This is a genomic window from Amycolatopsis sp. NPDC051045 (assembly GCF_040682955.1).
GTDB lineage: Bacteria > Actinomycetota > Actinomycetes > Mycobacteriales > Pseudonocardiaceae > Amycolatopsis.
In genome coordinates this window covers 1-57,671 of record NZ_JBFBCC010000009.1, presented here as the reverse complement: position 1 = coordinate 57,671, position 57,671 = coordinate 1, and the positions used below count along the sequence as shown (strand labels likewise).

Here is a 57,671-nt window from a genome sequence, read left to right as displayed (position 1 = left end):
ACGATCGCGACGCGGATCGGGCGCCCGGGGCGGCCGGAGGGTGATCGCTCCGCACCGCATGCGCGTACCGTCGTTACAATGGAACACGGCCCACGGCTGCGGAGGGTAAAACCGCAGGCCGAGGCGTGATCCCCGAATGTGAGGCAGCAGTGGCCCCAGGCCGTTGCTCGTCCTGATCGACCGCTGCGAAAGGGCGTAAGTGGCAGCCGCAAGAACCGCAACCCGAGGCGGGACGAAGACAGCGACCGCAGCCGGCGAGCCGGCCGAAGAGGCAGCCACCGGGACGGCGAAGCCAGCGGCGCGCAAGACCACCACTGCCAAGAAGGCTCCGGCCAAGAAGGCACCGGCGAAGAAGCCGGCGACCAAGGGCGCGAAGACCGAAGACGGCGAGCCGGACGGCCCCGCCGACCTCGAGGACGTCGAACTCGACACGCCCGACCTGTCGGAGCTGGAAGAGGTCGAGGTCGACGTCGTCGACGAAACGGTCACCGACGAGCCGGACGCGGCCGACGACGACGATGACGACGAGGAATCCGACGAGGAGACCCCGGCGCAGCGCCGTCGCGGCGTGGCGGCCGACAAGGCCGCGGCCAAGAGCGACAACCCGGACTTCGTCTGGGACGAAGAGGAGTCCGAGGCGCTGCGCCAGGCGCGCAAGGACGCCGAACTCACCGCGTCCGCCGACTCCGTGCGTGCCTACCTCAAGCAGATCGGCAAGGTCGCGCTGCTGAACGCCGAGGAGGAGGTGGAGCTGGCCAAGCGGATCGAGGCCGGGCTCTACGCCGCCGAGCGCGTGCGCACCGCCGAGGAAGAGGGCGAGAAGCTCGTCACCCAGATGCGCCGCGATCTCAAGTGGATCGTGCGTGACGGCGAGCGCGCCAAGAACCACCTGCTCGAGGCGAACCTCCGGCTCGTGGTGTCGCTGGCCAAGCGTTACACCGGCCGCGGCATGGCGTTCCTGGACCTGATCCAGGAGGGCAACCTCGGCCTGATCCGCGCGGTGGAGAAGTTCGACTACACCAAGGGCTACAAGTTCTCGACGTACGCCACGTGGTGGATCCGCCAGGCGATCACCCGCGCGATGGCCGACCAGGCGCGCACCATCCGCATCCCGGTGCACATGGTCGAGGTCATCAACAAGCTGGGCCGCATCCAGCGTGAGCTGCTCCAGGACCTCGGCCGCGAGCCGACCCCGGAAGAGCTCGCCAAGGAGATGGACATCTCGCCGGAGAAGGTCCTGGAGATCCAGCAGTACGCGCGCGAGCCGATCTCGCTGGACCAGACGATCGGCGACGAGGGCGACTCGCAGCTCGGTGACTTCATCGAAGACTCCGAAGCGGTCGTCGCGGTCGACGCGGTGTCGTTCACGCTGCTGCAGGACCAGCTCCAGTCGGTGCTGCAGACGCTGTCCGAGCGCGAGGCGGGCGTGGTCCGGCTGCGCTTCGGCCTCACGGACGGCCAGCCGCGCACGCTCGACGAGATCGGCCAGGTGTACGGGGTGACCCGTGAGCGCATCCGGCAGATCGAGTCGAAGACGATGTCGAAGCTGCGCCACCCGTCGCGGTCGCAGGTCCTGCGCGACTACCTGGACTGAGTTTCTTCTTCGCGGAAAACCCCGCCACCGGCTGCCGGTGGCGGGGTTTTCCGCTGTTTGAGAGCACGGCGTCAGGGCACGGCGAGGCCGCGTTCCCGCAGCGACTGCTCGACGCGCAGACGTTCGATCTCGCGGTCCATCCCCTCGGGCAGCTCCCCCAGCCGGTGTGGGACGCCGACCTGGCGGCAGGCCAGGGTGAGGAGCTCGTCGTACGCCTGCCGGGTGCCGAAGCGCCGCGCGGCCGGCGTCCCGGACGGGTAGCCGGCGAGCAGCCGGTGCACCCGGCGCAGGTCCGCGGCGACGCGTTCGATCGGCGGACCGTCGGGTTGCGGCCTCGCGCGTCTCTCCCGCATCCAGCGGACGCACTTCGGGACGTGCAGCGCGCACCAGAACAGCACCGTGGGGGCGATGCAGACCACGGCGAAGAGGATCAGGTTCGCGAGGACGCCACCGGTGCCGTCCATCCCCCGATGGTAAGCCCGCCGGAGCCATTTCCCGCCCCGCCCGCGTGATCAGAGACGTAACTCGCGTGATCGAGCACGTAACTCGCGTGATGGAAGCCGGAACTCGCGAGTTCCGGCCCCAATCACGCGAGATCCGGCTCTGATCACGCGAGTTCCGGCTCCGGTCACGGGAGTTCGAGAGTCTCCGGGGTGGTTTCTTCCGCGAGCCAGAGGACGCCCGCCGGGGGTAGCTGGAGGACCGCGGAGGCCGGCTGGCCGTGCCACGGCTCTTCGACGGCCTCCACCACGCCCAGGTTGCCGACGCCGGAACCGCCGTAGGCCTCCGCGTCGGTGTTGACGACCTCGCGCCACCGCCCCGCCGCCGGCAGGCCGACCCGGTAGTCGTGGTGCGGGACGCCCGCGAAGTTGGCCACGCAGGCCAGCCGCGAGCCGTCGGCGCCGATGCGGAGGAAGCTCAGCACGTTGCCGCTCGAGTCGTTCGCGTCGATCCAGCGGAAGCCGTCCGGCGAGGTGTCCTGGCTGTACAACGCCGGCGAGGAGCGGTACACCGCGTTCAGCGACCGCAGCAGCTCCCGCACGCCGAGGTGCAGTGGCTCGTCCAGGAGGTGCCAGTCCAGCGACTTCGACTCCGACCACTCCGCCGGCTGGCCGAACTCGCCGCCCATGAACAGCAGCTGCTTGCCCGGGTGCGCCCACATGAACGCCAGCAGCGAGCGCAGGCCGGCCGCCTTGTTCCAGGCGTCACCCGGCATCCGGCCCCACAAGGATCCCTTGCCGTGCACCACTTCGTCGTGCGACAGCGGCAGCACGAAGTTCTCGCTCCACGCGTAGACCAGCGAGAACGTCATCTCGTTGTGGTGGTACGCGCGGTGGATCGGCTCGTGGGACAGGTACCGGAGCGTGTCGTGCATCCAGCCCATGTTCCACTTGAAGCCGAACCCGAGGCCGCCGAGGTGCGTCGGGCGCGTGACGCCCGGCCACGCCGTCGACTCCTCGGCCACCATCACGATCCCCGGGTGTCGCTTGTAGACGGTTGCGTTCAGCTCCTGCAGGAACCGCACCGCATCCAGGTTCTCGCGGCCGCCGTACTGGTTGGGCAGCCACTCCCCTTCCTTGCGGGAGTAGTCGAGGTAGAGCATCGACGCCACCGCGTCGACGCGCAGCCCGTCGAGGTGGAACTCCTCGATCCAGAACAGCGCGTTGGCGACCAGGAAGTTGCGGACCTCGTTGCGGCCGAAGTCGAACACGAGCGTGCCCCAGTCGGGCTGCTCGCCGCGGCGCGGGTCCGCGTGCTCGTACAGCGCGGTCCCGTCGAACTTCGCCAGCGCCCAGGCATCACGCGGGAAGTGCGCGGGCACCCAGTCCACGAGCACACCGATCCCCCGCTGGTGCAGGCGGTCGACGAAGTAGCGGAAGTCGTCCGGTGAGCCGAAGCGGGACGTCGGCGCGTAGTACGACGTCACCTGGTAGCCCCACGAGCCGCCGAACGGGTGCTCCGAAACCGGCAGCAGCTCCACGTGCGTGAAACCGGTTTCGACGACGTAGTCGCCCAGCTGATCGGCCAGCTCGCGGTAGTCCAGGCCGGGCCGCCACGAGCCGAGGTGCACTTCGTAGACGCTCATCGGCGCCGCGGCCCACTGGGTGGCCTCGCGCTGCGCGACCCAGTCGTCGTCTTCCCAGACGTGGGCGGAACTGGTGACGACCGACGCCGTCGCGGGCGGCTGCTCGGTGCCGAACGCCATCGGGTCGGCCTTCTCGTGCCAGTTCCCGTCGGCGCCGAGGATCCGGAACTTGTAGCAGGTGCCCGCGGCGACGCCGGGAACGAACAGCTCCCAGACGCCGGACGAGCCCAGCGAGCGCATCGAGTGCCCGCGCCCGTCCCAGCCGTTGAAGTCGCCGATCACGCGGATGCCGCGGGCGTTCGGCGCCCAGACCGCGAACGACGTCCCCTCGATGACCCCGTTCGGCGTCTCGTACGACCGGACGTGCGCGCCGAGCGCCTCCCAGAGCCGCTCGTGCCGGCCCTCGCCGATCAGGTGCAGGTCCAGCTCGCCCACCGTGGGCAGCCAGCGGTACGGGTCGTCGGCGGTGACGGTGTGCCCGTCGTACTCGGCTTCCAGCCGGTAGTCGCCGGGGTGCTCGGGCACGGCGACGGCGAACAGCGCGTCGATCACCGGCTCCATCGGGTACCGGTGCCCGCCCGCGCACAGCGTGACGGCCTTCGCCCCGGGCAGCAGCGCCCGGGCCGCGAAGCCCTTGCCCACGGCGTGCACGCCCAGCACCGAGTGCGGGTCGTGGTGGGAGCCGGCGAGCAGCCGGTCGATGTCCGCGGCCGACGGGGCCGCGGCCGGGAGGCCTTCGGGGGCCGCGTTCACGGTGTCATCCCTCCGCTAGTGATCCGGGCGATCGAGGCGAGCGGCACGCCCAGCCAGTCGGGCCGGTTCGCGTGCTCGTAGCCCACCTCGTAGACCGCCTTGTCCAATTCGAAGGCGCGCAGCAGCTCGCCCTGGTCGCGCGGGTCGGCCGCGATCGCGGCGTACCCCTCGCAGAACGCCGCCCGGTTGCGGTCCGACCACTCCTGAGCGCGCTCGGCGAGCGCCGGGTCGTCCGGCTGGCCGACCAGCATCTGCTGGGCCGCGTAGTCGAACGACCTCAGCATGCCCGCGACGTCGCGCAACGGCGACCGGAGCGCGTGGCGTTCTTCCACCGGAGCCGCGGGCTCGCCCTCGAAGTCGATCAGCAGCCAGCCGCCGACCGTCCGCAGCACCTGGCCGAGGTGCAGGTCGCCGTGGATGTACTGCATGGTCACCGACTCGGCGGGCAGCGTGCGCAGCGTCTCGAACGCCCCCCGCAGTGCGGGGGCGTGCACCGCCAGTTCCGGCACCCGCGTGGCGATCGTGTCGAGCCGGCCGAGCATCGCCTTCATCGAGCGCTCCAGCTCGTCGGCGTCGACCGGCTCGGTGCCGAGCGCCTCGGCCAGGTCCGCGTGCACCTCGGCGACGGCGCGCCCGAGCCGCTCGGCCTCGCCGGCGAAGTCGCCGCCGACCTCCCCGGCGTGCAGCTCCGGCGCGGCCATCAGGTCGCGGACGCTGGTGGTGGCCATCGCCCAGCCGTCGACCGCGTCCGGGAGGAACTGCTGGAGCATGCCGACCGTGGTGGGTTCGCCGTCCAGGTCGCCGGTGATCGAGCCGAGCAGCTGCGCGATGTGCTTGCTGCCGACGCCCTGCAGCGCGCGGTGCAGCAGCAGGTCCTTGTTCTTGCCCGGCGTCAGCTTCCGGAACAGCTTGAGGATGTACTGCCCGCTGTAGACCAGGGACGTGTTGCTCTGCTCCGACGTGATCGGCCGGGCCCGCAGGCCGGTCTCCAGCTCCACGCCCGGCTCGTGCTCGAAGACCAGCGAGCCCACGCGTTCCTCACGCGCCATCAGGTCCAGCAGCACGCCGGTGACGTCGAGGTCGCCGGACGCCTCGTAGGCGTTGAGGTCGCCGATCCAGCTGGTCGAGGCGATCTCCGGCGGGTGCGTCCGCCGGCCCACGAGCAGCTGGTAGGGCTCCCGCCGGTCGCCCTGGACGACCTCCACGACCACGTGCAGCAGCTGCGGGTCGCCTTCGACCAGCTCGGTCACGCCGAGCGGCCGGACACCGGTCACCGGCCGGTCCTTGCCGGCGAACCAGCGCTGCTCGGGCAGCCAGCGCTTCAGGTCCTCGGCCAGTTCGTCGACCAGCTCACGCGGGTCGGACAAGGGACTCACCTCGTTTCGCCTTCGTCTCCCGGGCTCGTCAGCTGGAACCAGTAGAAGCCGTGCCCCGGCAGCGTCAGCAGGTACGACAGGTCCCCGATGCTCGGGAACCGCACCCCGCCGGTGAGCTCCACCGGCGTGCACCCGCGGTGCGCGGAAAGATCCAGCTCCACCGGCTGCGGGAACCGGGAAAGGTTGTTGACGCAGAGCACGACGTCCTCGCCGCCGTCCGGGCGCCGCCACTGGCGCTTGTAGGCCAGCACGCTCGGGTTGGACCCGCCGAGGTCGGTGAACTCGCCTTCGGCGAACGCGTGGTGCTGCTTGCGCACCTCGATCATCCGCCGGGTCCAGTTGAGCAGGGAGGACGAGTTGTTCGACTGCGCTTCGACGTTCAGGCCCTGGTAGCCGTACACCGGGTCCATGATCACCGGCAGGTAGATCCGGCCGGGGTCGCAGGAGGAGAACCCGGCGTTGCGGTCCGGGGTCCACTGCATGGGGGTGCGGACCGCGTCGCGGTCGCCGAGCCAGATGTTGTCTCCCATGCCGATCTCGTCACCGTAGTACAGAACGGGCGAACCGGGGAGGGACAGCAGCATCGCGGTGAACAATTCCTGCTGGTTGCGGTCGTTGTCCAGCAGCGGGGCCAGCCTCCGGCGGATGCCGATGTTGGCCTTCATGCGCGGGTCCTTGGCGTACTCCGCGTACATGTAGTCGCGCTCGTCGTCGGTGACCATCTCGAGCGTCAGCTCGTCGTGGTTGCGCAGGAAGATGCCCCACTGGGCCCCGCTGGGGATGGTCGGGGTCTGGGTGAGGATCTCCGAGATCGGGAACCGCGACTCGCGCCGCACGGCCATGAAGATCCGCGGCATCAGCGGGAAGTGGAACGCCATGTGGCACTCGTCGCCGCCGACGGCCGGGTCGCCGAAGTACTCGACGACGTCCGACGGCCACTGGTTGGCCTCGGCGAGCAGGATCCGCCCGGGGTACTCGTCGTCGACGACCTTGCGGCAGCGCTTGAGGAACTCGTGCGTGCGCGGCAGGTTCTCGCAGTTGGTGCCCTCCTGCTCGAACAGGTACGGCACGGCGTCGAGGCGGAACCCGTCGATGCCCAGGTCCAGCCAGAACCGCAGGGTGTCGATCATCGCGTTCTGGACGTCGACGTTCTCGAAGTTCAGGTCGGGCTGGTGGGAGAAGAACCGGTGCCAGTAGAACTGGCCGCGCACCGGGTCGTAGGTCCAGTTCGACGTCTCGGTGTCAACGAAGATAATCCGGGCGTCGGCGTAGCGCGAGTCGTCGTCGCTCCACACGTAGTAGTCGCCGTACGGGCCGTCCGGGTCCTGGCGCGACTGCTGGAACCACGGGTGCGCGTCCGACGTGTGGTTGAGCACCAGGTCGGTGATCACCCGGATACCGCGCCGGTGCGCCTCGTTGAGCAGAAAGACGAAGTCCTCGACGCTGCCGAACTCCGGCAGCACGGCGCGGAAGTCGCTGATGTCGTAGCCGCCGTCGCGCAGCGGCGAGGCGTAGAACGGCGGCAGCCACAGGCAGTCGATGCCCAGCCAGGCCAGGTAGTCCAGCCGGCCGGCCAGGCCGCGCAGGTCGCCGGTGCCGTCGCCGTTGGAGTCGGCGAACGCGCGCACCAGCACTTCGTAGAACACCGCGCCCTTGAACCACTCCGGGTTGCTCGGCGCCTGCTGCGCCGACCGGAAGTCCCCCGCCTGGGGTTCCACGAGCATGCCGTCGGCGGTCATCGCCTCACCGGTGTGCGGCACACCTTCCAGCCCCAACGCGGCGTCGGGCCGGGCTTCTTCCGCCATGTATTCCACCTCGTCCCTCGAGTCCCTGTCCTTCCACCTCAGCCGGCCAGCCGGCGTCTCACCGACACCACGTGCGCCACCGCCCGCCAGGGCTCGAGCCGGACGAAGTTCGCCGGACCCCAGTCCCAGGTGTCGCCGGTGACCTCGTCGTGGGCGATCAGCCGTTCGTGCGCTTCGAACCCGAGCGCCGCGGTGTCGAGCCACAACGTGCCCTCCTGGGCCCCGTACGGGTCGAGGGTGACGACCGTGACCACGGTGTCGCCGGTGGCCGGGTCCTGTTTGGAGTAGGCCAGCAGCGCGTCGTTGTCGATGTGGTGGAAGTGCAGGGTGCGCATCTGCTGCAGCGCCGGGTGGGCGCGCCGGACGGCGTTCAGCTTCGCCAGCCACGGCTCCAGCGAACGCCCCTCGGCGAGCGCGCGCTCGAAGTCGCGCGGGCGCAGCTGGTACTTCTCCGAGTCGAGGTACTCCTCGCTGCCCTCGCGGACCGGGGCGTGCTCGAACAGCTCGTAGCCCGAGTAGACGCCCCACGTCGGCGAGATCGTCGCCGCGAGCGCGGCCCGCAGCGCGAACATGCCGGGGCCGCCGCGCTGCAGCGACTCGTGGAGGATGTCCGGGGTGTTGACGAACAGGTTCGGCCGGCCCTCGTGCCAGTGCTCCCGCAGGTCGATGGCGAAGTCGATCAGTTCCTGCTTGCCGGTGCGCCAGGTGAAGTAGGTGTAGCTCTGAGTGAAGCCGAGCCGGGCCAGACCCCACAGCCGCGCCGGGCGGGTGAACGCCTCGGCCAGGAACAACACGTCCGGGTGGGCGTCCTTGACCGACTGGATCAGCCACGCCCAGAAGTCCGGCGGCTTGGTGTGCGGGTTGTCGACCCGGAAGATCTTCACCCCGTGGTCGATCCAGACGGTGATGACCCGCAGCATCTCTTCGTAGACGGCCTTGGGGTCGTTGTCGAAGTTGATCGGGTAGATGTCCTGGTACTTCTTCGGCGGGTTCTCCGCGTACGCGATCGAGCCGTCCGGGCGGGTGGTGAAGAACTCGGGGTGCTTGAGCACCCAGGGGTGGTCGGGCGCGGCCTGCAGCGCGAAGTCGAGCGCCACCTCCATGCCGAGTTCTTCCGCCCGCGCGACGAAGGCGTCGAAGTCCTCGAAGGTGCCGAGGTCGGGGTGGATGGCGTCGTGCCCGCCCTCGTCGGCGCCGATCGCCCACGGCGAGCCGACGTCTTCCGGCTTGGCGTCGAGCGTGTTGTTGGGTCCCTTGCGGTTCACTCGCCCGATCGGGTGAATCGGCGGGAGGTAGATGACGTCGAAGCCCATTTTCGCGACCCGGTCGAGGGCCGTCGCGGCGGTGGCGAAGGTGCCGTGGACCGGCTTGCCCTCGGCGTCGAGCCCGCCGGTGGAGCGGGGGAACAGCTCGTACCAGGAGCCGTACGCGGCGCGGCGGCGGTCGACCCACAGCTTGTGCGGCTTGCCCTTGGTGATCAGCTCCCGCACCGGGAACTCGTGCATGAGCTGCCGGACCTCGGGCGAGAGCGCCGGCCCGACGCGCTCGGCGAGGCTGCGCGCTTCGTCGCGCAGGGCCTTCACCGCGCCGACCAGGAGGGCCTTTTCCGCCCGGCGGTCGGGGCGGCGGGAGACGCGCTCGATCAGCCGGGCGCCGTTCTCGAGGTCGTTCGCGAGGTCCTCGGTCCCCTGCCCGGCGGCGATCTTCACCTCGACGGCGTGCTCCCACGTCGACCAGGGATCACCCCACGCATCGATCCGGAACGTCCACAGGCCGGTGGTGTCCGGGGCGATCACCGCGGCGAAGGAGTCCGGGTGGTCGGGGCCGCGCGGCACCATCCGCGTCTGGCGGGTCAGCCGGTCTTCCGGGCCCCGCCACGCGACGGTGGCCGCGACGGCGTCATGGCCTTCGCGCCAGACGGTCGCGAAGACCGGGATGTGTTCCCCCACAACGGCTTTGGCCGGATACCGGCCGCAGCTCACGCTGGGGGAGACGTCGTCGATGCCGAGCCGGCCGGTCATGGGCAACGCCCCTCGATGTGTCGGTTGGACGCAGACGGCGACAGTCTGCCTGACTCGATCAAGCGCCCACGAGGCAGGGTTCTCTAGCCGGGTACCCAAAATGGATCAGGTGAAACGCTTTCCGCGCAACGAGTTCCGGGCGCGTGTCCGGCAGGTTACGGCTCGCGGCGCGGAGCACTCGCGTGGGCTCGAAGAGTCGACTCGCGTGCTCACGCGTGTCGACCCTCCGGGCCCGGGTCAGTAGGGCTCGGGGTGGGGTTCGGCGGCCAGGCGGGGGGCCCGGAGCAGGAGCAGGGACCGGGACTGCAGCGTCACCCGGCTCTTGGCTTCGAGGGTGCCCGGGTTGGCCGGGGTGCCGTCCGCGGTGCTGGTGTCCAGCGTCGGCTTGAACGTCTCGCCGTACTCCCGGCCCGGCAGCACCACTTCGGCCGACGCGTCGCCGGCGTGCAGCCACAGCAGCCACGAGTGGTCGGGCACCAGCTCGCCCTCGCGGTTGCGGGCCTGGCTGTTCGAGCCGTCGATCCACATGCCGAGCGTGTGCCGGTCCTCGAACCAGTCGCTCTCGCCGAACTCCTCGCCGTCCGGGCGGAACCAGACGAGGTCCGGCTTGCCGGTCGGCGTCGTCCGGCCTTCGAAGAACTCCGGCTGCCGCAGCGCGGGGCTGTTGGCGCGCAGCCGCACGACCCGGCGGGCGAAGGCGAGCATGGCCTCGGCCTCCGGGTCGTCCGGCGTCCAGTCGAACCAGGACGTCTCGTCGTCGAGGCAGTACGCGTTGTTGTTGCCGTGCTGGGTCCGCCAGAACTCGTCGCCCGAGGTGAGCATCGGCGTACCGGTGGACAGCAGCAGGGTGGCGAACATGTTGCGCGCCTGCCGGGTCCGCAACTGCCGGATCGCCGGCTCGGCCGTGTCGCCCTCGGCACCGTGGTTCCACGAGCGGTTGTCGTTGGTGCCGTCGCGGTTGTCCTCGCCGTTGGCTTCGTTGTGCTTGTCGTTGTAGGACACCAGGTCCCGCAACGTGAAGCCGTCGTGGGCGGTGACGAAGTTGATCGACTGCCACGGCCGCCGCAGGTTGTGGTCGTAGAGGTCCGACGAGCCGGACAGCCGGTAGGCGAGGTCGCGCACGCCGGTCGCGCCGCGCCAGAAGTCGCGGATCGTGTCGCGGTAGCGGCCGTTCCACTCCGCCCACTGGGCACCGAAGCCGCCGACGCGGTAACCCTCGCCGGTGGCGTCCCACGGCTCGGCGATCAGCTTGCAGCGCGAGAGCACCGGGTCGGTGGTGATCGCGGTGAGCAGCGTCGACGCGGGGTCGAACGCGCCGCCGCGGGGCCGCCCGAGCGTGCTGGCCAGGTCGAAGCGGAAGCCGTCGACGCCCATCTCCTGCGTCCAGTACCGCAGCGAGTCGGCGACCAGCCGGACCACGGTCGGCGAGCCGGCCTCGAGGGTGTTGCCGCAGCCGGTGATGTCGGCCATGTGCCCGCGGTCGGTGTGCAGGTAGTACACCGGCGCGTTCAGCCCGCGGAAGCTCAGCGTCGGCCCGTCCGGCCCGCCCTCGCAGGTGTGGTTGAACACGACGTCGAGGATCACCTCGATGCCCGCCGCGTGCAGGGCGGCCACCATCAGCCGGAACTCCTCGACCTCGTGGCCCGGTTCGCTGGCGTAGGCGGCGTGCGGGGCGAAGAAGCCGAGCGGCGAGTAGCCCCAGTAGTTGTGCCGGCCGGCCCGGATCAGCGACGGCTCGTCGAGGAAGGAGTGCACCGGCAGCAGCTCGACCGAGGTGACGCCGAGGCGGGTCAGGTACTCGATCGACACCGGGTGGGCCAGCCCGAGGTAGGTGCCCCGCAGCGCCTCCGGGATGAACGGGTGCCGCTGCGTGAAGCCCTTGACGTGCAGCTCGTAGACCACTGCCTCCTCGAACGGCACCTCCGGCTTGATTCCGGTGTCCGGCCCGCCGGGCGAGGTGACCACCGACAGCGGCACGCTGCCCAGGGAATCCACAGTGGACATGGGCCCGCGCTCCGGGTCGCCGGTGAAGCCCTGGGCGGCGCGCAGGTCGGTGAGCCCACCGGTGATCTGCCGGGCGTACGGGTCGAGGAGCAGCTTGTGCGGGTTGCACCGCAGGCCGCGGGCCGGGTCGTACGGGCCGTGGACCCGATAGCCGTACCGCTGCCCCGGCGTCACCCCCGGGACCAGGCCGTGCCAGACGCCGAAGGTGCGCTCGGTGAGCGCGATCCGGCGTTCCGACCCGTCGGCGTCGATCAGGCACAGCTCGACGGCGTCCGCGACGGCGGACGTGATCGCGAACCGCACCCCGCCGGCCTCGGGGTGGGCACCGAGCGGGAAGGGGCGACCGGCGAGGACGTGGTCGGCGGAGGGTCGTGTGGCCATTCCTGGATCGTCTCAGATCTGCGGTGGTCCGTGCGCGCCATGACAGAGGAGTTACCCGGAGGCAACCGCCGTCAGGGTGTCGTTTCGGCCAGCACGAAGGTGTCCGGGGGCAGGTGGGCGGCACCACCGTCCACGGTGGCCGGTGCCCAGGCCAGCAGGGTCGCGGTGGCGCCGAGCGGCAGCGTCACCGGGCCGGGGCCGAAGTTGACGGCCAGCCGCAGGCCGCCGCGGTGCAGCACGAGCCACGACCCGTCCGGGGCGGCGTCGACGCGCAGGTCCGCGACCCGGGGGTCGGCCAGTTCGGGCCGCTCGCGCCGCAACCGGATCAACGCACGGTAGAGCTCCAGCACCTCCCGGTGACCGGGGCGCTGCACCTCGGCCCAGTCGAGCCGCGAGCGGTCCACCGTCGCCGGATCCATCGGGTCGGGCACGTCGGCCTCGCCCCAGCCGTGCCGGGCGAACTCGCGACGGCGGCCCGTGCGGACGGCCTCGGCCAGCTCCGGGTCCGGGAAGGACGCGAAGAACTGCCACGGCGTGCTCGCCGCCCACTCCTCCCCCATGAACACCATCGGCGTGTACGGCGAGCAGAACAGGATCGCGGCGCCGCAAGCCAGCCGGCCCGGGGCGACGGTGGCGGACAGCCGGTCGCCGGTCGCGCGGTTGCCGATCTGGTCGTGGTTCTGCAAGTACCCCAGGAAACGGTGGCCCGGCACGGTCCGCGTGTCGACCGGGCGCCCGTGGGTCCGCTCCCGGAACGACGACCAGGTGCCGGCGTGGAAGAAGACCTCGCGCAGCACCCGCTCGAGCGCGTCGGGCGCGGCGAAGTCGGTGTAGTAGCCGGACGTCTCGCCGGTGAGCTTGACGTGCAGGGCGTGGTGCAGGTCGTCCGACCACTGGGCGTGCAGGCCGAAGCCGCCGCGCTCACGCGGGGTGACGAGCCGGGGATCGTTGAGGTCCGACTCGGCGATCAGGGTCAGCGGCCGGTTCAGCGCCGCCGACAGCGTCTCGACCTCGGTGGCGAGCTGTTCGAGCAGGTGGACGGCGCGCCGGTCGAGCAGCGCGTGGACGGCGTCCAGGCGCAGCGCGTCGAGGTGGAAGTCCCGGAACCAGCCCAGCGCGTTGTCGATCACGTACCGGCGGACCTCGTCGGAGCCGGGGCCGTCGAGGTTGAGGCCGGGTCCCCAGTCGTTCTGCCCGGCGAAGTACGGCCCGAACCGGTCGAGGTAGGCCCCCGACGGCCCGAGGTGGTTGTAGACGACGTCGAGCACGACGGCCAGGCCGCGCGCGTGGGCCGCGTCCACGAACCGCTTGAGCCCGTCCGGCCCGCCGTACGGTTCGTGGACCGCGCCCCAGAGGACGCCGTCGTAGCCCCAGCCCGCGGTCCCGTCGAAGGCGTTGACCGGCAGCAGCTCGACGTGCGTGATCCCGAGGTCGACGAGGTGGTCGAGCCGGTCGATCGCCGCGTCGAAGGTGCCGCCACCGGTGAAGGTGCCGACGTGCAGCTCGTAGACCACGCCGCCGGGCAGCTGCCGCCCGGTCCAGGCGCCGTCGGTCCAGGCGAACTCCGCGTGGTCGTAGACGCGCGACTCTGCGTGGACGCCGTGCGGCTGCCACCGCGACCGGGGGTCCGGCAGCAGCTTCTCGTCGTCGTCGAGCAGGAAGGCGTAGTCGATGCCCTCGGCGTCGGCGTGCCACCAGCCGCCGTCGCCCGCGGTCATCTCGTGCACCTCGGCGTCGACCCGCACCCGGACTCGGCCGGCCGAAGGGGCCCAGACACGGAACTTCATGCGTCTCCTCGCACCAGCAACGCGACGGGATAGCGGTCGAACAGGGTGGCCACGTCCCGGGCCGCCTCACGGCCGGTCAGGACGTCGGTCCAGGTGCCGTCGGACAGCGGGAGCACGGTGTCGCGCCAGCCGCCGTCGGCCGCGAGGCCGACCGGCAGCCGCGTCACCGCGACCGCGAGGTCCGCGCTGCGGGTGTAGGCCAGGACGTGCTTCGCGGCCGCGCCCTCGGCCCGCAGCGGCCGGTAGCCGCGGAACAGCCCGGGGTGCTCGCGGCGCAGCCGCAGTGCCTTGTGGACGACCAGGAGCTTCGCGGCGCCCGAAGCGTCGATCTCCGGCAGCTCGCCGTCGGCGATCCGGCTCAGGAGCTCGCGCCGGACGGCGTAGTCCACCGGGCGGCGGTTGTCCGGGTCGACCAGCGAGAAGTCCCACAGCTCGGTGCCCTGGTAGACGTCCGGGACACCCGGCGCGGTCAGCTGCACCAGCTTCTGGCCGAGCGAGTTCACGTAGCCGGGCCCGGTGATCCGGTCCACGAACGCCTCGATGTCGGACGCGAGCCCGGCGTCGTTCATGACGTCCTCGGGCCACGCGGCGACGTCGGCTTCGAAGGCCTCGTCGTGGTCGGTCCAGCTGGTCCGGAGCTTGGCCTCCTTGGCCGCCTTGTCCAGGTAGTCCCGCAGCCGCGGCGGCTCGATCGGCCAGGTCGCCACCAGCGTCTGCCACGCCAGCAGGTTGAGCGACGGCTCGTCGATCCCCCGCCGTGCGCTCCACCGCCGGACCGACTCGGCGAACTCGCCCGGCACCTCCGCGAGCACCGCCATCCGCGCGCGGGTGTCCTCCGAGCGCTTGGTGTCGTGCGTGGTCAGCGTCGTCATCGCGGCCGGGTGTCCGGCTTCGCGCTCGGCGGCCAGCCGGTGGAACTCCTCGACGCCGAGGCCGAACCGGTCCGGGTTGCCGCCGACCTCGTTGAGCGCGGCGAAGCGGGTGTAGCGGTAGAACGTGGTGTCCTCGGTGCCCTTGGCCACGACCATGCCGGACGTCTGCTGGATCCGGGTGGCCAGCTCGCCGCCGGGATTGCTGCGCACGTGGGCGTCGAGGACGGTCAGCGGCTCGGCGAGGTCGGGCCGGGCCCGGCGGGCGCCGTCGATCGCGGCCGCCCAGTGCGCCCCGCCCTCGGGGAGGTACGAGCGGTAGACGGGGAAGGCGATCATCGTCTCGGCGACCGCCTGCCGCGCCGCTTCGGCGTCGACGTGGGGCAGCAGGGCCGCGATCCGCCGGACCTCGGCGACCAGGATGTGGTCGGTGACCAGGCGCCGGGCCTCGGCCTCGACGCGGTGGTAGCCGGTCTTCACGCCCAGCTCGTTCGCCAGCGCGGTGAAGTCGGGCTCGGCCGCCGGGTCGACGAAAACGCCGGCGATCTCGCGCAGGGCGTCATAGCCGGTGGTGCCGTCGACCGGCCAGCTCTGCGGCAGCGGTTCGCCCGGGTGCAGGATCTTTTCGGCCACGATCCACGCGCCCGGGGCGTTCTCGCGCAGCCGCCGGAAGTAGCCGCCGGGGTCGGCGAGCCCGTCCGGGTGGTCGATGCGCAGGCCGGTGACGTCGCCGTCGGCGACCCAGCGCAGCACCTCCCCGTGCGTCTCGGCGAACACTTTCGGATCTTCGACGCGGACCGCGGCCAGGGTCGTGATGTCGAAGAAGCGGCGGTAGTTCAGCTCGGCGTTGCCGCGGCGCCAGCCGACCAGGCGGTAGTGCTGGCGCTCGTGGACCTCTTGCGGCGTCCCGGTTCCCGTGCCGGGCGCGATCGGGAACCGGTGGTCGTAGTAGACGAGTTCGTCGCCCTCGACCGCCAGCTCTCCGACGGCTCCATCGTCACTGTCGTCGCCGAGGACCGGCAGCAGGATCGGGCCGCGGTCCCAGTCGACGTCGAAGAAGGAGGCGAATTCCGAGTCGCGGCCGTGCGCGAGCACGTCCCACCACCAGCGGTTGACCTTCGGCACCTCGACCGACATGTGGTTCGGCACGATGTCGACCACGAAGCCCAGCCCGAGCTCCTTCAGCAGCGCGGCGAGTTCCTGGCGCGCCGCCTCGCCGCCGAGCGCGGGCCGCGCGCGCGTCGGGTCGACGACGTCGTAGCCGTGGGTCGAGCCCGGCGCCGCGTCCAGCACCGGCGAGGCGTACAGCGCGCCGACGCCGAGGTCGCGCAGGTACCCGGCGATGCCGGCCGCGTCGGCGAAGGTGAACTCCGGGCGCAGCTGCACCCGGTAGGTCGACTCCGGGACCGTCATTCGGGCTCCGTCCGCTGTAGCACGATCAGGGACCGGGCGGGCAGGGTGAGCCGGCCGCCGCCGTCGATCGGCTTCGCGTCGGCGGGTTCCACCTCGCCGGTCGCGGTGTCGACCACGACGGTCCAGCTCTCCCCGTAGCCGTTGCCCGGGAGGGTGGCGTCGATGTCCTCGTAGTGCGCGTTGAAGGCGAGCAGGAACGAGTCGTCCTCGACGTTCATCCCGCGCTGGTCGAGGTCGGGGATCGCCTTGCCGTTGAGGAAGACGACGACCGCCTTGCCGAAGCCGTCGTCCCAGTTCTGCTCGGTCATCTCCTCGCCGGCCGGGGTGAACCAGGCGATGTCGCCGAGCTTGTCGCCCTTGCCGACCGGGCCGCCCTGGAAGAAGCGACGGCGACGGAAGACCGGGTGCCGGTGCCGGAGCGCGCCCAGCCCGCCGGTGAACCGCACGAGGTCGGCGTTCTGCTTCGCCAGTTCCCAGTCCACCCAGGACAGTTCGGAATCCTGGCAGTAGACGTTGTTGTTGCCCTGCTGGGTGCGGCCGAACTCGTCGCCGTGCAGGATCATCGGGATGCCCTGGGACAGCATCAGGGTGGCCAGCATGTTCCGCTGCTGGCGTACGCGCAGGTCGAGGACCTCGGGATCGTCGGTCTCGCCCTCGACGCCGCAGTTCCACGACCGGTTGTCGTCGGCGCCGTCGCGGCCGTCCTCACCGTTGGCCTCGTTGTGCTTTTCGTTGTAGGACACCAGGTCCCGCAGCGTGAAGCCGTCGTGCGCGGTGACGAAGTTGATCGACGCGAACGGGCGGCGGCCGTCGTCCTGGTAGAGGTCCGACGAGCCGGTGATCCGGGAGGCGAACTCGCCCAGCGTCGCGGGCTCACCGCGCCAGAAGTCGCGGACGGTGTCGCGGAACTGCCCGTTCCACTCCGTCCACAGCGGCGGGAAGTTGCCGACCTGGTAGCCGCCGGGGCCGACGTCCCACGGCTCGGCGATCAGCTTCACCTGGCTGACGATCGGGTCCTGCTGGACCAGGTCGAAGAAGGTCGACAGCCGGTCGACGTCGTAGAACTCGCGCGCCAGCGCCGAAGCGAGGTCGAACCGGAACCCGTCGACGTGCATCTCCGTCACCCAGTACCGCAGCGAGTCCATGATCAGCTGCAGGGTGTGCGGGTTGCGCACGTTCAGCGAGTTCCCGGTGCCGGTGTAGTCCATGTAGTACTCGGGCTCCCCCTCGACCAAGCGGTAGTAGGCCTCGTTGTCGATGCCGCGCATCGACAGGGTCGGCCCGAGGTGGTTGCCCTCGGCGGTGTGGTTGTAAACCACGTCGAGGATCACTTCGATCCCGGCCTCGTGGAAGGCCTTGACCATGCCCTTGAACTCCTGGACCTGGCCGCCCTCGCCGGGCATCGCCGCGTACGAGTCGTGGGGCGCGAAGTAGCCGATCGTGTTGTAGCCCCAGTAGTTCGTGAGGCCCTTCTCCGCCAGGCCGTGGTCGGTCACGAACTGGTGCACCGGCAGCAGTTCCACCGCCGTCACGCCCAGCTTCTGCAGGTGTTCCATGACGGCGGGGTGCGCGAGACCGGCGTAGGTGCCCCGCAGCGCTTCGGGCACGAACGGGTGGTGCACGGTCATGCCCTTGACGTGGGCCTCGTAGATCACCGTCTCGTTGTACGGCCGCTTCGGCTGGCGGTCGTTGCCCCAGTCGAAGAACGGGTTCGCCACCAGCGAGTACGGCACGCGACCGGCGGAATCGTCGTCGTTGCGCTCGTCCGGGTTGTCGAACTGGTAGCCGAACAGCGACTCGTCCCACTTCACGCCGTGCGAGACGGCCTTCGCGTACGGGTCGATCAGCAGCTTGTTCGGGTTGCAGCGCAGGCCGCGCTTCGGGTCGTACGGGCCGTGCACCCGGAACCCGTACCGCTGCCCGGGCCCGACGTTGAGCAGGTAACCGTGGTGGACGAAGCCGTCCACCTCTTCGAGCGCGTACCGCGTTTCCTCGCCGTCGGCGTCGAACAGGCACAGTTCGACCCGCTCGGCCACCTCGGAAAACAGGGCGAAGTTCGTCCCGACTCCGTCGTAGGTGGCGCCGAGCGGGTAGGGCGTTCCTGGCCAGGGCCGCACTGGGGTCTCCTCGAGCTTGGTTCGGCGTCCGCTCCCGCGGACGCGCATCACTGGGGGTCGTGCGCCTCGGAGTGGTCGTTACCGGGGCAGCGGACGGGCCGCCGCCAGCGGTGCGACCGCGGCGCGGACCCCCTTCGCGGTGAAGAAGCCGTCTACGCTGACGGGAAGGCGAATCCGCCAGTTAGGGTACTGGTCGACGGTTCCGGGCAGATTCGGCTGTCGCACCTGGCCCGCCACGTCGGCCGGCGAGGTCAGCACCAGCCGCGACGCGGCCGACGCCAGCAGCGTGTGCAGCGCGACGACCGGGTCGTCGTCCGGGATCCCTTCACGCGCAACGAGTTCCAGCAGCGCTTTGCGCTCGGCGGCGGCCGCCTCCTCTTCCGCTTCGACCCCGCGGTCCAGCAGCCCCAGCTCGGCGCGGACCCGGACGTGCTCGCCGGCCAGCCAGCCGGAGACGGTCGGCAGGTCGTGCGTGGAGATGCTGGCCATCGCGTCCGGGTCCCACTCCGCAGGGCGGGTGAACGGCTGGCCGGGCGCGTCCCAGTCGCGCTCGAACCACAGCACGGCCGAGCTGAGCATCCCCCGTTCGTGCATGGTGTCGGTGACGACCTCCTCGACCGTGCCGAGGTCCTCCCCCACGACCACCGCGCCGGCGCGGTGCGCTTCGAGCGCGAGCACGCCGACCATCGCCTCGGCGTCGTAGTGGACGTACGTGCCGCGGTGCGCGGGCTCGCCCGGCGGGATCCACCACAGCCGCCACAGGCCGGCGATGTGGTCGACGCGGATGCCGTCGGCGAAGCGCAGCACGCCGCGGATGACGTCCCGGAAGGGCGCGTACCCGGCCTCGGCCAGCTTGTCCGGCCGCCACGGCGGCAGGTTCCAGTCCTGCCCCTGCTGGTTGAACGCGTCCGGCGGCGCGCCGACCCGGACGTCGGCGGCGAAGACGTCCCGCACCGCCCACGTGTCGGCCCCGCCGGGGTGCACCCCGACCGGCAGGTCGTGCACGATCCCGACGGTCATCCCGGCCTCGTGCGCCGCCCGGCGGGCGGTTTCCAGCTGCTCCCGGCAGAGGTGCTGGAGCCACGCGTGGAAGCCGACGCGCTCCTTCAGCTCTTCGCGGGCTTCCGCGACCTTCGGTCCGGCCGGGTCGCGCAGCTCCTCCGGCCAGTCCCGCCAGTCCGCGCCGTGCCGCTCGGCGAGGGCGCAGAACAGCGCGAAGTCCTGCAGGTCGCCGTCCTCGGGCACCTCTTCCACCCGGTGCGGCCACAGCAGCTCGAGGGCGGCGCGCTTGGCCGTCCACACCGCGTCGTAGTCGACGAGCTCGCCCTCGCGGTCCGGGGCCAGTGACTCGACCGCCTCCCGCGTCGCGCCATCGGCCTTCGCGAACGTCTCGGTCGCCGTGACGCGCAGGTAGACCGGGTTGGCGAACCGGCGGCTCGCCGGGGAGTACGGCGAGCGTTCGATCGGGTGCGCGGGGCTGATCGCCTGGACCGGGTTGACCAGCAGGACGCCGACGTCCAGCTCCGCGGCCGACCGGGCGGCGAAGGTCGCGAGGTCGGCGTAGTCGCCGATGCCCCAGGACCCGGCCGAGTGCAGGGCGTAGAGCTGCAGCATCCACCCCCACGCGGGCCGGACCTGCGGCAGCTTCGCCGGCACCACCGCGAGCACGACGTCCTGGTCGGCGGTGACCACCCGGTGCCAGCCGAGCGGCAGGTCCGCCGGCAGCGCTCCGTCGGCCCGCCGCCGCGTCCCGTCCTCGAGCACGACTTCGGCGTCGACGCCCAGTACCCGCCCGGTGCCTTCCCGCACGACGATGGTCGGCGGCAGTGCGGCCGGCGCTTCCCGCGCGGCGGTCAGCGCCGCGGCGATGGCCTCGTCGCTGGTCGCGTCGACGCCGAACTGGCCGAGGACGGCGACGACGACATCGTCGTCCACCTCGACCCAGACCCGGTCGGCGTTCTCGTAGCGGGTGGCGACGCCGTAGTGGTCGGCGAGCTCGTGCAGGGCGGTGCGGGCGGGGATCTGTTCGGGCACGGGACCAGCATTCCGGTGCCCGGCCGATCCCGCCATCTGCGCGGGACGACGTCACTCCGGTGGCCCGTGCCCAGGCCGGAGCGGTCCCCGGCCGCCCCGTCCCCGGTCCGGCTGGGCGCGTTCCGTTCTTCTTCTCGCGTGAGAAGAAGACTCAGGTGATCATGCGCTCACCTCCGGCTCTTCCTGGGGCGCCGGCCAGCACTGCCTGACGCCCGGGACCCCGCCCATCGCGGCACGCCCCGGCCCGGCGGAGCGCGTTCCGGGCGGGCTCGCGCGAAAAGAAGTCTCGGGTCCAGGCGCCCACCCTCCGGCTCCTCCGAGGCGCCACCCTGCCCATCGCGGCACGCTCCGGCCATGCCCCGCGCGGAAATGAAGTCCCGGCTGACCGAACACGCCCCCACCCTGCGCCTCCAAGCGCTAGCCAACACCCCCGGCCCGCAGGCCCGCGAGGAAAGAAGTCCCGGCTGACCGAACACGCCGCCCACCCTGCGCCTCCAAGCGCCAGCCAACACCCCCGGCCCCGCACGCCCGCGAGGAAAGAAGTCCCGCCTGCCCGAACACGCCCCCACCCCGCGCTTCCGGGCGCGTGGCAGCACCCCGGGCCCGGCACGCCCCAGCGCGCGGGGAGAGAAATCTCGAATGACCAGGCGCTCACCTCCGCCGCTGCCGGACGCCGGCCAGCACCGCGGCCCCGGCGAGGACCATCACCACGCTCGCCGCGACGTGCAGCGACGGCGGCAGCAGGTGCAGCTGGACGAACCAGCTCGGCGAGTCCGCGCCGAGCAGCCGGTTGAGCAGGCCGCCCCCGCCCTGCACGACCAGCAGGATCCCGAGCAGCTCGGTCACGGCCGCACCTCCTCGCGCTCGCCCTTGCCGAACAGCTCCTCCCACACCGGCCCCGCGAACAGCCAGATCACCGACACCGAGCCCAGCCGCGGGAACCACGCCCACAGCGGCGCGACCCGCTCCGGCTCGCCGATCGCGAAGATCGCCGCCAGCAGGGCCGCCGCGGCGAGCCCACACGCCAGCAGGCACTTGGCCCACTCACGCCACTCGTGACGCGCCTTCTCCCGCCCCTGCCGCTTCGGCGGTGGCGCCGGTCCGCTGGGACGGCCGGGGCCGGCGGCTCCGCCACCCGGGACGGCCCGGGAGCCGCCGGCGAACCAATGTGCGAACCGCGCGTCGGCCCAGCGGACCATGCCGGGCCCGAACACGACGCTGAACCCCAGGTAGACGGCCGCAAGGCCGTGGGTGAACCCGGGCCGGCCGCCGGCGGACAGGTCGAGGACGGTCGCCACCAGCACCACGACGTCGACCAGCGGCACCATGGCGAGCAGCACCGCCGACGCCCGCCTCGCGCGCAGCACGTACCGCACCGCGAGCCCCGCGGCGATGAACACCCAGAACCCGATTTCGCCCGCCGCGATGACGGCGGCCATCGGGTTCTCGGCGAAGAACTTTCCGATTTCGTTCACGCTTCAAGGCTCGTCCGCGCACCGCCCCGGGCGCGTCGGCGGAAGGCACGACCAGGGGTCATCACTTCGTAGGACGCGGATCGGTCACGCCATGTGCTGGGATGGTCACATGCTCCTTCCACGCCTGCGTTCGCTTCCGGTGTGGCAGCAAGACGCCCTGATCGCGCTGACCACCTGGCTGATCGGCTTCCTCGTCTACGCTGCCGGCATCCACCGGCTCGTGACGGCGTACGACCACGCGCCGCTGTGGGTGCGGCTGCTGGAGCTGACCGCGCTGTGCGGGCTCGAGCTGCTCCGCCGGTGGGTGCCGGGGGCCCTGCTGCTGGCCACGGCGGTGCTGGCGGCGGACATCTGGCTCAGTCCGTCGCTGCCGGTGGTGATCATCTACACCGACTTCCTGTACGCGGCCACGCTGTACGGCTCACGACGCACGAGCCGGGTGATGATCGGCGTCGCCGCGCTGTCGGTGGTGGCGGTGCTCGCCGCGGTGCTGGTGCTCGCGCAGCAGTGGCGGGCGGCCGTGCTCGCCGCGGTCAGCCTGCTGCCGTTCGTCCTCACGCCGGTGTGGTGGGCGGCGAACGTCCGGCAGCAGCGCGACATCGCCGAGACCGAGCGGGCGAACGCCGCCCAGCTGGTGAAGATCGCGGAGCTGGACCGCCGGGCCGCGGTCGCCGCCGAGCGCGGGCGGATGGCGCGTGACCTGCACGACGTGATCGCCGGGCACCTCTCGGCCATCGCGATCCAGTCGGAGGCGGCCCTGTCGATGCCCGATGCGAAGCTGGCGAAGGCGGTACTGAAGTCGGTGCGGGAGAACAGTGTCAGTGCCTTGGCGGAGATGCGCGCGATGATCGGGCTGCTCAAAGCCGACGGCGGGGATCCGGAAACGACCGCGCCGGCCCGGCTCGCGGAACTGGCCAAACTGGTGGAGTCGGCGCGGGCGAGCGGGCTCCAGGTGCGCGTCGGGTCCACTGTGGACGACGGTGTGCCGCTGCCGGCGGCGGTCGACCTGACCGCGTACCGGATCGCCCAGGAGGCGCTGACCAACGCGGTCAAACACGCCCCGGACGGCCAGGTCGACGTCGACGTCAGCTTCTTCGACGGCGTCCTCGCGGTCGAAGTCCGCAACGACGTGCACCACCCGTACCGCCCCGCCGACGGCGCCGGCACGGGCCTGCTGAACATGCGCGAACGGGCGGACGCGGTGGGCGGGCGGCTGACCGCGGGCCCGGCCGACGACGGCTGGCTCGTCCGCGCGGAGCTGCCGGTGAGCGAGCCCCGATGACGGTCAGGGTCCTGGTCGCCGACGACCACGAAGCCATCCGGTTCGGCCTCACCACCATCCTCGGCCACGCCGACGGCATCGAGGTCGTCGGCGAGGCCGCCGACGGTGCCGCCGCCGTGCGGCAGGCCCGGGCGTTGCGGCCGGACGTCACCCTGATGGACGTCCGGATGCCGGGCACCGACGGCATCACCGCCACCCGCGAGCTGGTCGCCGAAGGGCTTTCGCAGGTGCTCGTGCTGACCACGTTCGACCTCGACGAGTACGTGCAGGGCGCGCTGCGGGCCGGGGCCGCCGGGTTCCTGCTCAAGTCCATCGAAGCGCCACGGCTGATCGAGGCCGTGAAGCTCGTCGCGGCCGGCGAAGGCGTGCTCGCCCCGCAGGTCACGCGGCGGCTGATCACCGCCTTCGCTGCGGCCGCTCCACAGCAGGCGCCCGTCCCGCACGGCTTCGGCGACCTCACCGAGCGCGAGCGCGAGGTGCTCGGCTGCCTCGGCGAGGGCCTGTCCAACGCCCAGATCGGCACCCGGCTGTACATCGGCGAGACCACCGTGAAGACGCACGTCTCGCGCGTGCTGGCCAAGCTCGACCTGCGCTCCCGGGTGCAGGCCGCGATCCTCGCCCAGGAGAACGGCCTGACCCGGGAAAACGCGGGCGCCGCCGATCTGCGGGAGCGCCCATGACCTTTTAACTTCTCCTCATGGGTGAGCGGCGAACGCTGAACGTGGACGAGGTCCTGGACCGTCAGGACTCCGGGGAGCTCAAACGGCGGCTGCGTGGGCGCGACCTGGTCGGGTTCGGCGTCGGGATCATCATCGGCACCGGCATCTTCACCTTGGCGGGCGTCGAAGCGAAGACCCACGCGGGACCGGCCGTGACGCTGTCGTTCGTGCTCGGCGCGGTCGTCGCCGGGCTCGCGGCGCTGTGCTACGCCGAGCTCGCCTCCAGCGTCCCGACGGCGGGAAGCGCTTACACCTACGCCTTCGCGACCCTCGGCGAGGTGTTCGCCTGGATCATCGGCTGGGACCTGCTGCTGGAGTTCGCGCTCGGTGCCGCCGTGGTGTCGCGCGGCTGGTCGGGGTACCTGGCCAACCTGTTCGGGCTGGCGCCGGAGTGGTTCGGCGAGGACGCGAAGGTCAACATCGGCGCGGTGCTCATCATCGGCGTGCTGACCGTCGTCGCCGTGCTGGGCATCAAGGAGTCGGCCTGGCTGACCAACCTGCTGGTGTGCGTGAAGGTCGCGGTCTGCGTGCTGGTGCTCGCGGTCGGTCTGTTCTTCGTCCGCAGCGCCAACCTGACGCCGTTCATCCCGCCGGCGCAGGCGCCGGAAGCCGGCACGACGGTGCTGGAGCAACCGGTGGTCCAAGCGGCGCTGGGCCTCGAGCAGTCGGTCTTCGGCATCGCCGGGATGATCACCGCGGCCGCTGTGGTCTTCTTCGCCTACACCGGCTTCGAAGCGCTCGCGAACCTTGGCGAGGAGACGCTGAACCCGCGCAAGGACCTCAGGGTCGGCATCCTCGGCGCGCTGGGTGTGTGCGCGCTGCTCTACATCGGCGTCTCGATCGTGCTGACCGGCATGATCCCGTTCACCGACATCGACACGGGCGCGCCGCTGGCCGACGCGTTCGACCGGGTCGGCCAGCACTGGGTGGGCGCGCTGATCTCACTCGGGGCGGTGACCGGGCTGACGTCGGTGATGATGGTCGAGCTGGTCACGATCGGGCGGATCGGGTTCGCGATGGGCCGCGACGGCCTGCTGCCGAAGGCGCTCGGCACCGCGCACCCGCGCTGGGGCACCCCGCACCGGATGACCATCAGCGGCGCGGCGCTGATCGCCGTGCTGGCCGCGTTCATCCCGATTTCCGAGCTGGCCGACATGGTGAGCATCGGCGCGCTGTCGGCGATGATCATCGTGGCCGTGGCGGTCCCGGTGCTGCGCCGCCGCCGTCCCGACCTGGACCGGCCGTTCAAGGTGCCGTTCTCCCCGGCGGTCCCGGCCGTGGCCGCGCTGGCGTGCCTGTACCTGATGCTCAACCTCAACGTGCTCACGTGGATCCGGTTCGCCGCGTGGCTGGTGATCGGCCTGGTGCTCTACTTCGCCTACGGCCGCCGCCACTCCCGCTTCGCCCCCGGATCACCGGTCAGTCCCAAAAGGACGGACTGAGCCCGGCGGTGCGAGCCGCCGCGCGGACCACGCCGGCCTGGTCGGCGTCGACGACCACGAGGACGCCGAGCCCGGCCAGCGCCGCCGTCATCCATTCGACCGGCTGGTCGTGGCGGCCGTTTTCGCCCAGCGAGGGGTAAGTGTCCACAACGGACAGCAGGGTGCCCTCGGCGCCGATGCGGATGCCCGCCACGAGCACGAATTGGCCGCCGGGCGGGCGCCAGCGGGACGTCCACAGTGGCGGGACGCCGGTGTCGAGGTAGTCGAGCAACGCGCGTTCCGGGGTGTCGTGGGCGCCGAGCTCGGCGCCGTCGATCCGGGCGAGCACCGCGACGCGCGGGACGTCCCACAGTCCCACGAGCAGGTCGAACAGCGACCCGGTGGTCCACTCCCCCGTCACCGGGACGCCGGTGAGAGCGCCCCGCGACAGCGACCCGACGGCCGACGCCAGCCCGGAAACCCGGGTGCCGGCCGCGGCCGGGTCGTCGACGACCGGCAGCGGCAGCCGGAAGCCGCGGCGGCCCGCCTCCCGCGGTGGGCGCACGACCGGCCCCCGGACCGTGCCCGCGGCCGCCGCGACGGCGTCCTGGTCGGGCACGTCGAGCCCGGCCGCCCGCAACGCGGCGAGCCCGCAGAACGCCGCGGCCAAGCCGTCCTTCTGGGGCAGTTCCGCCTGGGCCACCGCGGCCAGCCGGGCCCCGCCCGGCAGCCACCGCACCCCGGACAGGTCGAGCTGCCCGCCGTCGATCCCCGAAGACATCGGTCCCCTCAGTAGCGCCAAAGGTGGGCGGCGACGATCTCGTCGGCCGTGCGTTCGGCCGCCCACGCCGCGTCGGAAGCCCGGACCGCGCGGAAGGCACCCAGCAGCTCGTCGCCGAGCACGCCGGTGATCCGAGGCGACGCCACGAGCGCGGCGTCCTGTTCGGCGGGGTCCGCCGGCAGCCGGCGCACCCCGCGGGCTTCCCGGTCCTCGTCCGGCCAGCCGCCCGGGTCTTCGCCGATCGGCTCGGGCAGCGCGGGCGCGTCCTCGATGCCGGCCATCCCGGCGGCGAGCACGACGGCCAGCGCGAGGTACGGGTTGGCCGAGGCGTCGGACGTCTTGAGCTCGACGTTCGCGTGGCCGGCGCCCAGCAGCGCCGAGCCGGGGACGTACCGCAGGGGCGCCTCCCGGTTTTCGACGCCCCAGAACGCGTACGCACCCGCGAAGTAGCCGGGCCGCAGCCGCAGCGTCGAGGGGACGCTCGGCGCGGTGATCGCGGTCAGGGCCGGCAGGTCGCGCAGCAGCCCGGCGAGGTAACCCGCCCCTTCGCCGGCCGGCCGCCCGTCTCCGTCGAGCAGGTTGCGTCCCTTGCGGTGGACCGAGGTGTGCAGGTGCCAGCCGTTGCCGGCCGCGCCGAGACCGATCAGCGGGGCGAAGCTGACGGCGAGGCCGTGCACGCGCGCGGCGGCGTGGATGGTCTGGCGGGCGAGCAGCTGGTCATCGGCGGCGGAGACCGGATCGGTGGCGGCCAGCGACAGCTCCAGCTGCGCGACACCGTACTCGGCGTGCAGCTGGCCGATCCGCAGGCCGTTGGCCGCGAAGTCGTGCAGGAGGGCCCCGACGAAGCCGTCGAGCGCGACGAGGGCGTGCGGGCTGTAGGCGGGCCCGGCGTGCCCGGGCGAGGCCAGGACGTCGGGGCTGCCCGCGGGCGCGACGGCGAACTCCAGCTCGTAGCCGGCCCGGAACTCGAGCCCGCGCCGGGCACCCTCGGCGACCTGTGCTTCCAGGACGGCCCGCTGGCAGTAGGGCCAGGGATCGCCGTCCCGGGTGAGCTGCCGCACGGGCGCCCAGGCGAGGGCGGGCTGCCCGGCCAGCCGCCGCAGCCGCTCGATCACGGGCACGAGCCGGACGTCCCCGGACGGCGTCGCGAGGCCGGGGTGGGCGTAGGTGATGGCGTCGTGGCTGTCGAAGACGGCGAAGAGCGAGGTCGCCCCCACGCCGCGAGAGGCGGCATCGGCCAGCCCGGCCACGGGCACGATCCGCGAGCGCGGGATGCCGTTGTTGTCCGCCCAGGCGAGGTGCACCCCACCCACTCCGGCGGCGGCGAAGTCCTTCGCCGCGGCCGACGCCGCCTTGGTCATGGCCACCCGCTTCCCTGCCGCCCGGGGTAAGTATCCCGGGCGGGCGCGGCGGAGGCCATCACGATCCGGCCCTGGGGAACCGGTCCGGCCCGAGTCCGCCCAGCGCGGGGTGGCCCGAACCGAAGCCGCGCGGCTCAAGGTGGCCCGAACCGAAGTGGCCCGGCCGCCCCACCGCAGAGCCCTCCCTCCCTGGGGCCCGCCCCGCTCCAGCGTATCGAGGGCGACCGACGAAACCCGCCGGAAACAGGCCGCCGAGGACGGGTTGTCCACATCACGGGCAGCCTGTGGACAGGCCCCCTCGATCGCCCACCCTCACCCCGGCAGCTCCGTCCCCCGAGCCCCGGCCCCCTCCCGGCTCCTCAACGCCACTCCCGCGACCACGGCCAGCGTCCCCACCGCCTCCGGCAGGCTCGGCACCTGTCCCAGCAGCGCGAAGCCCATCACGCCCGCGGTCACCGGCAGCAGCGCCAGCAGCGTCGCGAACCGAGCCTGGCCCACCCGCCGCAAAACCACCTGGTCAAGCGCGTACGGCACGACCGTCGACAGCACTCCGACCCCGATGCCCAGCAGCAGGAAGCGTGGCGAAGACCACACTTCGCCGGTACCCAACGCGAGCGGGGACAGCAGGAGCGTCCCCGCGGCGAAGCCGATCGCCAGGCTGTCGATGCCGTCGCCGTCGGTTGCCACGCGCTTGCCCAGCAGGATGTAGCCCGCCCAGGCCGCCGCTGCGCCCAGAGCGAACACCACTCCCCAGAAACTCCCGGCGAGGCGGACGTCCGCGATCGCCACCACCCCCGCGGCCACGAGGACCAGCGCGAGCACGTCCCGCGCCGTCCGGGACCCGAGCGCCGCCACCACCACCGGGCCGGCGAACTCCACCGCCACCGCCGTGCCCAGCGGCAGCCGGGCGATCGCCTCGTAGAAGAGCACGTTCATGCCCGCCGTCACGACGCCGAAGACGATCGCCAGCAGCAGCCGCCTGCCCCGCCAGGCGGCGCGGCCGGGGCGGCGCCAGGCCAGCAGGACCACCGCCGCGCCGAGGCAGCGGAGCCACGCGACCCCGGCCGGGGTCGCGTGGCCGAAAAGCTCGACCGCCACCGCCGCTCCGGCGTACATGGAAATTCCGCTGAGAACGAACAAGAGCGGAGCGGGGACCGCGGAAAGCCCTCGCGGGGATGTCACCGTACTCACGAGCCCATGGTGCCTGAGCACCGAAAACGTAACTCTCCGGGTATTCGTCTCCTGCATTGCGGGACACGGTTACGGCATCCGGGGTAAATCGACGTGACTCAGGTCCCACCGGCGCGGGAACACTTGCGAGCCGCGAAACGTCTGGAACAGTGGAAGCACGAACACCGCGGAGCCGGAGGCGATCGCCGTCACCGGCAGCAGTCCGAAGTGGGCGTAGCTGGATCGATGGCACCGGGCAACCGGTGCCGGGACGGAGGGAGACCCCCATGACAACGCCGACGCTCACCCGCCCCGAACTGACCGCCGCCGACCGCTGTGACCGGTGCGGAGCAGCAGCTCAGGTACGAGCCATCCTCAGCACTGGTGGCGAACTGCTCTTCTGCGGGCACCACGCCCGCGAGCACGAGGCCAAGCTCAAGGAAGTGTCCGCCGACATCCAGCGGTAACACAGACGAACGAAAGGCGGCCGGTGCGCACAGGCGCCGGCCGCCTTTCTGCATCTTGCAGAATGCGTGGCCGAAATCACGGTCCGGTCGCGAAACGTCCCGGTTCCGGACACGGAATCGGACAGGAAATCAGACAGAATCCAGCACGACTTCGAACGCCACCTCGGCGGCGCCGAGCAGCTTCCCGTCGCCCCCCAGTGCCGAGCTGACGATGCGCGTGCCGCCGACGGCCCGGCTCACCAGGCTGCGCCGGCGCACCTCCGTGCCGACGCGCTGCAGCACCGCCTCCGGCAGCACCGTCAGCAGGTCGCCGAGGACCACCAGCTGCGGCCCCAGCAGGTTGACGACGTTGATCAGCCCCAGCGTCAGCCACTCGGCGAACTCCTCGAGCCGCGTCAGCGCCGCCTCCGGGTGCCGGCCCAGCTCGCGCAGCTCGAACAGGATCGCCCCGCGCGGGGTGTCCTCGGCCAGCCCGAGCGCCCGGCACAGCGCCGCTTCGCCGACCTCGGTCTCCCAGCAGCCGCTGCTGCCGCAGTAGCAGGGCCGTCCGTCCGGCCGGATCACCATGTGCCCGATCTCGCCGACGTACCCCGAGCCGCCGCGCAACGCCGAGCCTTCGGCGATGACGCCGCCGCCGACCCCGACGTCCGCCGAGATGTACACCACGTCGGACGCCCCGCGGGCCGCCCCGCGCAGGTGCTCGGCGACCGCGCCGAACTCGGCGTCGTTGCCGACGAGGATCGGGATCTGCAGCACCCCGCCGAGCCGTTCGCCGAGCGCGACGTCGGTCCAGCGCAGGTTCGGGGCCTCGTGCACGTACCCGTCCGCCCGCCGGACGACGCCGGGCACCGACACCCCGGCCGCCACCGGGCTCACGTCCAGGTCACCGGCCAGGATGGCCGTCGACTCGATGACGTGGGTGATGACCTCTTCGGGCTGACCCATCCGGCCGCGCAGGTTCCAGCTGTTGCGGCCCAGGATCTGCCCGCCCAGCCCGACCAGGGCGATCGCGACGTGCTCGACCTGCAGGTCGACCGCGAGCACGACCGCCGCGTGGGGCTGGGGCAGGACCAGGAGCGAGGGGCGGCCCGCCCCTCGTCCCGGCCTCGGCACCTTTTCCTCGACGACGCCGGCTTCGGCGAGCCCGTCGACGAGGGTCTTGATCGTGCTCCGGTTGAGCCCCAGCTCGGCGGCCAGGGTCGCCCGGGTGCTCGGCCCGCCGACGTGCAGCAGGCGGAGCAGGGTCGTGCGGTTGTGCCGGCGCACCTCGTCCGGACGGGCGACGGGTGAACTGGACACGGGCTTGATCATCCCATGCTGGTTCAGCGCGCCGACGCAGCCGCGCGGCGCCGGGACAGCGCGTCGACCGTGGCGGCGAGCAGCAGGACCAGACCGGTGATGATGTTGACCACCGCGGCCGGCTGCTTGAGCAGGCCCAGGCCGTTGATCACGACGGCGATCACGAGCCCGCCGACCACGGCGTCGGACACGCGGCCCTTGCCGCCGAACAGCGACGTGCCGCCGATGACGGCCGAGCCCACCGCGAACAGCAGCGTGTTCAGGCCACCGGACTGCGGGCTGACCGAACCGACCTTCGACGCGGCGACGATGCCGCCGATGGCCGCGACCGCCGAGCCGATGACGAACACGCTCGCCCGGATCTTCGGCACGTCGATACCGGCGCGGCGGGCGGCTTCCTTGTTGCCGCCGACCGCGTAGACGTACCGGCCGTACTTGGTCCGGTTGAGCACGTAGGTCCCGGCCACCAGCAGCACCAGCATGACCGGGATGACGTACGGGACGCCCTCGATCGTGACGACCGCCTTGTTCGGCGAACGGTTGATCGTCAGCAGCCAGGTGCCCACCGCCGACAGCACGACGAGCGCGCCGACCTTGACCATCACCAGTGTCGTCGGCTGGACGACCAGGCCGCGCTGGAGCCGCTTGAAGTGGCTGATCAGCGTGATCACGGCGAACCCGCCGGCGGCGACGAGGAAGAAGATCCAGCTGCCCAGGATGTTCAGGTTGCCGTTGGCGATCTTGTACAGGACGTCCGAGTTGCTGATGCCGATCGTGCCGCCTTCACCGATGAACTGCAGCAGGACGCCCTGCCACACGATGAACAGCGCCAGCGTCACGACGAAGGACGGCATGCCGATCTTCGACACGAGGAAGCCGGTGATGCAGCCGATCGCGGTGCCGACGCAGATGGCCAGCAGCATCTCGAGCCAGGGGTTGGCCGGGACGCCGATCGCGACGATCAGCAGGCCGAGCAGCGAAAGCCCGGCACCGGCCCAGATCCGCTGGTAGGCCGACAGCAGCATGGCCACGGCGAGGACGCCGATGAACGTGATGAACACGCCGGTGCCCAAGGTGCCCAGCAGGTTCCCGGCGTGCACGTAGTGCAGGGCCATCACGGACGCGGCGACACCGGAGGCCACGCCGGCGGCGAGGTCGATCTCGCCGAGCAGCAGCACGAACACGATGCCCATCGCGATGATGATGACGCCGGCGCCCTGCGGGAACACGTTGGCGATGTTGGCCAGCGTGAAGAAGTTGTCCGACAACGCGCTGAACAGGATGACCAGCACGAGCAGGCCGAACAGCGACGGCAGCGCGCCGAGTTCACCGGCCCGCAGGCGGGCGAAGTAGTCGCGGACCGCCTCGCCGGTTGACATCGATGTCGTGTCGATGCCGAAGTCGGTGATGGCCGCGGAGGGGTTCTGGATCTGCGCGAGCGCTTCGGCGGGGGTGCCGACCTCGGGCTTGGCAGGGGTTTCAGTCATTTCCGGTTCTTTCTTCCCGCTCACAGGACCACGGCTTCGGGCCGGGCCAGGCCGAGGTCACCGGAGCGACCGGCGGTGATCAGTTCCACGACCTGGCCGTGGGTGACGTCCTTCGTGTGTACCTCGGCGACGAGCCGGCCGAGGTAGAGCACGGCGATGCGGTCGGCGACCTCGAACACGTCGGCCATGTTGTGGCTGATCAGCACGACCCCGAGCCCCTGCTCGGCCAGCCGGCGGACCAGGTCGAGCACCTGCCGGGTCTGCGCGACGCCGAGGGCGGCGGTCGGCTCGTCGAGCACGACGACCTTGCTGTTCCACAGCACCGACTTCGCGATGGCGACGGTCTGGCGCTGGCCACCGGACAGCGAGGAGACCGGCGTGCGGACCGACTTGACGGTCCGGACCGACAGGGAGGCCAGCGTCTCGCGAGCGGCCTTCTCCATGCTGGCTTCGTCGAGCTTCCACGAACTGCCGCGCTCGCGGCCGAGGAACATGTTCTGGACGATGTCGAGGTTGTCGGCGAGCGCGAGGTCCTGGTAGACGACCTCGATGCCGAGCTCGGCCGCGTCCTTCGGGCCGCGGATGTGGGCGTCCTCGCCGTTGAACCGCACGGCCCCCGAGTCGTACGGGTGGATGCCGGCGATGCACTTGACGAGCGTCGACTTACCGGCGCCGTTGTCGCCGACCAATGCGGTCACTTCGCCCGCACGCACGTCGAAGTCCACGTCGTGAAGGACGTGGACCGGGCCGAAACTCTTGTTCAGGCCCTTGATCTCGAGAATGGGCTCACTCATGGATGGGCTTTCTCCTGGGTGGGGACCGGGCCGGGACGCGCCGTCGGGGTGCGCGTCCCGGCCCGGCTGTTCATGGGGTACTGCGCCGTTCGGTACCGATCCGACCACAGCCACGGCCGAATCGACCCGTAGCAACGGTTACGTCCCGCTCGGGGGGCGGCCTACTTTTGGCCGGATCGGTACCGGGGCTCAGGAGATGCCGAGCGAGCTGCACTTGGCGGCGAGGTCGCCACCGCAGATCTCGGTCGTCTTCACGTAGCCCTGGGTCACGACGGTCTTGACGTCCTTCGCCAGGATCGTCGTCGGCGTGAGCAGCACCGACTTGATGTCGCGGTTGTTCTTCGGGTCGTGCAGCTTGCCGGTCGCGATGGCGTCGGCCGCGGCCTTGTCGCCCTTGGCCAGCGCGGCGGCCAGCTTCGCGGTCGCCTCGGCCTCTTCCTTGATCGGCTTGAAGACGGTCATGTACTGCTCGCCGCGCATGACCGCCATCAGGCCGTCGGCGGTGGCGTCCTGGCCCGTGACCGGGATCTTGCCGTTGAGGCCGTTCTTCTTGAGGATGGTGATGACCGCGCCGGCCAGGCCGTCGTTCGCCGCGACGACGCCGTCGACCTTGCCGCCGTTGGCGGTGAAGATCTGCTCGAACGTCGTGCCGCCGAGCTGGTTGTCCCAGTCGTTGATCGGCTGCTTCTGGATCCGCTTCAGCTTGCCGGAGGTGAACAGCGGCTCGAGAACGGAGTCCTGGCCCCTGGTGAACAGGGTGGCGTTGTTGTCGGTCGGGGCGCCCTCGATCTGGACGACACCCGCACCCGCCTTGTCCTTGAGCGCGTCGGCCATCGCCTGGCCCTGCAGCTGGCCGACCTTCTCGTTGTCGAACGAGACGTAGTACTCGGCGCTGCCGCCGAGGCTCGGGCGGTCGTAGTCGATGACCGGGATGCCCGCGGCCTTCGCCTTGGCCTCGACCGCGGCACCGACGGCCGGGTCGGACGGGGCGATGATCAGGGCCTTGACGCCGGAGCTGATGAAGCCGTCGGCCAGGGTGGTGAACTTCTGGCTGTCGCCCTGGGCGTTCTGGACGTCGGCGTCGAAGCCCTGCGCCGCGAGGGCGGCCTGCAGCATCGGCTTGTCGAAAGCTTCCCAGCGGGCCGAGCTGGCGGTCTCCGGCAGGATGACGCCGACCTTGCCGCTGGCGCCGCCACCGGCGGCCGGGGCGGACGAGGAAGCGGAGTTGCTCCCCGTGCCCCCGCTGTTCGAACTGTTGGTACCACAGGCGGTCAGCGCCAGGCCGGCGCTCACCGTCGCGGCGAGGAGGGTAAGGGTTCTGCTGCGCATCCTCGTTCCTTCCGGATCCAAGCATTGGTGACGAGCGGCCGTCGGCGTGTGCTTCGGGCCGGCGAGACGGCGATCCGGGGAGGCCCGGCGCACCGTCGCGCATATGTTGTGGGCGACAACATATGCCGCTGAGCGGCTGCGGGGAAGATAGCTGGATCGATTAAATGACACCAATTGGACACGGTTCGGCAACACGGGCTGAACCTCGCCCGGAAAGAGTAGATCCGCTGACGATGTGATCGCCAGCACTTACCCTGTGTCACAACTGCGGTTTTTGCCGCCCTGAAGGTACTCCGGCCGCCGAATACCGCGTGCACCGAGCGCGACCTTGCCGGAGCGGGTGGTGAAGCCACCTCATGCGGCCGCGTCTGGTCGCTGACTTGCGATCTTTTCGGGTGGCCGCTCCCGCGCCGCTCCCGAGCGCGGGCAGCCGGACCGCCGGACGTGACAAGAAAACACTCAGCGTCACAAGAAGGTCGGAAACGGACGGTGACGGCCGAACTTCAGCCCGTCGGGCGACACGGCGACGGCTCGTCGCGGGTCACCCGGCCGCTGCCCGCGTGTCCGGAGGCGGTCACCAGGAACGCAGCGTGACGATCCGCTCCTCGAGCTGTTCGACGGTCGCCATGGCGGTCACCGGGCCACCGCACACCCGGCGCAGCTCGTTGTGGATCGCGCCGTGGGGCTTCTTCGTGCGGTGGTGGTACATGCCCACCAGCGCGTTCAGTTCTTTGCGCAACGCGCCGAGCCGCTCGCTCACCGACTGGGAGCGGGCCGGCGGGGCCTGCGCCGGCTCCTCCTTCGCGGGCTTGCGGCGCTTGCCGTCCGCGATCTGTTCCTCCTGCCGCTTGCGCAGCAGGGCGCGGACCTGGTCGGGCTCCAGCAGGCCGGGCAGGCCCAGGTACTCCTGCTCCTCGTCGGAGCCGGAGAACACCGCCGTGCCGAACGAGTTGCCGTCGTAGATCACCTGGTCGAGCTCGGCCGAGGCCCCCAGGGACGTGAACGCCTTCTCCTCCTCGCCCGGCTCGTCCTCGGTGCGGTTGGCCTGAGCGAGGAGCTCGTCCTCCCAGCCTTCCTTCTCCCGGTGCGGCTTGCCGAGCACGTGGTCGCGCTGCGCCTCCAGCTCGCTGGCCAGCTCCAGCAGCACGGGCACCGACGGCAGGAAGACGCTCGCCGTCTCGCCCTTCTTCCGCGCCCGCACGTACCGGCCGATCGCCTGGGCGAAGAACAGCGGGGTCGACGCGCTCGTCGCGTACACCCCGACGGCCAGCCGCGGGACGTCGACGCCTTCGGAAACCATCCGGACCGCGACGATCCAGCGTTCGTTGGTCTCGGAGAACTCCTTGATCCGGCCCGAGGCCTTCGGGTCGTCCGAGAGCACCAGCGTCGGCATCTCCCCCGAGATGCGCTCGAGGATCTTCGCGTAGGCCCGCGCGGTGTCCTGGTCGGTGGCGATCACCAGACCGCCCGCGTCCGGCACGCTCTGGCGGACCTGCGACAACCGGGTGTCGGCGGCCTGCAGCACCGCCGGGATCCACTCGCCCGCCGGGTCGAGCGCCGTGCGCCACGCCCGCGCGTTCTGCTCCGCGGTCAGCGGCTCGCCGAGCCGCGCGGTGAACTCCTCGCCCGCGCTGGTGCGCCAGGAGGCCTCGCCCGAATACGCCAGGAAGACGACCGGCCGGACCACGCCGTCGGCCAGCGCGTCCGCGTAGCCGTAGGAGTGGTCGGCCTTGCTGCGCTGGAAGCCGCCCGCGTCCGGCTCGTAGGTGACGAACGGGATGGCCGAGTCGTCGGACCGGAACGGCGTCCCGGTCAGCGACAGGCGCCGCACGGCCGGGGTGAAGGCCTCGCGGATCGCGTCGCCCCAGGACTTCGCGTCGCCGCCGTGGTGGATCTCGTCGAGGATCACGAGCGTCTTGCGGTTCTCGGTGCGCACCCGGTGCAGCGTCGGGTGCGCCGCCACCTGGGCGTACGTCACCGCGACGCCGTTGTAGTCCGACGAGGTGACGCCGGTGGTGTTGCGGAAGTTCGAGTCGATCTGGATGCCGGCCGCGGCCGCCGAAGCGGCCCACTGGTGCTTGAGGTGCTCGGTCGGGGTGACGATGGTGACCGCCTCGATCGTGCGGTCGCTGAGCAGCTCCGCGGCGATCCTCAGGCCGAACACCGTCTTGCCGGCGCCCGGCGTCGCCACCGCGAGGAAGTCCTTCGGCTTCTGGGTCAGGTACTTGGTGAGTGCCCGCCGCTGCCACGCCCGCAGCGGGCGCGCGGTCGAGTCCTTCTCCGCGGGAGGCGCCCCGAGCTGCGTCTCCGTCATCGCCGGTCCTCCCCCTCACTCAGGTGCTTCAAGTGCTGTGACGTGCGAAAACCCTCACTGTGGCACCGGCTTCGGCCATGACGACCCGGCTGGCGGCTGCGGTGAGGGCACCGGAGCGAGTCTACCGGCCGGGTCCGACAGTTCCCGGCACCGGCACGGGTGAGGTTCCCCGACACGCCCGGCCGCACGGGGCGTGACGAGCCAAATCAGCACCGATGGACCATGCTGGACACGTCATGGGTGAGGTGCAGCCGTCCGGAGCGACGAAGGTGGCCCGCAAGGGGCCGTGGCGTCTCCTCACGCGCACGCTCGGCAAGGCCTGGGGCGGCAACATCTTCTCCGAAGCCGCCGAAGCGGCCTTCTGGCAGACGCTGTCGCTGCCGCCGTTGCTGCTGGGGCTGCTCGGCAGCCTGGGCTTCGTCGGCGAGTGGTTCGGCCAGGACGTCGTGGCGGCCGTGCACGACCGGATCATCGGCTTCTGCAAGACGGTCTTCAGCAGCAACGCCGTCCACGACATCATCGAGCCGACCGTGAACAGCATCCTCACCGTCGGCAAGGGCGAGATCGTCTCGGTCGGCTTCCTCATCTCGCTGTGGGCGGGTTCGTCGGCGATGTCGTCGTTCGTGGACGCGATCACCGTCGCGCACGACCAGTACGGCGTCCGCAACGACGTCTGGCAGCGGATCTTCGCGCTCCTGCTGTACCTGTGCGGCCTGGTCATCCTCGTGGTCGGGCTGCCGCTGCTGGCGATCGGCCCCGACCTGCTGCCGGAGTTCTTCCCGGCGGCCTGGCGCCCGACCGTGACGTCGTGGGTGAGCGCGCTGTACTTCCCCGCGCTCGGTGCGATGATCACCCTCGCGCTGACCACGTTGTACAAGCTCGCGCTGCCGCGGAAGCTGCCGTGGCACCGCGGGCTGCCGGGCGCGGTGCTCGCCATGGTCGTGTTCCTGCTGTCCTCGGTCGGCCTGCGCGTCTACCTGAACTGGATCACCAAGACCGGCTACACCTATGGCGCGCTCGCCGCGCCGATCGCGTTCCTGCTGCTGATGTTCTTCATCGGGCTGGCCGTGGTCGGCGGCGCGTACTTCAACAGCGCGATCCAGGAACTGTGGCCGGCGAAGGCGACCCGGCGGCAACGGCGCAAGTGGCGGCGGCTGGAGATGGAACGCGCCTCGGAGCGGCTGCGCTCGGAGGAGGGCCGCAAGCGGTGGGACCGCACGACCACGCCGCTGCGGCGCCCACCCGCCGAAGACGTCGCCGACAACGGTGCCGAGCCGTCCGAAGAGGACACTTCGTCACCGAGCGCGCCGGAACCGGCACCCAGCGCAGCCCAGGGGCACGGGTCCGCCGAAGGGAGGACCCGGAATCCACCCTCAGGCTGAGTCGCTCCTCAGCAACGCCATGAAAGGCTCTCCCGGTCGTTGACGCGCGGCACCGGTCGCCCGCGTCGTTTCCGAGGGGGTTCCACGTCATGTCCGTGCTGGCCAGATTGAGCCTGCGCAACCGAAGCCTGATCGGCCTGCTCGCGCTGGTGGTCGTCGGCTTCGGCGCCTTCGCGCTGCCGCAGCTCAAGCAGCAGCTGTTCCCGTCCCTGCAGTTCCCGCAGGCCCAGATCGTCACGGCGTACGCGGGGGCGTCGCCGGACGCGGTCGACCGGCAGGTCTCCGAGCCGCTCGAGGGCGGCCTCCAGGGGCTCAAGGGCCTGGAGCAGGTCACCTCGACGTCTTCGGACGGCGTTTCGCGGGTCGTCGCCCGGTTCGAGTTCGGCACGGACATCGACGCCGCCGTCTCGCAGATCCAGCAGGTGGTGAACCAGGTCCGGCCACGGCTGCCGCAGAACACCGAGCCCGCCGTGTCCGCGGGCAGCACCGACGACCTGCCGGTGGTGCTGGTCGCCGCGGGCACCACCGGTGACCCGCAGGCGCTCGCGCCCGCGCTGACCGACCAGGTCGCGCCGGAGCTGCGGAAGATCGACGGCGTCCGCACGGCGACCGTCACCGGCGTGCGCCAGCCGCGCGTCACGATCACGCTCGACTACGCGAAGCTCGCCGCCGCGGGCGTCGACCCGGCGTCGATCGCGACCACACTGCAGACGGCGGGGGCCGCGGTGCCGGCCGGGACGCTGACCGAGAACGGCAAGACGCTGTCGGTGCAGGTCGGCGGCGGGCCGACCACTGTGGACACGCTCCGCAACCTGTACCTGACCCCGGGTTCCGCCCGGACGGGCGCCCCGGCGGGTGGTCCGGTGAAGCTGGGTGACGTCGCCGACGTCCAGGCCGGGTTCGCGCCGCCGACGTCGATCACGCGCACCAACGGAAAGCCCAGCCTCGGCCTCTCGGTCACCATGGTGGACAACGGGAACGCCGTCGCGATCTCCGACGCGGTCCGGGACAAGCTGCCGGACCTGGCGAAGAAGACCGGCGCCGAGATGAGCGTCGTGTTCGACCAGGGCACCCCGGTGAAGGACGCGATCAGCGGCCTGACCACCGAAGGCCTGCTGGGACTGGCGTTCGCCGTCCTCGTCATCCTGCTGTTCCTGCTGTCGGTGCGCTCGACGCTGGTGACTGCGGTGTCGATCCCGCTGTCGGTCGTCGTCGCGCTGCTGGCGCTGTGGACCGGCGACCTGTCGCTCAACCTGCTCACCCTGGGCGCGCTGACGATCGCGATCGGCCGGGTGGTCGACGACTCGATCGTCGTGCTGGAGAACATCAAACGACATCTGGCCTACGGCGAGGAAAAGGACCGGGCGGTGCTCGACGGCGTCCGCGAGGTGGCCGGCGCGGTCACTTCGTCCACGCTGACGACCGTCGCGGTGTTCCTGCCGATCGCGTTCGTCGGCGGGTTCGTCGGCGAGCTGTTCTCGCCCTTCGCGATCACCGTGACGGTGGCGCTGCTGGCTTCGCTGCTCGTGTCGCTGACCGTGGTTCCCGTGCTGGCGTACTGGTTCCTGAAGCGGCCCGCGGTCCCGGCGGACGCCGTCGAGGCCGAGCGGGCGCGCGAAGCGGCCGTCGAGAAGGAACGCCGCGGCCTCCTGCAGCGCGCCTACCTGCCGGTGATCCGGTTCGCGACCAAGCGGCGGCTGACCGTCGTCCTGCTGGCCCTGCTGATCTTCGCGGGCACGGTCGGGCTCGCGACGCGGCTCGACACGAACTTCCTCGACCAGTCCGGCGGGACGACGCTGAACATGACGCAGAAGCTGCCCGCCGGCACCGGCGTCGAGGCGAAGGAGAAGGCGGCCACGGCGGTCGAGCAGGCACTGGCCGCCGAGCCCGCGGTGCAGACGTACCAGGTCAGCATCGGCGGGGGCGGCGCGTTCGGCTTCGGCGGGGGCACCTCGACGAGCATCTCGGTCACCGTCGCCAAGGACACCGACCTCGACGCGCTGTCGGACCGTCTGCGCGCGAAGCTGGCGTCGCGGCCCGAGCTGGGCGAGATCAAGATCGGCGCGGACGCGTCCGGGTTCAACTCCGACCAGATCTCGGTGACGGTGACCGCGCCGTCGGAGGCCGCGCTGAAGCCGGCGTCCGACCAGGTGCAGCAGGCGCTGCGCGGGGTGGCCGGGCTGACCGAGGTGACCAGCGACCTGGCCGTCGGCTCGCCGCGGGTGCAGGTCGAGGTGGACGCCGCCGCGGCCGCCGCGCGCGGGCTGTCGGCGAGCACCATCGGGCAGATCGCCAACCAGGCGATCGCCGGGCGCACGGTGACGCAGCTGCCGGTGGACGGGCAGCGCACGGACATCGTCCTGCGCGCCGGAACGGCTCCGGTCACGGTCGACCAGGTGAAGGGCCTGCCGATCCCGGGCCCGGGCGGCGTCGTCCGGCTCGACGAGGTGGCCAAGGTGTCCACTGTGGACGGGCCGGCTTCGGTGCGCCGCACCGGCGGCGACCTGAGCACGACGGTGACCGCGAAGAACACCGGTGCCGACCTGAGCCAGACCACCGCGGACATCAAGTCCAAACTGGACGGCCTGACGTTCACCGGCGGCGCGGCGTACTCGCTCGGCGGCGTGAGCCAGGACCAGCAGGAGGCGTTCTCGAACCTGTTCCTGGCGCTGCTGGCGGCCATCGCGATCGTGTTCCTGATCATGGTCGCGACGTTCCGGAGCCTGATCCAGCCGCTGATCCTGCTGGTGTCGATCCCGTTCGCGGCCACCGGCGCGATCGGGCTGCTGCTGGCCACCGGCACCGCGCTCGGCCTGCCGTCGCTGATCGGCATGCTGATGCTGGTCGGCATCGTCGTGACCAACGCGATCGTGCTGATCGACCTGATCAACCAGTACCGCGCCGAGGGGATGAGCGTCGCCGACGCCGTCACCGAGGGCGGCCGGCGCCGGCTGCGGCCGATCCTGATGACCGCGGCGGCGACGATCTTCGCGCTGGTCCCGATGGCACTGGGCATCACCGGCCAGGGCGGGTTCATCGGGCAGCCGCTCGCCATCGTGGTGATCGGCGGCTTGGTCAGCTCGACGCTGCTGACCCTGGTGCTCGTCCCGACCCTCTACACGATGGTCGAGACCCGCAAGGAACGCCGCCACGCCCGGCGCGAAGCCCGCCGAACCCCGGCCCAGGCCCCGGAATCGGAGTCCCTGGACCCCGCCCCGACCGCCTGAACGGACGACACGCGCATCTGGGCGGACGACACGCGTACGCAGATGGACGACACACCGGATCCGAGTCGGGTCCGGCGTGTCGTCCGTTCAGGCACGCATGTTCGCCGTCTGGGTACGCGAGTTCGCCGTTACTGGCGGAAGCGGTAGGTCTTGCTGTCGAAGAGGATGCAGATGCCGGGGGACATCACGATCACGCGGAGCGTGGCGTCCCGCTCGTCGAAGTCGATGCCTTCGACCTCGAAGTTGCCGCTGCAGCCGCTGCGGAGCGGGAGCTGACCGAGCGAAGTGACGTGGCCGGTGACGTCCGAGCCGGCCAGCGGGCCGGCCAGGTCGACCTGGAGCAGCGGCTTCGTCGTGCCGAAGAGGCTGCCGTCCGGGTCGTCGGACGCGCAGAGCAGGCGGGTCGCGGTCTGGAAGTCGCAGCCCTGGACGTCGCGGACCGGGTGGTCGAGCCGGATCGCCGCGGCGTACGACAGGTTCTGCGCCGGGTTCGTCACCACGACGCCGGGCATCGGGTGCACCAGGAGCCGGTCCATGGTGCCCCACTCGCCCGCCACCAGCCAGCGCGCGTCGGGCGACACCGCGGCGAAGGAGTTGTTGTTCGCTTCCCACGACTCCAGCGCGTGCTGGTAGTTCGCCCACGAGCCGTCCGGGGCCTGGACGCGGAAGAGCTTCGCGCCGCGGTCGTCACGCTGGTAGGGCTCGACGTACCAGCCCTGGGCCGAACCCGGGTCGCCGACGTGGTTCCAGCCCCGCGAGTTGAGGTCCGCCGGGATCGTGCCGACCCCGGTGTAGCGGATCGTGGTCCCCGACGGCCGCACGATCGTGGCGAGCCCCTGACTCTCGTCGAGGGCCCGGGCGTTGTCGGAACCGACCTCCGTCCAGCCCGTGGCCGCCTGGGCCAGTGCGGGCGCGAACGCGGTGAGCAGGGCGACGACGGCGAGCACGATCCCGGTTCTGCGCATGACGCCTCCGGTCGGAGTGGGAAACCTGGCGAGCAGGATTTACCAGCACTCCGGGGCGTCGCACACCCGCCGAATGAAGGTTTTTCACGTTCGTTCGGCGATCTGTCCGATTCCGGACAGCACGAACACCCGGCGGGGCACCCGCCGGGTGTTCAGGCCGGGATCACTTCCCCGGACGGAGACTTTGGTAGATCTCCTTGCAGGCCGGGCAAACCGGCGACCCGGGCTTCGGCGACTTCGTCACCGGGAAGACCTCGCCGCACAGCGCCACCACGTGAGTGCCCATGACCGCGCTTTCGGCGATCTTGTTCTTCTTCACGTAGTGGAACATCTTCGGCGAGTCGTCGTCGGTGGTTTCGGTGCCCTCGGGCGTGGTTTCCGGCTTCGTCAGCGTCTCGGTGCTCACCCGGCCATTGTGCCCCAGTCCCGCCGAACCTCCCGCGATCGGCCCCCCGGCCTGGCAGGATCCACGACATGTTCCAGAAGGTGCTCGCGACGTTCGGCTCGGGCGGGGCGCGGATCGACGCCCGTCTGCTGGACCAGACCGCCGCTCCCAGCCGCCCGCTGCACGGCGAGGTGCTGCTGCTCGGCGGCGAGGTCGACCAGGAGATCAAGGGCCTCGCGGTGACGCTGCTGGCCCGCGTCCGGGTGCCCGGCGGCACCACCGAAGACCTGCCGTTCGGCACCCAGCAGCTGGTCGGCGGGGAGATCATCCACGCCGGCCGGCAGGTGCGGGTGCCGTTCGAGCTCGCCCTGCCCTGGGAGACGCCCGTGACCAGCGTCTACGCCAAGCCGCTGGCCGGCATGGCGATCGGCGTCCGGGCCGAGCTCGACCTGGCCGCGGCGGTGTCGGACCCGTTCGACGCCGACGCCGTCGCGATCGAGCCGCTCCCGGCGCAGAAGCGGGTCCTCGACGCGCTGAGCCGGATCGGCTTCACCTTCCGCGAGGCGGTCCTCGAGCAGGGCCGGGTCGACGGTGCCCGCCAGCAGCTGCCCTTCTTCCAGGAGATCCGCTTCGCGCCTTCACCGCGCTTCGCGAGCATCTTCTCCCAGGTCGCCGTCACCTTCCTGGCCTCGGCCGAGCGCACCGACGTCGTGCTGGAGGTCACCAAACGGGTCCGCGTGAGCAAGACCGGCGGGTTCGGCGGCCGCGGGCAGGACTTCCTCGGGATGTTCAGCGTGCAGCCGGACGTGAACTGGGAGAAGCAGCTCGACGACTGGCTCGACCAGGTGGCACGCCCGCGCGGGATCTTCGACTAGCCATGCGGTGGGAGGAAGCGATCACGGCGCTCGGCGGCGCGTCCGGTGCCTGGCCACGGCTCGAAGCCCGGTACGGCGAGCCGCACCGGCGCTACCACACGCTGGACCATGCGGCCGCCGTCGTCCGCGACTCCGCCTGGCTGGCCGGCGGCCTCGGCGCCACCGAGCGCGCGGAGGTCGCCGTCGCGGCCTGGACACACGACGTCGTGTACGACGCGAAGCCCGGCGAAGACGAACGCGTCAGCGCGGAGTGGGCCCGCGAAGCTCTGCAGGAGGCGAAGGTCGGCGAAGCTCACATCGAGCGTGTCGAAGGGCTGGTCCTGGCCACGATCAAGCACGACGCCCCAGCGGACGACCTCCTGGCCACCGCGCTCCTCGACGCCGACCTCGCCGTCCTCGGAGCACCCGAAAAGCAGTACGCGGCGTACGCCCGCGGAGTGCGTGAGGAGTACGCGAAGTACCCCGACGACGTCTGGCGCGAAGGGCGCATAGCCGTCCTCGAACGGCTGCTGTCCCGGCCGCTCTACCGCAGCGAAGCCGCGCGGACACGCTGGGCGACCACCGCGGAAAAGAACCTCACGGGCGAGCTGACCCACTGGCGCCGCGCGCGGGACGATCACCGATGATGGTCCCTCGTGACTACCGCACTCTCGCTGCACGAAGAGGTCGCCTCGGCGCTGCGTGACGGGCACCCCGTCGTCGCGCTGGAGAGCACCATCCTGTCCCACGGCCTGCCGCCGGGCCGCAACCTCGACGTCGCCCGCCGCCTCGAAGGCGTGGTCCGCGACGGCGGCGCCGTCCCGGCCACGATCGCGGTGCTCGACGGGCGGATCGTCGTCGGCCTCTCCCCCGCCGAGCTCGAGCGCGTCTGCGCGCCGGACGCCGGCCTGGACAAGCTGTCGCTGCGGGACCTCGGCCCGGCCGTCGGGCTCGGCCGCTCCGGCGCGACGACCGTGGCGAGCACGTCGGCGCTGGCCGCCGCGGCCGGGATCGGGATGTTCGCCACCGGCGGGCTCGGCGGCGTGCACGTCGGCGCCGCGCAGACCTGGGACGTCTCGGCGGACCTGGGCGTGCTGGCGAAGGTGCCGACCGTGGTCGTCTGCTCCGGCGTGAAGTCGGTGCTCGACATCCCGGCCACCCTCGAGGTGCTGGAGACGAACTCGGTGCCGGTGCTGGGCTACCGCACCGACGACTTCCCGGCGTTCTACCTGCGTTCGTCCGGGCACGCCGTGGGCTGGCGGGTCGACGACCCGAAGCAGGCCGCCGCCGTGATCGACGCGCACCGCGCCTACGCGGGTTCCGGTGTCCTGCTGGCGAACCCGATCCCCGTAGCGTCCGAAATGGACAGAGAGCTGCACGACCGGCTGCTCGCCGAGGGCCTCGCGCTCGTCGAAGAGCAGGACGTGCACGGCGCCGAGGTCACGCCGGTGCTGCTGGAGCACTTCCACACCGCCAGCGGCGGGGTGAGCATCGACGCGAACGAAGCACTGGTGCTCAGCAACGCGAAGCTGGCCACCGAGGTCGCGGTGGCGCTGGCATGAACGGGATCGTGGTGGTCGGCGACGCGGCCCTGGACGTGATCGCCCGGCACGACAAGCCGCTGCCGCACGGCGGCGACGCGCGCGCGAAGATCCGGTTCACCGGCGGCGGCGCGGGCGCCAACACGGCGCTGTGGCTGCGTTCCCTCGGCGCGGAGACGACGTTGCTCGCGCGGATCGGCGACGACCCCGGCGGCCGCCTGATCCGCGCGGAGCTGGAGGCGGCGGGTGTGCGGTGCGCGTTCGCCGTCGACTCCGAGGCTCCGACCTGCTGCGTCGTGGTGATGGTCGACGGTTCCGGGCAGCGCAGCATGCTGGCCGACCGCGGCGCGAACCAGCGCTTCGCCCCCGGGGACGTCACCCCCGAGGCTCTGGCGGGCGCGAGCCACCTGCACCTGTCCGGGTACGTGCTGCTCGACCCGCCGTCACGGGCGGCCGGGCTGGCCGCGCTGGCCGCGGCGAAGGACGCCGGGCTCACGACGTCGGTCGACCCGCAGGCGGCCGCGCACATCACCGACCCGGCGGCGTTCCTCGACGACGTGCGCGGGGTCGACCTGCTGATGCCGAACACCGAGGAGCTGGTCGCGCTGACCGGCTCGGCGGACCCGGCGTCGGCGAAGGAGCTGCTCGGCGCGGTCGGCGCGGTGGTCGTCACCGCCGGGCTCGAGGGTGCCAGCTGGGTCGACGCGGGCGGGGTCACGAGCGTGCCCGCGGTCGAGGCGGACTGCGTCGACTCGACCGGCGCGGGCGACGCCTTCGACGCGGGCGTGCTCACCGGCTGGCTCGCCGGGGAGTCCACTGTGGACGTCCTGCGGCACGGGACGCGGCTGGGCGCGCTGGCCGTCGGGAAGGTGGGCCCCCAGCCGGGGTGAACCAGCCGGGGTGACCCCTCAGCCGTCGATGACGCGGTGGCTGGTGCTCTCGATCGCCTTCGCCTCGTGCTGATAAGTCGAGACCTGCTCGGTCTTGCGCGGCGGGCGGTCGTTCGCGATCAGCACCGCGATCCACGGCAACGGGACCGAGATCGCGAGGAACGTCAGCGCCAGCCACCACACGTGGTAGGTCAGCCCGGCCGCGATCAGGCACGGGATCCGGCAGGCCATCATGATGACGTACTTGCGCTTGCGCGCGGCGAGCTGCTGTTCGTACGACGGGGCCGCCCCGGTGATCAGCACCGGGTCCGAGTCGTTGGCGGGCATGGTCACTGCACCACCTCCGCCTTCCATCGTCCCACTTGCGCGGTTCATCCGACACCGGGGTGACGCAACTTGCTCAACGCGGCCACGACGAGGGTTTCGATGCCGGTGCGCAGGGTGGGGTGCAGGACCGGGGCGAACCGCGGCGAATGGTTGGACGGGATGTCGCGCTCGAACCGGCCCTCGGTCATCGCCGTGATGACCGTCTCCGGGTCGAAGCCGCCGACCAGCCAGAACACCGACGGTGCGCCGGCCGCGCGGCCGAACTCGCTGAAGTCCTCGCTGCCGGTGATCAGCGGCGCCGGCAGCACCACGTCGGTCCCGAAGCGCGCGCGGAAGACCTCGGTGAGCGCGTCGTTGGCGGCTTCGTCGTTCTCGGTGACCGGGTAGGCGCCGGACCGCTCGATCACCGGCGGCTTCGGCGCGCCGGCCGTGGCGGCCTCGCCGTGCACGATCCGCTCGACCGCGGCCAGCACCCGCTCGCGCACGGCCTGGTCGAAGGACCGGACGTTGACCTCGAGCACGGCGTCGTCGGCGATCACGTTGCTAGCGGTGCCCACGTGCAGTGAACCGACCGTGACCACGGCCGAGTCCGTGGCGGCGATCTCCCGCGACACGATCGTCTGCAGCTTCAGCACCACGGACGCGGCCAGCACGGCCGGGTCGACGGTCGTCTCCGGGCGCGAACCGTGCCCGCCGCGGCCGTGCAGGGTGACGCGCAGTGTGTCGGTGGCGGCCATGATCACGCCGGGCCGGGTGAGCACCCAGCCGGCCGGGCCGGGCACCAGGTGCTGCCCGAACACGACGTCGGGCGTCCCCGCGACGGCGAACAGGCCGTCGCGGACCATCGCCGCGGCGCCGCCCGCGCCCTCCTCCCCCGGCTGGAACACCACCAGCAGCGTGCCGGCCCAGGTGTCGCGGCCGCGGGCGAGCAGCGCGGCGGCGCCGGAGAGCCAGGTGGCGTGCATGTCGTGCCCGCAGGCGTGCATGACGGGGACGTCGTTGCCGTGCTCGTCGGTGCCGCGGGCGGTGCTGGCGTACGACAGCCCGGTCTTCTCCTCGACCGGCAGCGCGTCGATGTCGGCCCGCAGCAGCACCGTGGGGCCCTCGCCGTTGCGCAGCACGCCCAGCACGCCGGTGCCGGCGATGCCGGTGTGCACCTCGTAGCCGTCGCCCTCCAGCCGCCGGGCCAGCTCGGCCGCGGTCCGGGTCTCGGCGAAGGACAGCTCCGGGTGCCGGTGCAGATCGATGTACAGCGCTTCGAGCTCGGGCAGCGCCGCGTCGAGCGGGGCGAGGACGCGTTCAAGGGTCACGGGGGCCATCGTGGCAGCATTACCCACCGTGAGCACGCGAAGCGCATTGCCCGACCTGTCCGACGACGTCTGCGCGCGGCTGCGCGAGGCCTTCCGGCGCACCTCCTACGACGCCGACGGCGTGGTGGCCGCCCTCGGCGGGGCCGCGCACGCGGCGCTGGGCCGCGGCGAGCCGGTGCCGGCCGAACGCGCCAGCCGGGACGCCGGCGACCTCGGCACGCTGATCCGGCTGTTCCTGCTGGGCGGCACCGAACCCGAGACCGCGGTCAAGGCTGCCTTCGCCCCCCTGACCCCCGAAGACGCCGTCGCCGCCGGGCTGCTGACCGCCGGCGGCGACGGGTACCGCGCCGCCCTCGACGTCCGGCCGCACGGCGACGAAGAGGGCTCCTGGTGGGTGGTTTCCGACCTCGACGCCGACGTGCTGGGCACCACCGTGCCCGAGGACCACGTGCTCGGCGTCGGCCACGCGTCGCTGTCGCTGATCCGCGCGACCAGCCGCCGCCCGGTCGGCACGCTGCTCGACCTGGGCACCGGCAACGGCGTGCAGGCCCTGCACGCGACCCGGCACGCACAGCGCGTCACCGCGACCGACGTCTCCGCGCGCGCCCTGGCCCTGGCCGCGGCGACCTTCCGGCTGAACGAACTGGACGTCGAACTGGTCCGCGGCGAGTGGTTCGCACCGGTCGCGCGGCGCAGGTTCGACCAGGTCGTGTGCAATCCGCCGTTCGTGGTCGGGCCGGCCCGCGTCGACTACACCTACCGCGACTCCGGGCTGGCGGGCGACGACGCGAGCGCGCTGGTCGTGCGGCAGCTGCCGGGGTTCCTCAACGACGGCGGCGTCGGGCACCTGCTCGCCTCGTGGCTGCACACCTCCCGCGAAGACTGGGCCGACCGGGTGAGCCGCTGGCTGCCCGCCGAGACCGACGCCTGGTTCGTGCAGCGCGACGTCGCCGATCCGGCGCTCTACGTCGGCACCTGGTTGCGGGACGCGGGCCTCGACCCGCGCTCGCCCGAGGGCCGGGCGAAGGCGGCGGCGTGGCTCGACTGGTTCGCCGCCCACGACGTCCGGGGCATCGGCTTCGGGTTCGTCACGCTGCGGCGCGCGGCCGGACGGACACCGACGGTCGTGTGCGAAGACCTCCGGCAGGCGTACGACGACCCGCTGGGCCCGGAAGCGGCGGGCTGGCTGGACCGGGTGGAATGGCTGCGCGAATCGAGTGATTCTCTACTGGATGTCCGATTTGTGGTGCCGGACACGGTCCTGCTCGAAAGCGTCGAAGAACCCGGCGACGAAGGCTGGGCGACGACCGTCCGGCGGTTGCACCGCACCGACGGGCCGGGCTGGCAGCACGAAGTCGACGAGCTGGCCGCGCGGCTGCTGGCGGGCTGCCGCGGGGCGCTGCCCCTGGAAGACCTGATCGAGCTCCTCGCGGCCGCGCAGGGCATGGAAGCGCCGGAACTCGCGGCCGCCGCACTGCCCGTCGTCCGGGAGCTCGTCCGCCACGGCATGCTCGTCCCGGCGGACCGGTGAGGGCGGTCGCGGCCCGGGTCACGCGGGCGGACGTCACCGTCGGCGACGAGGTCGTCGGCGCGCTCGGCGAGCCGGGTTTGCTTGTGCTGCTGGGAATCCACGCCGACGACGACGCCGCGAAGGCCGTCACGATGGCGCGCAAACTGCACGAACTGCGAGTGCTGCGCGACGAGGAATCATGCGCCACGGCGAATGCGCCGTTGCTCGTGGTGAGCCAGTTCACGCTCTACGGCGACACGAAGAAGGGACGACGGCCGTCGTGGACGCAGGCGGCGCGGCCGGACGTCGCCGAACCGTTGGTGGACGCGGTCGTGGCCGAATTGCGCGGCCGCGGCGCGACCGTGGCGACGGGACGATTCGGGGCCACGATGGCGGTCTCCAGCGTCAACGACGGGCCGTTCACCGTTCTCGTAGAGGTCTAGACCACTCCCGAACGCGCTGCGCTTGCCGTCGAGGCGGCGGCGGGGACCTGGGCGGTGGTTCACTTCCCGGCCCGATTCTCATGGGATTCTCAGGTTCCCCCGCACCCGCCGTTCTCAGCAAAAGCTCAGCAATGGTGGAGCAACCGGAGCGCGCCGGCAGCCGTCTTCCTTTTCAGCGAGCCGGGAACGTTTTGGAAACCCGGAGCGTTGCACCAGATGTCCAGCCAAGCCGGCCGGACCGGCGTACCGGGTTCCACAGGCCCCGGTCCGCGGGTACGCACCCGGTGGACGACCGCAGCAGCACGTTCAGCCCGTGACCGGGGAGGCAGAATGTCAGTCCAGACTCTCGAACGCGAGTCACGCGGGATCCGCGAGCGTATCCCGGCTCAGGCGAGCGAGGAGCCGATGAGCTTGGGGACGCTCACCGACGCCGACCTCGACGCCCAGAGCCCCGCCGCCGACCTCGTCCGCGTCTACCTCAACGGCATCGGCAAGACGGCCCTGCTCAGCGCGGCCGACGAGGTCGAGCTGGCCAAGCGGATCGAAGCCGGGGTGTTCGCCCAGCACATGCTGGACACCGCCGAGCAGCTCACGGCCAAGCGCCGCACCGAGCTGGTGGCGCTGGTGCGCGACGGCCACGTGGCCAAGAACCACCTGCTGGAGGCCAACCTCCGCCTGGTGGTCTCGCTCGCCAAGCGCTACACCGGCCGGGGGATGCCGCTGCTCGACCTGATCCAGGAGGGGAACCTGGGTCTGATCCGCGCGGTGGAGAAGTTCGACTACTCCAAGGGGTTCAAGTTCTCGACCTACGCCACCTGGTGGATCCGGCAGGCCATCACCCGGGGCATGGCCGACCAGGGCCGCACGATCCGGCTGCCCGTCCACCTGGTGGAACAGGTGAACAAGCTGGCCCGCATCAAGCGCGACCTGCACCAGCAGCTCGGCCGCGACGCGACGCACGAGGAACTGGCGGCCGAGTCGGGCATCCCGGCCCACAAGATTTCGGACCTGCTCGACCACTCGCGTGACCCGGTAAGCCTGGACATGCCGGTCGGCGCCGAGGAGGACGCCCCGCTGGGCGACTTCATCGAGGACTCCGAGGCGACCGACGCGGAAAGCGCCGTGATCTCGGGTCTGCTGCAGGACGACCTGCGCCGCGTGCTCGCGACGCTGGACGACCGCGAGCAGCACGTGATCCGGCTGCGCTACGGCCTGGACGACGGCCAGCCGCGCACCCTCGACCAGATCGGCAAGCACTTCGGGCTGTCCCGCGAGCGGGTCCGCCAGATCGAGCGCGAGGTCATGTCCAAGCTCCGCCAGGGCGAGCGCGCGGACCGGCTCCGCGCCTACGCCAGCTGACTTCATTTTTCGCGGGCTGGTTCTCTCAGCAAAAGGGGCGGGTACTCACCCGCCCCTTTTGCGTGCGCCCAGGCCGGTGACCAGGGGGTCACGCGGGCGTGAAAATTTTCCCCGAAAACCGGGTTTCGCCGTTACCGGCCCTGGGTAGCAACCCTCCGCCAGCACCCGTCCGGCGGCGTTGACCGATGACCTGCGTCACGAACGCCTCGAGGTGCCGGTGCCGGCCTCGCAACCGGATGTGCACGCATCCGGGCGCTTTCCCCGGGAGGTCGGGTCCGTCGGGGTGGACCCGGCCTCCCGACCAGCTTCCGCCACCGCGGCCGTGGGGTGGCCCACAGTGACCGCATGCCGCTTCGGCGTGGCCTCCCGCACTGCGTAGGGTGGGCGGATCCCGGAGCTGGCAAAGGAGCCTGGCAGTGCCGTCCACCACGTTTCAGCACACCGAAGTCCTCCCGCTGGGCAAGGACACCACCACCGAATACCGGTTGGTCACCGACGAAGGCGTCGAGACCGTCGAAGCCGCCGGGCGGACGTTCCTGAAGGTCGACCCCGAGGCGCTCACCACCCTCGCCCGCACCGCCATCACCGACATCCAGCACCTGTTGCGCACGTCACACCTCGCCCAGCTGCGCGCCATCGTCGACGACCCCGAGGCCAGCGGCAACGACCGGTTCGTCGCCATGGACCTGCTGCGCAATGCCGCCATCTCCGCCGGCGGGGTGCTCCCCATGTGCCAGGACACCGGCACCGCCATCGTCATCGGCAAGCGCGGCGAAGGCGTCCTCACCGGCGGGGACGACGAACGCGCCCTCTCCCGCGGCATCTTCGACGCCTACCAGCAGCTGAACCTGCGCTACTCGCAGATGGCGCCGGTGAACTTCTGGGACGAGCGCAACACCGGCACCAACCTCCCCGCCCAGATCGAGCTCTACCACAAGGACGGGGACCCGACCTACGAGTTCCTGTTCATGGCCAAGGGCGGCGGCAGCGCCAACAAGACGTTCCTCTACCAGGAGACCAAGGCCGTCCTGAACCCGAAGCGGCTCGCCCGGTTCCTCGACGAAAAGCTGCGCAGCCTCGGCACCGCCGCCTGCCCGCCCTACCACCTCGCGATCGTCGTCGGCGGCATGTCCGCCGAGTTCAACCTCAAGGTCGCCAAGCTCGCCTCCGCGCGCTACCTCGACACCCTCCCGACCGAGGGTTCCGAGCTCGGGCACGCCTTCCGCGACCCGGACCTCGAACAGCAGGTCCTGGAGATGACCCGCCAGTTCGGCATCGGCGCGCAGTTCGGCGGGAAGTACTTCTGCCACGACGTCCGCGTCATCCGGCTCCCTCGGCACGGTGCCAGTTGTCCCGTCGGCATCGCCGTCTCGTGCTCGGCCGACCGCCAGGCCAAGGCCAAGATCACCGCCGACGGCGTGTTCATCGAGCAGCTCGAGCGCGACCCGGCCCGCTTCCTGCCCGACGTCACCGAAGAAGACCTCTCCGACGACGTCGTCGCCGTCGACCTCAACCGGCCGATGGCCGAGATCCGCGCCCAGCTCTCGCAGCTGCCGGTCAAGACGCGGCTTTCGCTCACCGGGCCACTGGTCGTCGCCCGCGACATCGCCCACGCCAAGATCGCCGAGCGTCTCGACGCCGGCGAGGAGATGCCGGACTACCTGAAGAACCACCCGGTCTACTACGCGGGCCCGGCGAAGACGCCCGAGGGCTACGCGTCGGGTTCGTTCGGGCCCACCACGGCCGGGCGGATGGATTCCTACGTCGAGCAGTTCCAGGCCGCCGGCGGCTCACTCGTCATGCTGGCCAAGGGAAACCGCTCGAAGCAGGTCACGGCGGCCTGCCAGGCGCACGGCGGGTTCTACCTCGGCTCCATCGGCGGCCCGGCGGCCCGGCTCGCGCAGGACTGCATCAAGAAGGTCGACGTCCTCGAGTACGCCGAGCTCGGCATGGAAGCCGTCTGGAAGATCGAGGTCGAGGACTTCCCGGCGTTCGTCGTCATCGACGACAAGGGCAACGACTTCTTCGCCAGCACCGGCGATCCGGTGCTGCAGATCAGCTTCCGCTGAACGCGGGGAAGGGGGACGCCGGCCCGCCACCGGCGCCCCCCTTCCTTCCCCGCTCCCTCAGCCGACGCGTTCGATCCGCGCGCGCCGGATGAGGAACTTCCCGGGCTCGCGAACCTCTTCGAAGGCCGCGTTGTTGAGCAGCGTGCAGCTGCCCGACACCGACGTCACCGCCACCGTGGTGGACTTCGCGTTGTCGAGGTTGGTCACCTTCAGCTTCGTCCCGGCCGGGAACTGGTTGCTGGACGCGGCCGGCGCGCCGGCTTCGCCCGAGAGCGTCACGGTCGAACCGGGGCACACGACGTCGCCCACCGGCGCCGCCGCGCCCGCACCGGCGGCCGGTTGTGCCGGCCCCTTCTGCTGCCCGGGGGCCTGCGTCCGGCCCGGCGCGTTGCCGGCATTGCCGGGGGCCGCGGCCGCCGGGCCGCTGCCCGCCACGACGTTCGCCGTGCAACCCGCGACCTGCCGCCGCTGCTGGATCAGGTCCACCACCGCCTGCCGGTTGGCGATCCGCGCGGCCGACTGCGCGTCCGGGTTCGCCTGCTGGCCCGCGATGAAGGTCAGGTTGTTCTGCAGAGCGGTGTCGAGTCCCCCGCAGTTCTCCTTGGGCGCTTCGGCCGCGTTGCCCGCGGGACTGCTCAACGCGATGGCGGTCGCCGTGACGGCGGAAACACCCAGCAACGCGGCCAGTCCGACGGTCGCCTGCTTGCGGTGCCGGCCACTGCTCAACCGGGGCATGGGCCCCTCCTCTCTGATCGCCACCTCACCCGGGGACACGGCCCGGCCACGACGGTGGTTCACCGAGAGGCGAAGAAAATTCGACGAGTTCGACGGGGGGTGGAACACGCCGCGCTTTGTGGTCCGGACCACTGGACGGCGACCGTCCACTCCGGACAGACCACGGCCCCGGAGAGCTCTCTCCGGGGCCGTGGGACCCGCTTACTTCGGCGGCGTGGTCTTCAGCACCACGGTGCGCTGGTCCAGCGGCGCGGCCAAGGCGACCGAAATCACCGGGTACCGGATGTCCATCGTGCACATCTGCCCGGTCTGCGCCTTGGTTTCGCTCAGGTCGACGACGACGTGGTCGCCCGTCTGCTCGGCCGCCTCGCCGAGCGCGTGGCCGCAGCCACCTTCCTGGGCGCGGATGTTGAGGATGGTGCCGCCGTTGGCCGTCCACACCTCGCGCGGGAACCCGGCGGGCAGCGCGGTCGCGTCGATCTTGCCGGCCGGGACCGGCGTGCTGCCCTCGGGCACGGTCAGCCGGGGCTTGCCCGGCGGGTTGGCCGTCGGCGAGCCCGGCGGCACCGGCTCGCTCGGCGACGGCGAGGCCGACGTCGACACGCTGCCGGTGGGCGCCGCGGAGTCGCCGCCGGCGGGCCGGCCGGTGGGCATGTCCTGGCCGGCGCAGGCCGTCGCCATCAGCAGGATTGCGCCTATTCCGACCACCTTCGCTGAGTACCTCATGCCGTCAAGACGGAGCGGGCGCGGTGCGGGGTTGCATCGGCTCCCGCCCCGGACGTGGTCCGGGAGGGTGGCCCCGGGCATCCCGGGGCCGCCCTCCCAGCGTCGGTGGTGCTCAGCCCTGGCGGAGGACGACCGTGCGCGTCCCGAGCGGGGCCGCGAGGGCGAGGGGGACCTTGAGTTCCTTGATGTAGTCCGGGCACAGCTGGCCCTTCGGGGCCGACGACACGGTCACCAGCACGACCACCTGCTGCGCCGTCTGCTCGCCGACGCGCGCGGAGATGCGGCGGCAGCCGCCCTCCTCGGCCTGCAGGATCAGGGTCCGGCCGTCGAGGCTCCGGACGAGGCTGCGCGGGTAGCCCTCGGGCAGACCGCGGGCGTCGACCTGCGTCTCGGCGACGACGTCGTCGCCCGGCGCGATGCCCTGCGTCGGCCGCCCGACCGTCTGGGACGGCGGCGGGCCGACCGTGGGCGGCACGGTTCCCGGCACGGTCGCCGCCGTGGTGGACGTTCCGGGCCCGGTGCCGGTCCCCGCCGGGGCCCCGGCGCCGGAATTCGCCGCACAGGCCGTCGCCGCGAGCAGCAGCAGGCCCGCGCCCAGCAGTTTCACCGTGGTACGCATGCCTGCCAGACGGAGCGGACGCCCCCGGGGGTTGCACGCGCGTGGGTCCTGCTCAGTCGGTGCGGCCCAGGCGGGTCAGGAAGCTGAGCCGGTCGCCGCGGTAGAGGGAGCGCACCCGCTCGAACGGTGCGCCGTCCGGGCCCCACACGACACGGTGCGTGAGCAGCATCGGCACCGCCGGGTTCGTCCCGATCAGCAGCGCCTCACGCGGAGTGGCCAGCACGGTCTCGACGCGCTCCTCGGCGCCGTCGAACACGGCGCCCAGCTTCTCGCTCAGGCACGTGTCGAGCGACTGCCCGGGCTCGAACACGCTCAGGAGGTCCGGAAACCGCTCGGCGAGCAGATATGTCGACTCCAACCCGACGCGCTCCTCGTCGGCCAGCAGGACCCGCTCGAGGTGGAACACTTCGGCGTCGGATGTCACCCGCAGGTCGGCGGCCAGCGCGCTGCCCGCCAGGCGCCGCTCCAGGGTGATCGCCGTCCGGCCCGGCCGGATGCCCTGGCGCCGCCGCCGCTCCGTGCCACTCGCCAGGACCAGCGGCTGGACGAGCTTCGGGCCGGCGACGTACGTGCCGCTCCCCTGGCGGCGGCTGAGCCTGCCCTCGAGCACCAGTTCCCCGACCGCTTGCCGTACGGTCGCCCTCGACACTTCGAATCGCTCGCACAATTCCCGTTCCGTGGGCAGCGCCGCGCCTTCGCCGAGTTCCGCGATCACCGCCAGCAGTTCGACCTTGACCGCGTAGTAGCGCGGGACGCGGCCGTGTTCGGGAATCCCGTCGAGAACGGGGCCGTCGGCGGACAGGCGGGAATGGGATGCGGGGGCGGGCACGGAATCGACCCTATTCGGTTCGCCGCGCGCCGTGGTTCGCTGTGGTACGCAACACGGCCGATACCTGGAGGATCACCCGGATGCGTCCGACCCCGCTGGTACGCCGGCTCGGCCTCGCCGACGCCGTTTTCCTGGGCCTCGGCTCGATGATCGGGGCCGGGGTGTTCGCCGCGTTCGCCCCGGCCGCGCGGGCGGCGGGGGCCGGCCTGCTGTTCGCATTGGTCCTCGCGGCCGCAGTGGCTTACTGCAATGCGACGTCTTCGGCCCAGCTGGCGGCGAGATATCCGGAATCCGGCGGCACCTACGTTTACGGCCGGGAAAGGCTCGGTGAATTCTGGGGATACCTGGCCGGCTGGGGATTCGTCACCGGAAAGACCGCCAGCTGCGCCGCGATGACGCTGACCGTCGTCGCCTACGCCGCACCCGGGCTCGGGCAGCCGTGGCGAAGCCTGTTCGCCGTCGCGGTGGTCGCCGCGCTCACCGCCGTCAACTACTTCGGCGTGCACCGGTCGGCGCTGGCGACCCGCGTGATCGTCGCGTGCACCCTGCTCGTGCTCACCGCCGCGGCGGTGGCGATGGCCGCCGGGCCGGGCGCCGGCGGCCCGCTCGTCGCCTGGCCCGGCGGCGGGGGTGTCCTGGAGGCGGCGGGGCTGCTCTTCTTCGCCTTCGCCGGGTACGCGCGGCTCGCGACGCTCGGCGAGGAGGTCCGCGACCCGGCCCGCACCATCCCCCGCGCCATCCCGCTCGCCCTCGGCATCACCCTCGTGGTCTACACCGCGCTGGCGGTGCTCCTGCTCGTCCGGCTCGGCCCGGCCGCGCTCGCCGCGAGCCCGGACCCGATCGCGGCCGCCGTCCCGGGGTGGCTCGCCCCGGTCGTCCGGGTGGGCGCGACGCTGGCGGCGCTCGGCTCGCTGCTCGCCCTCATCCTCGGCGTCTCGCGCACGACGCTGGCGATGAGCCGCGACGGGCACCTCCCCCGGTTCCTCACCGCCGTGCACCCGCGCCACCACGTGCCCCACCGGGCCGAGCTCGCCGTCGGGCTGGTCGTCGCCGTGCTCGCCGCGTCGATCGACCTGCGCGCCGCGATCGGCTTCTCGTCCTTCGCCGTCCTGACCTACTACGCGATCGCCAATGCCGCCGCGCTCACGCTGCGCGGTAAGGCGCGGCCGGTCGCCGTCCTGGGCCTCGCCGGGTGCGTGGTGCTGGCCTTCAGCCTGCCGCTGCCGTCCGTGCTGGCCGGCTGCGCCGTGCTCTTGCTGGGCGGTCTGGCCTACGGCGTTCGTCGGATCCGCCGGTGAGAAATCACCCAACCGCCCGAAAGATCCGAAGAAAGTCGGTTGTCCCGGTCTGTGACCACCTGGTGTAGTCATGGAGCCGCTGACGGCAACGGCTTCCACTGTGGACACTGGAAGGACTGATCCCCTTGGCTCCCAAGCGCTGGTTCACCCTGCTCAGAAACGCCACCACCGCGCTGGCCGCGGTCGCCGCGGCCGCGGCGTTCGCCACCCCGGCGGTCGCCACCGCCGCCCAGCCGCCGTCCACCGACGTCGTCGGCGGGACCCGGGCGGCCCAGGGCGAATTCCCGTTCATGGTGCGGTTGTCCATGGGCTGCGGGGGCGCGCTGTACACCAAGCAGATCGTCCTGACCGCGGCGCACTGCGTGAGCCGGACCGGTTCGAACACCTCCATCACGGCGACGGTCGGCGTGGTCGACCTGCAGGGCTCGGGCGCGCAGAAGATCCGCTCGACCTACGTCTACCAGTCCCCCACCTACGGCACCTCGACCGGCGGCGACTGGGCGCTGATCAAGCTCGCCACCCCGGTGAGCGGGCTCTCCACGCTGCCGATCACGTCGACGTCGACGTACAACAACGGCACGTTCACCGTGGCCGGCTGGGGCGCGGCCCGTGAAGGCGGCGCGCAGCAGCGGTACCTGCTCAAGGCGACGGTCCCGTTCGTCGACGACGCCACCTGCCAGGCGCAGGGCGGCAGCTACCCCGACCTCATCCCGAGCGCCGAGATCTGCGCGGGCAACCTCGCCTCCGGCGGCGTCGACACCTGCCAGGGCGACTCCGGCGGCCCGATGTTCCGCCGGGACAACGCGGGCGCGTGGATCCAGGTCGGCATCGTCAGCTGGGGTGACGGCTGCGCCCGGGCGCACGCTCCCGGCGTCTACACCGAGGTGAGCACGTTCGCGTCGAAGATCGCCGCGGCCGCCTCCGGCCTCTAGCCCGCAAGTCCGTGAATGCCACCTTGAGGGACTCAGCGTCCCTCAAGGTGGCTCGGAGTCATGGGGTTGTTGCAACACCGCTTGGAGGAAGGGGTGGTTGTGATGGCTCGGGTGCGGAAGTTCCGTTGGTT

At 71.6% G+C, this 57,671-nt stretch carries 45 protein-coding genes; 17 read left to right on the top strand and 28 right to left on the bottom strand.

Going from position 1 to position 57,671, the window contains the following annotated elements:
• Positions 1-199 precede the first annotated feature (199 nt).
• A complete protein-coding gene (locus AB0M80_RS22060; RefSeq protein WP_364567773.1) occupies positions 200-1,594 on the top strand; it encodes an RNA polymerase sigma factor in 1,395 nt (464 codons plus the stop codon).
• Positions 1,595-1,665: 71 nt separating this feature from the next.
• Here the strand turns inward: AB0M80_RS22060 and AB0M80_RS22055 are convergent, their stop codons facing one another.
• The 12 genes from AB0M80_RS22055 to AB0M80_RS22000 all read right to left on the bottom strand — a co-directional run bounded on the left by AB0M80_RS22055 (position 1,666) and on the right by AB0M80_RS22000 (position 21,715).
• Positions 1,666-2,058, bottom strand: coding sequence for a hypothetical protein (locus AB0M80_RS22055; RefSeq protein ID WP_364567770.1), 393 nt, complete (start codon positions 2,056-2,058; stop codon positions 1,666-1,668).
• Positions 2,059-2,222: 164 nt separating this feature from the next.
• A complete protein-coding gene (glgB, locus tag AB0M80_RS22050; RefSeq protein ID WP_364567767.1) occupies positions 2,223-4,433 on the bottom strand; it encodes a 1,4-alpha-glucan branching protein GlgB in 2,211 nt (736 codons plus the stop codon).
• Positions 4,430-5,800, bottom strand: a complete 1,371-nt coding sequence (locus tag AB0M80_RS22045) for a phosphotransferase (protein WP_364567764.1) — start codon at positions 5,798-5,800, stop codon at positions 4,430-4,432. The genes glgB and AB0M80_RS22045 overlap by 4 nt, the downstream gene beginning before the upstream one ends.
• Positions 5,801-5,805: 5 nt before the next feature.
• Positions 5,806-7,614: a maltose alpha-D-glucosyltransferase gene (gene treS, locus AB0M80_RS22040; protein ID WP_364567761.1), complete on the bottom strand. Its 1,809-nt coding sequence runs from the start codon at positions 7,612-7,614 to the stop codon at positions 5,806-5,808.
• A gap of 38 nt (positions 7,615-7,652) precedes the next feature.
• Positions 7,653-9,635: an alpha-1,4-glucan--maltose-1-phosphate maltosyltransferase gene (locus AB0M80_RS22035; RefSeq protein ID WP_364567758.1), complete on the bottom strand. Its 1,983-nt coding sequence runs from the start codon at positions 9,633-9,635 to the stop codon at positions 7,653-7,655.
• Between the two features lie 237 nt (positions 9,636-9,872).
• Positions 9,873-12,020, bottom strand: a complete 2,148-nt coding sequence (gene glgX, locus AB0M80_RS22030; protein WP_364567755.1) for a glycogen debranching protein GlgX — start codon at positions 12,018-12,020, stop codon at positions 9,873-9,875.
• Between the two features lie 71 nt (positions 12,021-12,091).
• Complete coding sequence (gene treZ / locus AB0M80_RS22025) at positions 12,092-13,807, bottom strand: malto-oligosyltrehalose trehalohydrolase (protein ID WP_364567752.1); 1,716 nt, start codon at positions 13,805-13,807, stop codon at positions 12,092-12,094.
• Complete coding sequence (gene treY / locus AB0M80_RS22020) at positions 13,804-16,089, bottom strand: malto-oligosyltrehalose synthase (protein ID WP_364567749.1); 2,286 nt, start codon at positions 16,087-16,089, stop codon at positions 13,804-13,806. Before treY ends, treZ begins: the two co-directional genes overlap by 4 nt.
• Positions 16,086-18,206: a glycogen debranching protein GlgX gene (glgX, locus tag AB0M80_RS22015; protein WP_364567746.1), complete on the bottom strand. Its 2,121-nt coding sequence runs from the start codon at positions 18,204-18,206 to the stop codon at positions 16,086-16,088. Before glgX (AB0M80_RS22015) ends, treY begins: the two co-directional genes overlap by 4 nt.
• Before the next feature lie 78 nt (positions 18,207-18,284).
• Positions 18,285-20,240 (bottom strand): 4-alpha-glucanotransferase, encoded by a 1,956-nt coding sequence (gene malQ / locus AB0M80_RS22010; RefSeq protein ID WP_364567743.1) that lies wholly within the window; start codon positions 20,238-20,240, stop codon positions 18,285-18,287.
• Between the two features lie 651 nt (positions 20,241-20,891).
• Positions 20,892-21,086, bottom strand: a complete 195-nt coding sequence (locus AB0M80_RS22005) for a hypothetical protein (protein ID WP_364567740.1) — start codon at positions 21,084-21,086, stop codon at positions 20,892-20,894.
• Positions 21,083-21,715 (bottom strand): hypothetical protein, encoded by a 633-nt coding sequence (locus AB0M80_RS22000; RefSeq protein WP_364567737.1) that lies wholly within the window; start codon positions 21,713-21,715, stop codon positions 21,083-21,085. The genes AB0M80_RS22005 and AB0M80_RS22000 overlap by 4 nt, the downstream gene beginning before the upstream one ends.
• Before the next feature lie 109 nt (positions 21,716-21,824).
• Between AB0M80_RS22000 and AB0M80_RS21995 the strand changes: the two genes are divergently transcribed.
• The 3 genes from AB0M80_RS21995 to AB0M80_RS21985 are packed head-to-tail and all read left to right on the top strand — an operon-like array spanning position 21,825 to position 25,158.
• Positions 21,825-22,997, top strand: coding sequence for a histidine kinase (locus AB0M80_RS21995; protein ID WP_364567734.1), 1,173 nt, complete (start codon positions 21,825-21,827; stop codon positions 22,995-22,997).
• Positions 22,994-23,677 carry a response regulator transcription factor gene (locus AB0M80_RS21990; protein WP_364567731.1) on the top strand — a complete coding sequence of 228 codons (684 nt, stop codon included), beginning with the start codon at positions 22,994-22,996 and terminating at the stop codon, positions 23,675-23,677. Before AB0M80_RS21995 ends, AB0M80_RS21990 begins: the two co-directional genes overlap by 4 nt.
• 41 nt (positions 23,678-23,718) lie before the next feature.
• On the top strand, positions 23,719-25,158 hold the full coding sequence (locus AB0M80_RS21985; protein ID WP_364568546.1) for an amino acid permease: 1,440 nt from the start codon (positions 23,719-23,721) through the stop codon (positions 25,156-25,158).
• Here AB0M80_RS21985 and AB0M80_RS21980 read toward each other — a convergent pair.
• From AB0M80_RS21980 to AB0M80_RS21970, 3 genes are all read right to left on the bottom strand, one after another.
• Positions 25,136-25,918 (bottom strand): hypothetical protein, encoded by a 783-nt coding sequence (locus tag AB0M80_RS21980; RefSeq protein WP_364567729.1) that lies wholly within the window; start codon positions 25,916-25,918, stop codon positions 25,136-25,138. The two genes, AB0M80_RS21985 and AB0M80_RS21980, sit on opposite strands and share 23 nt — an antisense overlap.
• Positions 25,919-25,926: 8 nt before the next feature.
• A complete protein-coding gene (locus AB0M80_RS21975; protein WP_364568543.1) occupies positions 25,927-27,279 on the bottom strand; it encodes a glutamine synthetase family protein in 1,353 nt (450 codons plus the stop codon).
• A gap of 312 nt (positions 27,280-27,591) precedes the next feature.
• On the bottom strand, positions 27,592-28,395 hold the full coding sequence (locus AB0M80_RS21970) for an EamA family transporter (protein ID WP_364567726.1): 804 nt from the start codon (positions 28,393-28,395) through the stop codon (positions 27,592-27,594).
• A 341-nt stretch (positions 28,396-28,736) separates the two neighbouring features.
• Between AB0M80_RS21970 and AB0M80_RS21965 the strand changes: the two genes are divergently transcribed.
• Positions 28,737-28,916, top strand: a complete 180-nt coding sequence (locus AB0M80_RS21965) for a hypothetical protein (protein WP_364567723.1) — start codon at positions 28,737-28,739, stop codon at positions 28,914-28,916.
• A gap of 129 nt (positions 28,917-29,045) precedes the next feature.
• Here AB0M80_RS21965 and AB0M80_RS21960 read toward each other — a convergent pair whose 3' ends face one another.
• The 5 genes from AB0M80_RS21960 to AB0M80_RS21940 all read right to left on the bottom strand — a co-directional run bounded on the left by AB0M80_RS21960 (position 29,046) and on the right by AB0M80_RS21940 (position 36,139).
• On the bottom strand, positions 29,046-30,227 hold the full coding sequence (locus AB0M80_RS21960) for an ROK family transcriptional regulator (RefSeq protein ID WP_364567720.1): 1,182 nt from the start codon (positions 30,225-30,227) through the stop codon (positions 29,046-29,048).
• An 11-nt stretch (positions 30,228-30,238) separates the two neighbouring features.
• Positions 30,239-31,702, bottom strand: a complete 1,464-nt coding sequence (locus tag AB0M80_RS21955; RefSeq protein ID WP_364567717.1) for an ABC transporter permease — start codon at positions 31,700-31,702, stop codon at positions 30,239-30,241.
• Between the two features lie 20 nt (positions 31,703-31,722).
• On the bottom strand, positions 31,723-32,496 hold the full coding sequence (locus tag AB0M80_RS21950) for an ATP-binding cassette domain-containing protein (protein ID WP_043783645.1): 774 nt from the start codon (positions 32,494-32,496) through the stop codon (positions 31,723-31,725).
• Positions 32,497-32,685: 189 nt separating this feature from the next.
• Positions 32,686-33,825 (bottom strand): substrate-binding domain-containing protein, encoded by a 1,140-nt coding sequence (locus AB0M80_RS21945; RefSeq protein ID WP_364567714.1) that lies wholly within the window; start codon positions 33,823-33,825, stop codon positions 32,686-32,688.
• Between the two features lie 574 nt (positions 33,826-34,399).
• Positions 34,400-36,139 (bottom strand): DEAD/DEAH box helicase, encoded by a 1,740-nt coding sequence (locus AB0M80_RS21940; RefSeq protein WP_364567711.1) that lies wholly within the window; start codon positions 36,137-36,139, stop codon positions 34,400-34,402.
• A 236-nt stretch (positions 36,140-36,375) separates the two neighbouring features.
• On the opposite strand from AB0M80_RS21940, the gene AB0M80_RS21935 reads away from it, so the two are divergent.
• Together AB0M80_RS21935 and AB0M80_RS21930 are read left to right on the top strand one after the other, a co-directional pair.
• A complete protein-coding gene (locus AB0M80_RS21935) occupies positions 36,376-37,521 on the top strand; it encodes a YihY/virulence factor BrkB family protein (protein ID WP_364567708.1) in 1,146 nt (381 codons plus the stop codon).
• An 89-nt stretch (positions 37,522-37,610) separates the two neighbouring features.
• Positions 37,611-40,748, top strand: coding sequence for an efflux RND transporter permease subunit (locus AB0M80_RS21930; protein ID WP_364567705.1), 3,138 nt, complete (start codon positions 37,611-37,613; stop codon positions 40,746-40,748).
• A 128-nt stretch (positions 40,749-40,876) separates the two neighbouring features.
• On the opposite strand, the gene AB0M80_RS21925 is transcribed toward AB0M80_RS21930, so the two are convergent.
• Together AB0M80_RS21925 and AB0M80_RS21920 are read right to left on the bottom strand one after the other, a co-directional pair.
• Positions 40,877-41,713: a hypothetical protein gene (locus AB0M80_RS21925; RefSeq protein ID WP_364567702.1), complete on the bottom strand. Its 837-nt coding sequence runs from the start codon at positions 41,711-41,713 to the stop codon at positions 40,877-40,879.
• Positions 41,714-41,876: 163 nt separating this feature from the next.
• Complete coding sequence (locus tag AB0M80_RS21920; protein ID WP_364567699.1) at positions 41,877-42,119, bottom strand: DUF3039 domain-containing protein; 243 nt, start codon at positions 42,117-42,119, stop codon at positions 41,877-41,879.
• A gap of 68 nt (positions 42,120-42,187) precedes the next feature.
• On the opposite strand from AB0M80_RS21920, the gene AB0M80_RS21915 reads away from it, so the two are divergent.
• From AB0M80_RS21915 to AB0M80_RS21900, 4 genes are read left to right on the top strand one after another with little or no spacing between them, the layout of a single operon-like run.
• Positions 42,188-42,973 carry a sporulation protein gene (locus AB0M80_RS21915; protein ID WP_364567697.1) on the top strand — a complete coding sequence of 262 codons (786 nt, stop codon included), beginning with the start codon at positions 42,188-42,190 and terminating at the stop codon, positions 42,971-42,973.
• Between the two features lie 2 nt (positions 42,974-42,975).
• Positions 42,976-43,599, top strand: a complete 624-nt coding sequence (locus AB0M80_RS21910; RefSeq protein WP_364567695.1) for a hypothetical protein — start codon at positions 42,976-42,978, stop codon at positions 43,597-43,599.
• A 9-nt stretch (positions 43,600-43,608) separates the two neighbouring features.
• Positions 43,609-44,514 carry a pseudouridine-5'-phosphate glycosidase gene (locus AB0M80_RS21905; protein WP_364567693.1) on the top strand — a complete coding sequence of 302 codons (906 nt, stop codon included), beginning with the start codon at positions 43,609-43,611 and terminating at the stop codon, positions 44,512-44,514.
• Entirely contained in the window at positions 44,511-45,383 is an 873-nt protein-coding gene (locus AB0M80_RS21900) for a carbohydrate kinase family protein (protein ID WP_364567690.1), read from the top strand. Before AB0M80_RS21905 ends, AB0M80_RS21900 begins: the two co-directional genes overlap by 4 nt.
• Positions 45,384-45,401: 18 nt before the next feature.
• Here AB0M80_RS21900 and AB0M80_RS21895 read toward each other — a convergent pair whose 3' ends face one another.
• Together AB0M80_RS21895 and AB0M80_RS21890 are read right to left on the bottom strand one after the other, a co-directional pair.
• Complete coding sequence (locus AB0M80_RS21895) at positions 45,402-45,716, bottom strand: DUF3099 domain-containing protein (RefSeq protein WP_364567687.1); 315 nt, start codon at positions 45,714-45,716, stop codon at positions 45,402-45,404.
• A gap of 38 nt (positions 45,717-45,754) precedes the next feature.
• The gene (locus tag AB0M80_RS21890; RefSeq protein WP_364567684.1) at positions 45,755-47,020 is read right to left on the bottom strand and encodes an amidohydrolase; all 1,266 of its coding nucleotides are present in this window, start codon (positions 47,018-47,020) and stop codon (positions 45,755-45,757) included.
• 28 nt (positions 47,021-47,048) lie between these two features.
• Between AB0M80_RS21890 and AB0M80_RS21885 the strand changes: the two genes are divergently transcribed.
• The 4 genes from AB0M80_RS21885 (at position 47,049) to AB0M80_RS21870 (ending at position 52,401) form a co-directional block, all read left to right on the top strand.
• Complete coding sequence (locus tag AB0M80_RS21885; RefSeq protein ID WP_364567681.1) at positions 47,049-48,551, top strand: methyltransferase; 1,503 nt, start codon at positions 47,049-47,051, stop codon at positions 48,549-48,551.
• Positions 48,548-48,973, top strand: coding sequence for a D-aminoacyl-tRNA deacylase (gene dtd / locus AB0M80_RS21880; RefSeq protein WP_364567678.1), 426 nt, complete (start codon positions 48,548-48,550; stop codon positions 48,971-48,973). Before AB0M80_RS21885 ends, dtd begins: the two co-directional genes overlap by 4 nt.
• 330 nt (positions 48,974-49,303) lie before the next feature.
• Positions 49,304-50,332 (top strand): sigma-70 family RNA polymerase sigma factor, encoded by a 1,029-nt coding sequence (locus tag AB0M80_RS21875; protein WP_364567675.1) that lies wholly within the window; start codon positions 49,304-49,306, stop codon positions 50,330-50,332.
• 416 nt (positions 50,333-50,748) lie between these two features.
• Positions 50,749-52,401: a fumarate hydratase gene (locus AB0M80_RS21870; protein ID WP_364567672.1), complete on the top strand. Its 1,653-nt coding sequence runs from the start codon at positions 50,749-50,751 to the stop codon at positions 52,399-52,401.
• A 57-nt stretch (positions 52,402-52,458) separates the two neighbouring features.
• Here AB0M80_RS21870 and AB0M80_RS21865 read toward each other — a convergent pair whose 3' ends face one another.
• The 4 genes from AB0M80_RS21865 to AB0M80_RS21850 all read right to left on the bottom strand — a co-directional run bounded on the left by AB0M80_RS21865 (position 52,459) and on the right by AB0M80_RS21850 (position 55,310).
• A complete protein-coding gene (locus AB0M80_RS21865) occupies positions 52,459-53,136 on the bottom strand; it encodes a hypothetical protein (protein ID WP_364567669.1) in 678 nt (225 codons plus the stop codon).
• Between the two features lie 201 nt (positions 53,137-53,337).
• Positions 53,338-53,862: a hypothetical protein gene (locus tag AB0M80_RS21860; RefSeq protein ID WP_364567666.1), complete on the bottom strand. Its 525-nt coding sequence runs from the start codon at positions 53,860-53,862 to the stop codon at positions 53,338-53,340.
• Positions 53,863-53,974: 112 nt separating this feature from the next.
• Complete coding sequence (locus AB0M80_RS21855; protein WP_364567663.1) at positions 53,975-54,481, bottom strand: hypothetical protein; 507 nt, start codon at positions 54,479-54,481, stop codon at positions 53,975-53,977.
• Between the two features lie 52 nt (positions 54,482-54,533).
• A complete protein-coding gene (locus tag AB0M80_RS21850) occupies positions 54,534-55,310 on the bottom strand; it encodes a GntR family transcriptional regulator (RefSeq protein ID WP_364567660.1) in 777 nt (258 codons plus the stop codon).
• 80 nt (positions 55,311-55,390) lie between these two features.
• On the opposite strand from AB0M80_RS21850, the gene AB0M80_RS21845 reads away from it, so the two are divergent.
• Positions 55,391-56,608 carry an APC family permease gene (locus AB0M80_RS21845; protein WP_364567657.1) on the top strand — a complete coding sequence of 406 codons (1,218 nt, stop codon included), beginning with the start codon at positions 55,391-55,393 and terminating at the stop codon, positions 56,606-56,608.
• A gap of 125 nt (positions 56,609-56,733) precedes the next feature.
• Entirely contained in the window at positions 56,734-57,540 is an 807-nt protein-coding gene (locus tag AB0M80_RS21840; RefSeq protein WP_364567654.1) for a serine protease, read from the top strand.
• Positions 57,541-57,671: the final 131 nt, after the last annotated feature.

Bases quoted from the DNA above. Each gene is read 5' to 3' on its own strand.
- AB0M80_RS21865 (WP_364567669.1), bottom strand. From the start codon at position 53,136: ATGCCCCGGTTGAGCAGTGGCCGGCACCGCAAGCAGGCGACCGTCGGA.
- AB0M80_RS21915 (WP_364567697.1), top strand. From the start codon at position 42,188: ATGTTCCAGAAGGTGCTCGCGACGTTCGGCTCGGGCGGGGCGCGGATC.
- AB0M80_RS21970 (WP_364567726.1), bottom strand. From the start codon at position 28,395: ATGTACGCCGGAGCGGCGGTGGCGGTCGAGCTTTTCGGCCACGCGACC.
- AB0M80_RS21980 (WP_364567729.1), bottom strand. From the start codon at position 25,918: ATGTCTTCGGGGATCGACGGCGGGCAGCTCGACCTGTCCGGGGTGCGG.
- AB0M80_RS21950 (WP_043783645.1), bottom strand. From the start codon at position 32,496: ATGAGTGAGCCCATTCTCGAGATCAAGGGCCTGAACAAGAGTTTCGGC.
- glgX (WP_364567755.1), bottom strand. From the start codon at position 12,020: ATGGCCACACGACCCTCCGCCGACCACGTCCTCGCCGGTCGCCCCTTC.
- AB0M80_RS21900 (WP_364567690.1), top strand. From the start codon at position 44,511: ATGAACGGGATCGTGGTGGTCGGCGACGCGGCCCTGGACGTGATCGCC.
- AB0M80_RS21955 (WP_364567717.1), bottom strand. From the start codon at position 31,702: ATGACTGAAACCCCTGCCAAGCCCGAGGTCGGCACCCCCGCCGAAGCG.
- AB0M80_RS21930 (WP_364567705.1), top strand. From the start codon at position 37,611: ATGTCCGTGCTGGCCAGATTGAGCCTGCGCAACCGAAGCCTGATCGGC.
- AB0M80_RS21990 (WP_364567731.1), top strand. From the start codon at position 22,994: ATGACGGTCAGGGTCCTGGTCGCCGACGACCACGAAGCCATCCGGTTC.
- AB0M80_RS21940 (WP_364567711.1), bottom strand. From the start codon at position 36,139: ATGACGGAGACGCAGCTCGGGGCGCCTCCCGCGGAGAAGGACTCGACC.
- treY (WP_364567749.1), bottom strand. From the start codon at position 16,089: ATGACGGTCCCGGAGTCGACCTACCGGGTGCAGCTGCGCCCGGAGTTC.
- AB0M80_RS21995 (WP_364567734.1), top strand. From the start codon at position 21,825: ATGCTCCTTCCACGCCTGCGTTCGCTTCCGGTGTGGCAGCAAGACGCC.
- treS (WP_364567761.1), bottom strand. From the start codon at position 7,614: ATGGCGGAAGAAGCCCGGCCCGACGCCGCGTTGGGGCTGGAAGGTGTG.
- AB0M80_RS21965 (WP_364567723.1), top strand. From the start codon at position 28,737: ATGACAACGCCGACGCTCACCCGCCCCGAACTGACCGCCGCCGACCGC.
- AB0M80_RS21960 (WP_364567720.1), bottom strand. From the start codon at position 30,227: ATGATCAAGCCCGTGTCCAGTTCACCCGTCGCCCGTCCGGACGAGGTG.
- AB0M80_RS21875 (WP_364567675.1), top strand. From the start codon at position 49,304: ATGTCAGTCCAGACTCTCGAACGCGAGTCACGCGGGATCCGCGAGCGT.
- AB0M80_RS21925 (WP_364567702.1), bottom strand. From the start codon at position 41,713: ATGCGCAGAACCGGGATCGTGCTCGCCGTCGTCGCCCTGCTCACCGCG.
- AB0M80_RS21910 (WP_364567695.1), top strand. From the start codon at position 42,976: ATGCGGTGGGAGGAAGCGATCACGGCGCTCGGCGGCGCGTCCGGTGCC.
- AB0M80_RS22055 (WP_364567770.1), bottom strand. From the start codon at position 2,058: ATGGACGGCACCGGTGGCGTCCTCGCGAACCTGATCCTCTTCGCCGTG.
- AB0M80_RS21845 (WP_364567657.1), top strand. From the start codon at position 55,391: ATGCGTCCGACCCCGCTGGTACGCCGGCTCGGCCTCGCCGACGCCGTT.
- AB0M80_RS21975 (WP_364568543.1), bottom strand. From the start codon at position 27,279: ATGACCAAGGCGGCGTCGGCCGCGGCGAAGGACTTCGCCGCCGCCGGA.
- AB0M80_RS21935 (WP_364567708.1), top strand. From the start codon at position 36,376: ATGGGTGAGGTGCAGCCGTCCGGAGCGACGAAGGTGGCCCGCAAGGGG.
- treZ (WP_364567752.1), bottom strand. From the start codon at position 13,807: ATGAAGTTCCGTGTCTGGGCCCCTTCGGCCGGCCGAGTCCGGGTGCGG.
- AB0M80_RS22035 (WP_364567758.1), bottom strand. From the start codon at position 9,635: ATGACCGGCCGGCTCGGCATCGACGACGTCTCCCCCAGCGTGAGCTGC.
- AB0M80_RS21945 (WP_364567714.1), bottom strand. From the start codon at position 33,825: ATGCGCAGCAGAACCCTTACCCTCCTCGCCGCGACGGTGAGCGCCGGC.
- AB0M80_RS21855 (WP_364567663.1), bottom strand. From the start codon at position 54,481: ATGCGTACCACGGTGAAACTGCTGGGCGCGGGCCTGCTGCTGCTCGCG.
- AB0M80_RS21860 (WP_364567666.1), bottom strand. From the start codon at position 53,862: ATGAGGTACTCAGCGAAGGTGGTCGGAATAGGCGCAATCCTGCTGATG.